Origin of the sequence: Pseudomonas brenneri (assembly GCF_007858285.1) — a bacterium.
Taxonomy (GTDB): domain Bacteria; phylum Pseudomonadota; class Gammaproteobacteria; order Pseudomonadales; family Pseudomonadaceae; genus Aquipseudomonas; species Aquipseudomonas brenneri.
Genome location: NZ_VFIL01000005.1, coordinates 453,070 through 504,582, shown reverse-complemented (window position 1 = coordinate 504,582; position 51,513 = coordinate 453,070). Strand labels below are relative to the sequence as shown.

General features: G+C 60.9%; 48 protein-coding genes (1 of these 48 only partly in view). 35 read left to right on the top strand and 13 right to left on the bottom strand.

Annotated elements, in window-relative coordinates:
• From FJD34_RS14125 to purT, 3 genes are all read left to right on the top strand, one after another.
• The coding region (locus FJD34_RS14125; protein ID WP_146552213.1) for an IS3 family transposase at positions 1-195 on the top strand (195 nt) is incomplete at its 5' end.
• A gap of 123 nt (positions 196-318) precedes the next feature.
• Positions 319-786, top strand: coding sequence for a VUT family protein (locus tag FJD34_RS14120; RefSeq protein ID WP_032858252.1), 468 nt, complete (start codon positions 319-321; stop codon positions 784-786).
• Positions 787-855: 69 nt separating this feature from the next.
• Positions 856-2,037 (top strand): formate-dependent phosphoribosylglycinamide formyltransferase, encoded by a 1,182-nt coding sequence (gene purT / locus FJD34_RS14115; protein WP_032858251.1) that lies wholly within the window; start codon positions 856-858, stop codon positions 2,035-2,037.
• A 78-nt stretch (positions 2,038-2,115) separates the two neighbouring features.
• On the opposite strand, the gene FJD34_RS14110 is transcribed toward purT, so the two are convergent.
• The 3 genes from FJD34_RS14110 to FJD34_RS14100 form a co-directional block, all read right to left on the bottom strand.
• A complete protein-coding gene (locus FJD34_RS14110) occupies positions 2,116-3,426 on the bottom strand; it encodes an MFS transporter (protein WP_032858249.1) in 1,311 nt (436 codons plus the stop codon).
• A gap of 281 nt (positions 3,427-3,707) precedes the next feature.
• Complete coding sequence (locus FJD34_RS14105; RefSeq protein ID WP_090290561.1) at positions 3,708-4,946, bottom strand: transporter associated domain-containing protein; 1,239 nt, start codon at positions 4,944-4,946, stop codon at positions 3,708-3,710.
• 12 nt (positions 4,947-4,958) lie between these two features.
• Positions 4,959-5,771 (bottom strand): cytochrome C assembly family protein, encoded by an 813-nt coding sequence (locus tag FJD34_RS14100; protein WP_029296177.1) that lies wholly within the window; start codon positions 5,769-5,771, stop codon positions 4,959-4,961.
• Between the two features lie 234 nt (positions 5,772-6,005).
• On the opposite strand from FJD34_RS14100, the gene ffh reads away from it, so the two are divergent.
• The 5 genes from ffh to rplS all read left to right on the top strand — a co-directional run bounded on the left by ffh (position 6,006) and on the right by rplS (position 9,577).
• Positions 6,006-7,382, top strand: coding sequence for a signal recognition particle protein (gene ffh / locus FJD34_RS14095; RefSeq protein ID WP_090290562.1), 1,377 nt, complete (start codon positions 6,006-6,008; stop codon positions 7,380-7,382).
• 250 nt (positions 7,383-7,632) lie between these two features.
• Entirely contained in the window at positions 7,633-7,884 is a 252-nt protein-coding gene (gene rpsP / locus FJD34_RS14090; RefSeq protein WP_003175899.1) for a 30S ribosomal protein S16, read from the top strand.
• Between the two features lie 5 nt (positions 7,885-7,889).
• Positions 7,890-8,426 carry a ribosome maturation factor RimM gene (gene rimM, locus FJD34_RS14085; protein ID WP_010565276.1) on the top strand — a complete coding sequence of 179 codons (537 nt, stop codon included), beginning with the start codon at positions 7,890-7,892 and terminating at the stop codon, positions 8,424-8,426.
• The gene (gene trmD, locus FJD34_RS14080; RefSeq protein WP_174553279.1) at positions 8,408-9,181 is read left to right on the top strand and encodes a tRNA (guanosine(37)-N1)-methyltransferase TrmD; all 774 of its coding nucleotides are present in this window, start codon (positions 8,408-8,410) and stop codon (positions 9,179-9,181) included. Before rimM ends, trmD begins: the two co-directional genes overlap by 19 nt.
• Before the next feature lie 45 nt (positions 9,182-9,226).
• A complete protein-coding gene (rplS, locus tag FJD34_RS14075; RefSeq protein ID WP_003175895.1) occupies positions 9,227-9,577 on the top strand; it encodes a 50S ribosomal protein L19 in 351 nt (116 codons plus the stop codon).
• Between the two features lie 156 nt (positions 9,578-9,733).
• On the opposite strand, the gene FJD34_RS14070 is transcribed toward rplS, so the two are convergent.
• Positions 9,734-11,527 carry a cation:proton antiporter gene (locus FJD34_RS14070; protein WP_032858244.1) on the bottom strand — a complete coding sequence of 598 codons (1,794 nt, stop codon included), beginning with the start codon at positions 11,525-11,527 and terminating at the stop codon, positions 9,734-9,736.
• A gap of 107 nt (positions 11,528-11,634) precedes the next feature.
• Between FJD34_RS14070 and xerD the strand changes: the two genes are divergently transcribed.
• The 6 genes from xerD to FJD34_RS14040 all read left to right on the top strand — a co-directional run bounded on the left by xerD (position 11,635) and on the right by FJD34_RS14040 (position 21,384).
• Positions 11,635-12,531 carry a site-specific tyrosine recombinase XerD gene (xerD, locus tag FJD34_RS14065; RefSeq protein ID WP_090290563.1) on the top strand — a complete coding sequence of 299 codons (897 nt, stop codon included), beginning with the start codon at positions 11,635-11,637 and terminating at the stop codon, positions 12,529-12,531.
• A 141-nt stretch (positions 12,532-12,672) separates the two neighbouring features.
• Positions 12,673-13,404 carry a bifunctional protein-disulfide isomerase/oxidoreductase DsbC gene (gene dsbC, locus FJD34_RS14060; protein WP_032858241.1) on the top strand — a complete coding sequence of 244 codons (732 nt, stop codon included), beginning with the start codon at positions 12,673-12,675 and terminating at the stop codon, positions 13,402-13,404.
• 125 nt (positions 13,405-13,529) lie between these two features.
• The gene (locus FJD34_RS14055) at positions 13,530-14,834 is read left to right on the top strand and encodes a homoserine dehydrogenase (RefSeq protein WP_032858239.1); all 1,305 of its coding nucleotides are present in this window, start codon (positions 13,530-13,532) and stop codon (positions 14,832-14,834) included.
• Positions 14,835-14,937: 103 nt separating this feature from the next.
• Complete coding sequence (gene thrC / locus FJD34_RS14050; protein WP_032858238.1) at positions 14,938-16,347, top strand: threonine synthase; 1,410 nt, start codon at positions 14,938-14,940, stop codon at positions 16,345-16,347.
• A 182-nt stretch (positions 16,348-16,529) separates the two neighbouring features.
• Positions 16,530-20,075, top strand: a complete 3,546-nt coding sequence (locus tag FJD34_RS14045) for an ATP-binding protein (protein ID WP_083204847.1) — start codon at positions 16,530-16,532, stop codon at positions 20,073-20,075.
• A gap of 73 nt (positions 20,076-20,148) precedes the next feature.
• Positions 20,149-21,384 (top strand): EAL domain-containing response regulator, encoded by a 1,236-nt coding sequence (locus FJD34_RS14040; protein WP_032858236.1) that lies wholly within the window; start codon positions 20,149-20,151, stop codon positions 21,382-21,384.
• 2 nt (positions 21,385-21,386) lie between these two features.
• Here FJD34_RS14040 and FJD34_RS14035 read toward each other — a convergent pair whose 3' ends face one another.
• Positions 21,387-22,049, bottom strand: coding sequence for a response regulator (locus tag FJD34_RS14035; protein ID WP_032858234.1), 663 nt, complete (start codon positions 22,047-22,049; stop codon positions 21,387-21,389).
• A 271-nt stretch (positions 22,050-22,320) separates the two neighbouring features.
• On the opposite strand from FJD34_RS14035, the gene FJD34_RS14030 reads away from it, so the two are divergent.
• On the top strand, positions 22,321-22,605 hold the full coding sequence (locus FJD34_RS14030) for a DUF3509 domain-containing protein (protein ID WP_032858347.1): 285 nt from the start codon (positions 22,321-22,323) through the stop codon (positions 22,603-22,605).
• Between the two features lie 170 nt (positions 22,606-22,775).
• Here the strand turns inward: FJD34_RS14030 and FJD34_RS14025 are convergent, their stop codons facing one another.
• Both FJD34_RS14025 and FJD34_RS14020 read right to left on the bottom strand, forming a co-directional pair.
• On the bottom strand, positions 22,776-23,660 hold the full coding sequence (locus FJD34_RS14025; protein WP_090290564.1) for a TIGR02285 family protein: 885 nt from the start codon (positions 23,658-23,660) through the stop codon (positions 22,776-22,778).
• Positions 23,661-23,685: 25 nt separating this feature from the next.
• Positions 23,686-24,885 (bottom strand): CaiB/BaiF CoA transferase family protein, encoded by a 1,200-nt coding sequence (locus FJD34_RS14020; protein WP_032858232.1) that lies wholly within the window; start codon positions 24,883-24,885, stop codon positions 23,686-23,688.
• A 148-nt stretch (positions 24,886-25,033) separates the two neighbouring features.
• On the opposite strand from FJD34_RS14020, the gene FJD34_RS14015 reads away from it, so the two are divergent.
• The 3 genes from FJD34_RS14015 to FJD34_RS14005 all read left to right on the top strand — a co-directional run bounded on the left by FJD34_RS14015 (position 25,034) and on the right by FJD34_RS14005 (position 28,723).
• Entirely contained in the window at positions 25,034-25,576 is a 543-nt protein-coding gene (locus FJD34_RS14015; protein WP_032858231.1) for a YaeQ family protein, read from the top strand.
• A 161-nt stretch (positions 25,577-25,737) separates the two neighbouring features.
• The gene (recJ, locus tag FJD34_RS14010) at positions 25,738-27,447 is read left to right on the top strand and encodes a single-stranded-DNA-specific exonuclease RecJ (RefSeq protein WP_065943330.1); all 1,710 of its coding nucleotides are present in this window, start codon (positions 25,738-25,740) and stop codon (positions 27,445-27,447) included.
• Positions 27,448-27,616: 169 nt separating this feature from the next.
• Positions 27,617-28,723 (top strand): NADH:flavin oxidoreductase/NADH oxidase, encoded by a 1,107-nt coding sequence (locus FJD34_RS14005; RefSeq protein WP_032858228.1) that lies wholly within the window; start codon positions 27,617-27,619, stop codon positions 28,721-28,723.
• Positions 28,724-28,802: 79 nt separating this feature from the next.
• Here the strand turns inward: FJD34_RS14005 and FJD34_RS14000 are convergent, their stop codons facing one another.
• Together FJD34_RS14000 and FJD34_RS13995 are read right to left on the bottom strand one after the other, a co-directional pair.
• Positions 28,803-29,975, bottom strand: coding sequence for a DUF418 domain-containing protein (locus FJD34_RS14000; RefSeq protein WP_090290565.1), 1,173 nt, complete (start codon positions 29,973-29,975; stop codon positions 28,803-28,805).
• Between the two features lie 2 nt (positions 29,976-29,977).
• Entirely contained in the window at positions 29,978-30,574 is a 597-nt protein-coding gene (locus FJD34_RS13995) for a TetR/AcrR family transcriptional regulator (protein ID WP_032858224.1), read from the bottom strand.
• A gap of 252 nt (positions 30,575-30,826) precedes the next feature.
• Between FJD34_RS13995 and FJD34_RS13990 the strand changes: the two genes are divergently transcribed.
• Positions 30,827-31,012, top strand: coding sequence for a hypothetical protein (locus FJD34_RS13990; RefSeq protein ID WP_032858222.1), 186 nt, complete (start codon positions 30,827-30,829; stop codon positions 31,010-31,012).
• A gap of 47 nt (positions 31,013-31,059) precedes the next feature.
• Here FJD34_RS13990 and FJD34_RS13985 read toward each other — a convergent pair whose 3' ends face one another.
• A complete protein-coding gene (locus tag FJD34_RS13985) occupies positions 31,060-32,685 on the bottom strand; it encodes a glucan biosynthesis protein D (protein WP_090290566.1) in 1,626 nt (541 codons plus the stop codon).
• Between the two features lie 333 nt (positions 32,686-33,018).
• Between FJD34_RS13985 and FJD34_RS13980 the strand changes: the two genes are divergently transcribed.
• From FJD34_RS13980 to FJD34_RS13905, 16 genes are all read left to right on the top strand, one after another.
• The gene (locus FJD34_RS13980; RefSeq protein ID WP_032858220.1) at positions 33,019-33,729 is read left to right on the top strand and encodes a tellurite resistance TerB family protein; all 711 of its coding nucleotides are present in this window, start codon (positions 33,019-33,021) and stop codon (positions 33,727-33,729) included.
• A 148-nt stretch (positions 33,730-33,877) separates the two neighbouring features.
• Positions 33,878-35,500, top strand: coding sequence for a methyl-accepting chemotaxis protein (locus tag FJD34_RS13975; RefSeq protein WP_065943331.1), 1,623 nt, complete (start codon positions 33,878-33,880; stop codon positions 35,498-35,500).
• On the top strand, positions 35,500-36,024 hold the full coding sequence (locus FJD34_RS13970) for a chemotaxis protein CheW (protein WP_032858218.1): 525 nt from the start codon (positions 35,500-35,502) through the stop codon (positions 36,022-36,024). The genes FJD34_RS13975 and FJD34_RS13970 overlap by 1 nt, the downstream gene beginning before the upstream one ends.
• Positions 36,021-37,286, top strand: a complete 1,266-nt coding sequence (locus FJD34_RS13965) for a CheR family methyltransferase (protein ID WP_032858217.1) — start codon at positions 36,021-36,023, stop codon at positions 37,284-37,286. Before FJD34_RS13970 ends, FJD34_RS13965 begins: the two co-directional genes overlap by 4 nt.
• Positions 37,283-37,981 carry a chemotaxis protein CheW gene (locus FJD34_RS13960; protein ID WP_032858216.1) on the top strand — a complete coding sequence of 233 codons (699 nt, stop codon included), beginning with the start codon at positions 37,283-37,285 and terminating at the stop codon, positions 37,979-37,981. Before FJD34_RS13965 ends, FJD34_RS13960 begins: the two co-directional genes overlap by 4 nt.
• On the top strand, positions 37,978-40,266 hold the full coding sequence (locus tag FJD34_RS13955) for a hybrid sensor histidine kinase/response regulator (RefSeq protein WP_032858214.1): 2,289 nt from the start codon (positions 37,978-37,980) through the stop codon (positions 40,264-40,266). The genes FJD34_RS13960 and FJD34_RS13955 overlap by 4 nt, the downstream gene beginning before the upstream one ends.
• Positions 40,263-41,273 carry a chemotaxis response regulator protein-glutamate methylesterase gene (cheB, locus tag FJD34_RS13950; protein ID WP_032858213.1) on the top strand — a complete coding sequence of 337 codons (1,011 nt, stop codon included), beginning with the start codon at positions 40,263-40,265 and terminating at the stop codon, positions 41,271-41,273. Before FJD34_RS13955 ends, cheB begins: the two co-directional genes overlap by 4 nt.
• Before the next feature lie 51 nt (positions 41,274-41,324).
• Positions 41,325-42,326, top strand: coding sequence for a diguanylate cyclase domain-containing protein (locus tag FJD34_RS13945; RefSeq protein ID WP_032858211.1), 1,002 nt, complete (start codon positions 41,325-41,327; stop codon positions 42,324-42,326).
• 236 nt (positions 42,327-42,562) lie between these two features.
• Positions 42,563-43,658, top strand: a protein-coding gene (gene prfB / locus FJD34_RS13940; protein ID WP_139115691.1) for a peptide chain release factor 2 whose coding sequence is annotated in 2 segments (ribosomal slippage) — positions 42,563-42,634 and positions 42,636-43,658 — 1,095 coding nt in all. Because the reading frame shifts where the segments join, the coding sequence is not laid out codon by codon here.
• A 110-nt stretch (positions 43,659-43,768) separates the two neighbouring features.
• The gene (gene lysS / locus FJD34_RS13935) at positions 43,769-45,271 is read left to right on the top strand and encodes a lysine--tRNA ligase (protein WP_032858210.1); all 1,503 of its coding nucleotides are present in this window, start codon (positions 43,769-43,771) and stop codon (positions 45,269-45,271) included.
• Positions 45,272-45,379: 108 nt separating this feature from the next.
• Complete coding sequence (locus FJD34_RS13930; RefSeq protein WP_029300174.1) at positions 45,380-46,096, top strand: TetR/AcrR family transcriptional regulator; 717 nt, start codon at positions 45,380-45,382, stop codon at positions 46,094-46,096.
• 155 nt (positions 46,097-46,251) lie between these two features.
• Entirely contained in the window at positions 46,252-46,800 is a 549-nt protein-coding gene (locus FJD34_RS13925) for a hypothetical protein (RefSeq protein WP_065943332.1), read from the top strand.
• Positions 46,801-46,821: 21 nt separating this feature from the next.
• The gene (locus FJD34_RS13920; protein ID WP_029300170.1) at positions 46,822-48,099 is read left to right on the top strand and encodes a flavohemoglobin expression-modulating QEGLA motif protein; all 1,278 of its coding nucleotides are present in this window, start codon (positions 46,822-46,824) and stop codon (positions 48,097-48,099) included.
• A 107-nt stretch (positions 48,100-48,206) separates the two neighbouring features.
• On the top strand, positions 48,207-49,121 hold the full coding sequence (locus FJD34_RS13915) for an alpha/beta hydrolase (protein WP_032858204.1): 915 nt from the start codon (positions 48,207-48,209) through the stop codon (positions 49,119-49,121).
• The gene (locus tag FJD34_RS13910; protein ID WP_090290567.1) at positions 49,118-49,444 is read left to right on the top strand and encodes a hypothetical protein; all 327 of its coding nucleotides are present in this window, start codon (positions 49,118-49,120) and stop codon (positions 49,442-49,444) included. Before FJD34_RS13915 ends, FJD34_RS13910 begins: the two co-directional genes overlap by 4 nt.
• 98 nt (positions 49,445-49,542) lie before the next feature.
• Positions 49,543-49,857 (top strand): hypothetical protein, encoded by a 315-nt coding sequence (locus tag FJD34_RS13905; RefSeq protein WP_050593310.1) that lies wholly within the window; start codon positions 49,543-49,545, stop codon positions 49,855-49,857.
• A 90-nt stretch (positions 49,858-49,947) separates the two neighbouring features.
• Here the strand turns inward: FJD34_RS13905 and FJD34_RS13900 are convergent, their stop codons facing one another.
• The 3 genes from FJD34_RS13900 to FJD34_RS13890 form a co-directional block, all read right to left on the bottom strand.
• Complete coding sequence (locus FJD34_RS13900; RefSeq protein WP_090290568.1) at positions 49,948-50,730, bottom strand: OmpA family protein; 783 nt, start codon at positions 50,728-50,730, stop codon at positions 49,948-49,950.
• A gap of 54 nt (positions 50,731-50,784) precedes the next feature.
• On the bottom strand, positions 50,785-51,210 hold the full coding sequence (locus tag FJD34_RS13895) for a DUF4398 domain-containing protein (RefSeq protein WP_090293058.1): 426 nt from the start codon (positions 51,208-51,210) through the stop codon (positions 50,785-50,787).
• Between the two features lie 290 nt (positions 51,211-51,500).
• On the bottom strand, positions 51,501-51,513 hold the 3' portion of the coding sequence (locus tag FJD34_RS13890; protein WP_032858198.1) for a hypothetical protein. 332 nt of this gene lie beyond the right edge of the window; the window shows 13 of its 345 coding nt (coding positions 333-345); its start codon lies off the right edge, out of view; the stop codon is at positions 51,501-51,503.

Genomic DNA, 51,513 nt, shown 5'->3' with positions numbered 1-51,513 from the left:
AATGCGGCAATGGAGAGCTTTTTTGGTACGCTTAAGTCCGAGTTTTTCTACCTGAAGCGTTTCGAGAGCGCTGAGGAACTGAAAGCCGGTCTGGACGAGTACATCCACTACTACAACCATGACCGCAGCAAGCTAAAGCTCAATGGCATGAGCCCTGTGAAATACAGGACTCATGCTGCTGAGGCTGCTAGCTGAAACTGTCCAACTTTTCGGGGGCAGTCCAAAATGTGGGAGCGGGCTTGCTCGCGAAGGGGCCCTTCCAGACGACATCCCTTTAATTGTGTACCCTGTGCGCATTACCCACAGGTCCCTCGCCCCATGCTCTTCCTGATCGCCTACATCAGCAGCGTCGTGCTGATCAACTTCGCCTTTTCCACCGCCCCGCACCTGGACGTCATCTGGTCCGCCTGGGGTGGCCTGGTGTTTATCCTGCGGGACATGGTGCAAACGCGCTTCGGCCACGGGGCGATCATCGCCATGCTCGCGGCATTGGTGCTGTCCTACCTCACCTCCGATCCGTCCATCGCCCTGGCCAGCGCCACGGCGTTCGCAGTGTCCGAGTGCATTGACTGGCTGGTCTTCAGCATCACCAAGCGACCGTTGCATGACCGCCTGTGGATCAGCTCGGCACTGAGCATTCCCCTCGATACCTTTATCTTTTTCGGCCTGATTGGCGCCCTGACGCCAGCGGTGGTCGGCACTGCACTGGCCTCGAAATTTGCCGGGGTCACCGTGGTGTGGCTGGCGATGGCCTGGCGTTTGCGTCGCCAGCGGCTCGCCAACTGAGGCCAATTGCTGCCGTTCATGTAAAATGCCGGCCTTTCTCCCCCTGATCCGCTCCCCTGAGGACCTGAGATGACCCGAATCGGAACTCCATTGTCGCCAACCGCGACCCGCGTATTGATGTGTGGCTGCGGTGAACTGGGCAAGGAAGTGGTAATCGAACTGCAGCGCCTGGGCGTTGAAGTGATTGCCGTGGATCGCTACGCCAACGCGCCGGCCATGCAAGTGGCGCATCGCAGCCATGTGATCAACATGCTCGACGGCGCGGCCCTGCGGGCGGTGATCGAGGCTGAAAAACCGCACTTCATCGTGCCGGAAATCGAAGCCATCGCCACCGGTACCCTGGTGGAGCTGGAAGCCGAAGGTTTCACCGTGATCCCTACCGCCCGTGCGGCGCTGCTGACCATGAACCGTGAAGGCATTCGTCGCCTGGCTGCTGAAGAGCTGGATCTGCCGACCTCGCCGTACCACTTCGCCGACACCGTGGAAGACTACCGCAAGGCCGTCGAAGACCTGGGCTTCCCTTGCGTGGTCAAGCCGGTGATGAGTTCGTCGGGCAAGGGCCAGAGCCTGTTGCGCAGTGCCGACGATGTACAGAAAGCCTGGGACTACGCCCAGGAAGGCGGGCGTGCCGGCAAGGGCCGGGTGATTATCGAAGGGTTTATCGACTTCGACTACGAAATCACTCTGCTGACCGTGCGTCACGTCGGCGGCACCACTTTCTGCGCACCTGTCGGTCACCGTCAGGAGAAGGGCGACTATCAAGAGTCCTGGCAGCCCCAGGCCATGAGCCCGGTGGCCCTGGCCGAATCCGAGCGCGTCGCCAAGGCTGTGACCGAGGCGTTGGGCGGTCGTGGCCTGTTTGGTGTGGAGTTGTTCATCAAGGGCGACCAGGTGTGGTTCAGCGAAGTCTCGCCGCGCCCGCATGACACGGGCCTGGTGACCTTGATTTCCCAGGACTTGTCGCAGTTTGCCCTGCACGCGCGGGCGATCCTCGGCCTGCCGATTCCGTTGATCCGCCAGTTCGGGCCGTCGGCGTCGGCGGTGATTCTGGTGGAAGGGCAATCGACCCAGACTGCGTTCGCCAATCTCGGTGCCGCCTTGAGCGAGCCGGATACCGCGCTGCGTCTGTTCGGCAAGCCAGAAGTGAATGGTCAGCGCCGCATGGGCGTGGCGTTGGCGCGGGATGAGTCGATCGAGGCTGCCCGGGCCAAGGCGACCCGTGCCTCACAGGCGGTGGTTGTAGAGCTCTAAAAGCATCGCGGGCAAGCCCGCTCCCACATTTGGATACATTCCCAATGTGGGAGCGGGCTTGCCCGCGATAGCGGTCTATCAGGCGACCTTGTTCAAATCATTATCCCGCGTCTCTTTCAGGCACAGCACCGCAATCAAGCTGAGCAACGCTGCCGCCGACACATACCCGCCGACATAACTCAGCCCACCCATCGCCACCAGTTTGGTCGCGAAAAACGGTGCGGCCGAAGCCCCTACGATTCCGCCCAGGTTATACGCCGCCGAAGCCCCGGTATAACGCACGCGTGTCGGGAACAATTCCGGCAACAGCGCCCCCATCGGCGCAAATGTCACGCCCATCAGGAACAGTTCCAGGCACAGGAACAACGCCACCGCCCAGGTCGAGCCGTGAGTCAGCAGCGGTTCCATGGTGAAGCCGGAAAGAATCGCCAGCACCGCACCGACGATCAGCACCGGTTTGCGCCCATAACGGTCACTGGCCAGGGCTGCCAGCGGCGTGGCCGCGCCCATGAACAGCACGGCAAAGCACAGCAGGGCGAGGAAGGTTTCGCGGCTGTAGCCCAGGGTACTCACGCCATAACTCAGGGAAAACGCCGTGGTGATGTAGAACAGCGCATAACACACCACCATCGCCGCCGCGCCCAGCAGCACCTGCAGCCAATGCTGGCTGAACAGTTCCACCAGCGGCACTTTCACCGGTTTTTCCTTGGCGACCGCGTTGGCGAACACCGGGGTTTCATGCAGCTTCAGGCGCGCATACAGGCCGACCATTACCAACGCTGCGCTGAGCAGGAACGGAATGCGCCAGCCCCAGCTGCGAAATTGTTCGTCGTCCAGGTTCATGGCCAGGATCAGGAACAGCCCGTTGGCCGCCAGGAAACCAATGGAGGGCCCCAATTGCGGGAACATGCCGAACCAGGCGCGCTTGCCCTTGGGCGCGTTCTCGGTGGCCAGCAAGGCCGCGCCACCCCATTCGCCGCCCAGGCCCAGGCCCTGGCCGAAACGCAATACGCAGAGCAGGATCGGCGCCCAGGCGCCAATGGAGTCGTAGCCGGGCAGCAAGCCGATCAACGTGGTACAGACGCCCATCAACAAAAGAGAGGCGACCAGGGTCGACTTGCGCCCGATGCGGTCACCGAAGTGCCCGAACAGCGCCGAGCCCAGTGGCCGGGCGATAAACGCGATACCGAAGGTCAGGAACGCCGCCAGCATCTGCGCGGTGCCGGAGCTCTGCGGGAAGAACACCGGGCCGATTACCAGCGCAGCGGCCGTGGCATAGATATAGAAGTCGTAGAACTCGATGGCCGTGCCGATGATGCTCGCGGTCGCGACCCGGCTGGTCGAGTTGGTCGGGGCAGCGGGCGCGCCCTCGTCATAGGTGGTGCTCATTGAGGTATCCCTGATGGTCATTGCGCCTTTGGCGCGGATTGTTATTGGTCTTGCACCCAGGGATCAGGGCAGTGCGCGGCATCGACTCGGGATGGGAGCGAGTGCCGGTCAGACTCGATAAAACGATGCCTGGACACGCTCAGTGCGGATAGCACGCGGTCGGGCGGGGCTTGGGTAAGCTGGATCGATTATAGGAAGGGGTTTGCGCTGCAAACAAGGGCTGGAGCTCGGTCTTTGGGGGTGAAGAGATCAAATGTGGGAGCGGGCCCATCCGCGGTGAGTCAGTTGGCTATCGGTGCCGAACCGATATGCCAGATCAACACCTTGCTCACCCGGTTGTCCTCGGTCTCAAGGATTTCCAGGCGGTAGCGACCGATTTTCAGGCACACCGCGCAATCGGGAATGGTCTCCAGGGCTTCGGTCACCAGGCCGTTGAGGGTCTTGGGGCCATCGCTGGGCAGGTGCCAACCGAGGCACTTGTTCAATTCACGGATCGATACCGCGCCGTCAATCACATAACGTCCGTCTGGCTGGGCCTGGATCAGCGGGTTGTCCAGGCTCTGTTCGCTTTCGAATTCGCCGACGATCTCTTCCAGGATGTCTTCCAGGGTGACGATGCCCAGCACTTCGCCGTATTCGTCCACCACCATGCCCAGGCGGCGTTGCTGTTTGTGGAAATTGAGCAGCTGCAGCTGCAGTGGCGTGCTTTCCGGGACGAAGTACGGTTCATGGCAGGCTGCCAGCAGGGCGTCCTTGGTCAGGCTGGCATCGGGCAACAGATGCTGGATCTGCCGGGTGTTGAGCACCGCCTCGACCTGGTTGATATCGCTGTGGAACACCGGTAGCCGTGTACGCTGGGAGGTGCGCAGTTGTTCGATGATGTCTTCGATGGGGTCGTCGAGGTTGATGCCGTCGACTTCACTGCGCGGCACCAGGATGTCATTGACGGTGATGTTGTCCAGGGCATGGATGCCAGGCATGCCCGGGGCACGGTCTTCGCTGTCGTCCGTGGCCTGCTCGTCGGCGTGGTCGGGCTGTGGCTCGTCGCTGTTCTTGACGACCCCGGACTTGCGGGCGAAAGGGCGCAGCAGCAGCAAACTGATGCCATTGAGGAGCCAGGCCAGGGGGTAGAGGATTTTCAGCGGTATGCCCAGCAGTGTATTGCCAAACCCCAGCACTGCATGTGGATAGCGGGTGGCGAGGGTGCGGGGCAGGTAGTCGGCCAGCACCAGCAGCAGCGCACTGGAGATCAGCCAGCCGAGCCAGGGACCGTTTTCGGCCCAGGCATAGATCGCCAACAGGGTGCAGAGGATCACCACCACCGCACGGCACAGGGTATTGCACAGGATCAGGCTGTTGCGGGGGAAGCTGAGGCGGGCGGCGGCCTTGTCGCCCTGGCGCGTGCCGGGGCGCAAGGCCAGCAAGTGGTGCTGGGCCGCTTCGATGGCGGTAAACAGCGCCGACCATAAGACCAGCAGGGCCGCTACCGCGAGCATGGGCTCAAGGGGCAAATTGTCCATAATCGCTGCCCGTCAGATATGCAGGATGAATTCGCGAACCAGCTTGCTGCCGAAATACGCCAGCATCAACAGGCAGAAGCCGGCCAGGGTCCAGCGGATTGCCTTGTGCCCACGCCAGCCGAGGCGGTTACGGCCCCACAGCAGCACGCTGAACACCACCCAGGCCAGACATGCCAGCAGGGTCTTGTGTACCAGATGCTGGGCGAACAGGTTCTCGACGAACAGCCAGCCGGAAATCAGCGACAGCGACAACAGCGTCCAGCCGGCCCAGAGGAAGCCGAACAGCAGGCTTTCCATGGTCTGCAGCGGCGGGAAGTTCTTGATCAGCCCGGACGGGTGCTTGTGCTTGAGCTGGTGATCCTGCAACAGCAGCAGCAAGGCCTGGAACACCGCAATGGTGAACATGCCATAGGCCAGGATCGACAGCAGGATATGCGCGAGGATGCCCGGCTCCTCGTCAATCACCTGCACCGTGCCGGTGGGGGCGAATTGCGCCAGCAGCACCGTCAGCATGCCCAGGGGGAACAGCAGCAACAGCAGGTTTTCTACCGGGATCCGCGCGCAGGCCAGCAGCGTCAAGGCAATCACGGCGGCGGCAATCAGGCTGGCGGCGCTGAAAAAGTCCAGGCCCAGGCCCACCGGGGTCATCAGGTGGGTGAACAGGCTGGCAGCGTGGGCCAGCAGGGCGAGCACGCCAAGCCCGGCCAGCAGGCGTTTGTCCGCCCTGGCGCGTTGGGCCAGGCGGGTGCCCTGATAGAGGGTCGCAGCGGCATACAAGAGTGCGGCGGCGAGACTGGGTAGCAAACTGGGTGACAAAGGGAGCATAAATCCTGTTAGGCAAGCCCGAAAGCCGATGAGTTTGGCACACACCTGCGTTCCACGAAAGACCAGCGGGCCAGACAGCGGGTGTGCATGGCGACAGTCTTCGCTATAATCCGCGACCTGCCCACGCCGCAGGCTCGCCGAGCGCTGTTTTTAATAGCGATTTATCACAGCCTGGGCCGCCATTACCTCGGTCTACCAATGCATTTCGATGAATAGGGCCTGAAAGGATCGCGCATGTTTGAAAATCTGACTGACCGTCTCTCGCAGACGCTGCGCCATGTCACCGGCAAGGCCAAGCTGACCGAGGACAATATTAAAGACACCCTGCGCGAAGTGCGCATGGCGTTGCTGGAAGCCGATGTCGCCTTGCCTGTGGTCAAGGACTTCGTCAACTCGGTCAAGGAACGTGCGGTCGGCACTGAAGTGTCCCGCAGCCTGACGCCGGGCCAGGCCTTTGTGAAGGTCGTGCAGGCCGAACTCGAAAGCCTGATGGGCGCGGCCAACGAAGATTTGAACCTCAGCGCCGTGCCGCCGGCCGTTGTGCTGATGGCCGGTTTGCAGGGTGCGGGTAAAACCACCACCGCTGCCAAGCTGGCGCGCTTCCTTAAAGAGCGCAAGAAAAAATCCGTGATGGTGGTGTCGGCCGACGTATACCGTCCGGCCGCGATCAAGCAGCTGGAAATGCTCGCCGGTGAAGTCGGCGTGACATTCTTCCCGTCCGACCTGAGCCAGAAGCCGGTCGACATCGCCAACGCTGCTATTAAAGAAGCCAAGCTCAAGTTTATCGACGTGGTGATCGTCGATACCGCCGGTCGCCTGCACATCGATGAAGAGATGATGGGCGAGATCAAGGCGCTGCATGCCGCGATCAACCCGGTAGAAACCCTGTTCGTGGTCGACGCCATGACTGGCCAGGACGCGGCCAACACCGCCAAGGCCTTTGGTGACGCACTGCCGCTGACCGGCGTGATCCTGACCAAGGTCGACGGTGATGCCCGTGGCGGTGCCGCACTGTCGGTGCGCGCAATCACCGGCAAGCCGATCAAGTTCATCGGCATGGGCGAGAAGACCGAAGCGCTCGAACCGTTCCACCCTGAGCGGATTGCCTCGCGGATCCTCGGCATGGGCGACGTGCTCAGCCTGATCGAGCAGGCCGAGCAGACCCTCGACAAGGACAAGGCCGACAAACTGGCCAAGAAGCTGAAGAAGGGCAAGGGCTTCGACCTCGAAGACTTCCGCGACCAGTTGCAACAGATGAAGAACATGGGCGGCCTTGGCGGCCTGATGGACAAGCTGCCGAACATGGGCGGTGTGAACCTGGCGCAAATGGGCAATGCCCAGGGTGCGGCAGAGAAGCAGTTCAAGCAGATGGAAGCCATCATCAACTCCATGACCCCGGCCGAGCGCCGCGACCCTGAGCTGATCAGCGGTTCGCGCAAGCGTCGGATCGCCATGGGTTCCGGCACCCAGGTGCAGGACATTGGTCGCTTGATCAAGCAGCACAAGCAGATGCAGAAGATGATGAAGAAATTTTCGGCCAAAGGCGGCATGGCCAAAATGATGCGCGGCATGGGTGGCATGATGCCCGGCCGTGGCATGCCTAAAATGTAAAGAATTCGCGCAAGGGCTTGCTCTTGCGCAGACCCACAGGGATGTGGGATCTCCAGCAAACCCGCCGTTGGCGGGAGCTGACTCGCCGTTTTAACCGACGGCTCTATAGCAGATCTGAATGGCACGCGGTCAGGTGCCGGAAAAAGACATTTGCAAAAGTCCGGATATTCCTTAGAATATGCGGCCTTTCGGGCACCCATGCCCGCTGTGCATTTAGATTTGCAGCACCGACTACAGGAACGATGTTCACATGCTAACAATCCGTCTTGCCCTTGGCGGCTCCAAAAAGCGCCCGTTTTACCACTTGACCGTAACCGACAGCCGCAACCCGCGTGACGGTTCGCACAAGGAACAGGTTGGTTTCTTCAACCCTGTTGCTCGTGGTCAAGAAGTTCGTCTGTCCGTGAACCAAGAGCGCGTAGCCTACTGGCTGAGCGTTGGTGCACAGCCTTCCGAGCGTGTTGCCAAGTTGTTGAAGGACTCGGCTAAGGCCGCAGCCTGAGCAATATGAACGCGACGCCAGCTGTTGCTGATGATTTGATCGTTATCGGCAAGATTTATTCTGTTCATGGCGTTCGCGGCGAAGTGAAGGTGTATTCCTTTACTGATCCGACTGAAAACCTGTTGCAGTACAAGACCTGGACGCTCAAGCGCGAAGGTAGTGTGAAACAGGTCGAGCTGGTCAGTGGACGCGGGAACGACAAGTTCCTGGTCGCAAAGCTCAAGGGTCTCGATGATCGTGAAGAAGCGCGTCTTCTGGCCGGTTATGAGATCTGCGTGCCGCGCAACCTGTTCCCTGAATTGACCGACGGCGAGTACTACTGGTACCAGCTGGAAGGTCTGAAGGTCATTGATCAACTTGGGCAATTGCTCGGGAAAATCGATCATCTTCTGGAAACCGGCGCCAATGATGTAATGGTGGTCAAGCCTTGCGCTGGCAGCCTGGATGATCGCGAACGCCTGTTGCCCTATACCGAGCAATGCGTGTTGGCCGTCGACCTGGCAGCGGGCGAGATGAAGGTGGAATGGGATGCGGACTTCTAAGCGTGGCTAACTTGCGCGTTGAAGTGATCAGTTTGTTTCCCGAGATGTTTTCCGCCATCAGCGAGTACGGCATCACCAGTCGGGCGGTGAAACAGGGGCTCTTGCAGCTTACCTGTTGGAACCCGCGAGACTACACGACGGATCGACATCACACTGTGGACGATCGCCCATTTGGCGGTGGCCCGGGCATGGTGATGAAGATCAAGCCCCTGGAAGACGCCCTGGTTCAGGCCAAGGCAGCAGCCGGGGAGAAGGCGAAGGTAATTTACCTGTCCCCTCAAGGCCGCCAGCTTAATCAGTCGGCGGTACGCGGTCTGGCGAATGAGGAAGCATTGATCCTGATTGCCGGTCGCTATGAAGGCATTGACGAGCGTTTTATTGAAGCTCATGTCGATGAAGAGTGGTCGATTGGGGACTATGTCTTGTCTGGCGGTGAGCTGCCGGCGATGGTCCTGATAGATGCGGTTACACGACTGCTGCCTGGAGCTTTAGGGCATGCGGACTCCGCGGAGGAAGATTCCTTCACGGATGGTTTGCTGGATTGCCCGCACTACACCCGACCGGAGGTGTATGCGGATCAGCGTGTTCCCGACGTATTGCTAAGTGGCAATCACGCACACATCCGGCGTTGGCGTTTACAGCAGTCCCTTGGTCGGACCTATGAACGACGCGCCGATCTTCTGGAAAGCCGCTCGCTTTCTGGAGAAGAGAAGAAGCTGCTTGAGGAATACATCCTCGGGCGGGACGATAGTTAACAACGTATCGATGGTAAATCCGACGATTTACCTTAGGAGCACAGCATGACTAACAAAATCATCCTTGCACTCGAAGCAGAGCAGATGACCAAAGAGATCCCTACCTTTGCCCCGGGCGACACCATTGTCGTTCAGGTGAAAGTGAAGGAAGGCGACCGTTCGCGTCTGCAAGCGTTCGAAGGCGTCGTTATCGCCAAGCGTAACCGTGGTGTGAACAGTGCTTTCACTGTTCGTAAAATCTCCAACGGTGTTGGCGTAGAGCGTACTTTCCAGACCTACAGCCCGCAAATCGACAGCATGGCCGTTAAACGTCGCGGTGACGTACGTAAAGCCAAGCTGTACTACCTGCGTGACCTGTCCGGTAAAGCAGCTCGCATCAAGGAAAAACTGGCTTAAGTCCAGCTTCCCGATGCAGAAAAAAGCAGCCTACGGGCTGCTTTTTTGTGCCTGCGATTTGACAAAAATCTGTGGCAAATTCATTGCTCGAATTGACGACATTCACATGTAGGCGCTGTCGAGCCTCGGCGAGGCTTGGCAGCGCCTACAGCGTGTTCAACTTGGCTGGATTACCGCCAACAACGTCCAGCCCGCCACCGGCTTCAAGCTGCTCTCTGGGGTCACCACATGCACCCAGCCGTTGGTATCGCGGGCAAACAGCAACGTCGCTCGCTCGCCATGCAGCGTCTGATAGTCATCCCAGCCAAAACCCTCGGTCAGGTTAGTGCTGTACAGCTCGGCACCTTGCCCCAACAAGCTCGCCAGTTTGGTGTAACTCAGCGGTTGGCTGCCCAGTAGCTGCCCGCGATGCTCACCGCTGGCCCGGTGTTTGTCGGTGCGTCGGCTTTCCTGGCTGCTCGCCAGGGCAAACAGCCGATGACCGAATTCATGACGAAAACGCATGGCGGCCAAGGTGTTCAGCTCGCCCGAGGGTGACAGCGCCAGCAGGTGGCCAAGGCCCACCAGGTCTAAGTGGGATTCGGCATGTTGCGAGGCCGGGTTGCCGAAGTAAGTGGGTAGGCCTTCCATGCGGCTGGCACGGATGTTTTCCCAACTGGAGTCGGTCAGCAGCACCCGGCTGCCCAACTGCTGGAGTGCCTTGCCCAGGATGCGCGCAGGAGCATTGGCACCGACAATCAGAAAGCCACTCGGCGCCGGCTCAGCCACTTTCAATAGGCGCGCCAATGGCCGTGCAGTGGCGCTTTGCAGCACCACCGTGCCGATAATCACCGCGAAGGTCAGTGGCACCAGCAGCAATGCACCTTCATGGCCGGCTTCATCCAGGCGGATTGCAAAAATTGCCGACACCGCCGCCGCCACAATCCCACGCGGGGCAATCCACGCCAGCAATGCCCGTTCCCGCCAGTTCAGGTTCGAGCCAAAGGTCGACAGTGCCACGTTCAAGGGGCGAGCAATGAACTGAATGATCAGCAGCAGGATCAACACGAATGGCCCCAGGGCAATCAGGGCGTTGAGGTCCAGGCGCGCGGCCAGCAAGATAAACAGCCCGGAAATCAGCAAGACACTGAGGTTTTCCTTGAAGTGCAGGATATGCCGCACGTCGACGCCCTTCATATTGGCCATCCACATGCCCATCAGCGTCACCGCCAGCAGGCCGGATTCGTGCATCACTTGATTGGACGCGATGAAGATCCCCAGCACCGCAGCTAGGGTTGCCAGGTTGTGCAGGTATTCGGGCAGCCATTGCCGGCGCATGATCTGCCCCAGCGCCCAGCCGCCGGCAATGCCGAACGCGCTGCCGCAGGCAATCACCCCGGCAAAGGTCAGCAGGCTATGGCTCAAGCCGTCGCCGGAAGCACGGGCGATGATAAAGCTGTAGACCACCACCGCCAGCAGCGCACCAATCGGGTCGATGACAATGCCTTCCCAGCGCAGGATATTGGCGATCGAGGCTTTCGGCCGGACCACCCGCAGCATCGGTACGATCACCGTCGGCCCGGTCACCAGGGTCAGCGTGCCGAACAGCAAGGCCAGCATCCAGTCAAAACCCAGTAGCCAATGGGTCGCGACGGTGATCACCGCCCAGGTCGACAGCGCGCCGACGGTGACCAGGCGGTGTACCACGCTGCCGATCTCTTTCCATTCCGACAGGTGCAGGGTCAGGCTGCCCTCAAACAAAATCAGCGCGACCGCCAGGGATACCAGCGGCATCAGCAGCGGCCCGAACATTTCCTGCGGGTCGAGCCAGCCCAGCACCGGGCCGGCGAGGATTCCGGTCAGCAGTAGAAACAGGATCGCCGGCAGTTTCAGGCGCCAGGCCAGCCATTGGCAGCCCAATGCCGCCGCGCCAATACCGCCAAAAGCCAACAGAATCTGTTGTTCGTTCATTGAAGCTCCCTGTTCCTTGAAGTTGCAGGCTATGAAAGACTAGTGGTCTACGTAACAGTTCACGAATATTTTGCGCAAAGCCCCGTGCCAGCGCTGCCTGAGTGCCCATGCCTGCTATCGACCATCCTCTGATTGACCGTTTCCTCGATGCCCTCTGGCTGGAAAAAGGCCTGTCGGACAACACCCGCCAGTCGTATCGCAGCGACCTGGCCTTGTTCAATGGCTGGCTGCTGGAGAGAAACCTGGAGCTGAGCCATGCCGGGCGCGACTTGATCCTCGATCATCTGGCCTGGCGCGTAGAGCAAAACTACAAACCACGCTCCACTGCGCGATTCCTCTCAGGAGTGCGTGGCTTTTATCGCTATCTATTGCGTGAAAAGCTGATAGCCATCGACCCCACTCTACAAGTCGATATGCCACAACTGGGTAGGCCTTTGCCTAAATCCCTGTCGGAGGCTGATGTCGAAGCCCTGCTGGCCGCCCCGGACTTGAGCGAAGCCATCGGCCAGCGCGACCGCGCCATGTTGGAGGTGTTGTACGCCTGCGGCCTGCGCGTCACCGAATTGATCAGCCTGACCCTGGAACAGGTCAACCTGCGCCAGGGCGTGCTGCGGGTGATGGGCAAGGGCAGCAAGGAGCGCCTGGTACCCATGGGCGAAGAGGCGATTGTGTGGGTCGAGCGCTACATGCGCGACGCCCGCAGTGAACTGCTCGGCGGGCGCCCCAGTGACGTGCTGTTCCCCAGCCTGCGCGGCGAACAGATGACCCGCCAGACCTTCTGGCACCGCATCAAGCACCAGGCCAGGGTGGCCGGGATCGGCAAGTCGCTGTCCCCCCACACCCTGCGACATGCCTTTGCCACGCATCTGCTCAACCATGGCGCGGACTTGCGGGTGGTGCAGATGTTGCTGGGCCATAGCGACTTGTCCACCACGCAGATTTATACCCACGTGGCACGTGCAAGGTTGCAGGACCTGCATGCCAAACATCACCCGCGGGGCTGACAGGTCCCAATTTGGCCGCTGGCGTCTGCCCTGGCGCCCAATTGTGGTAGGCTTTGCCGGTTTGCAAAGGGGACGGTCCCGAGCCGTGTTTCCAGATCGGCGTCCTGGCCTTCGTCCCTGCATCTGCCTTCAGGAGTTCCCATGCGCTTGACCCAGATTTTTGCCGCCGCAGCTATTGCGTTGGTCTCAACCTTTGCCGTCGCCGACGACGCCGCCGAGAAGACAATCCGTAAGAGTCTGGAAAGCCTCCAACTCGAAACCCCGGTCGAAAGCATCAGCGCCAGCCCGATGGCCGGCCTGTATGAAGTCAAGCTCAAGGGCAGCCGCGTGCTCTACGCCAGTGCCGACGGCCAGTACATCGTCCAGGGCTACCTGTTCCAATTGAAAGACGGCAAACCGGTCAACCTCACCGAGAAGGCCGAACGCCTGGGCGTGTCCAAGTTGATCAACGGTATTCCGGTTGCAGAAACCGTGGTGTACCCGGCCATTGGCGAAACCAAGACCCACATCACCGTATTCACCGACACCACATGCCCGTACTGCCACAAGCTGCACGCCGAAGTGCCTGAGCTGAACAAGATGGGTGTGGAAGTACGCTACGTTGCGTTCCCGCGCCAGGGCCTGGGTTCGCCGGGCGACAAGCAGTTGCAAGCGGTCTGGTGTTCGGCTGACAAGAAAGCCGCCATGGACAAGATGGTCGATGGCAAGGACATCAAGGCTGCCGCCTGTGCCAATCCGGTGTCCAAGCAGTTCGCCCTGGGCCAGTCGATTGGCGTGAACGGTACGCCGGCCATCGTTTTGGCTGACGGCCAGGTCATTCCGGGCTACCAGCCGGCACCACAAATCGCCAAACTGGCGTTGGGTGCCAAATAAGCAGTATCGTCGAGCCTTTGACGGTCAGACCCGCGACAAATCAACGGGTCATCAATAGCGAGCCGCAGTTGTGCGGCTGTTTTCACGGCCGACCTTGAGTCGGCCGTTTCATGGGGAGTGCTTCAGTGAAACCGGTCAAAGTAGGCATCTGTGGGTTAGGGACCGTCGGTGGCGGTACCTTGAACGTACTTCAGCGTAACGCTGAGGAAATTTCCCGCCGTGCAGGGCGTGGGATTGAAGTGGCACAAATTGCCATGCGTACGCCAAAGCCTCAGTACCAAACAACCGGTATTGCGATTACCAACGATGTCTTCGACGTGGCCACAAACCCTGAAATCGACATCGTCATTGAACTGGTCGGCGGCTACACCGTCGCCCGTGAGCTGGTACTCAAGGCCATCGAGAATGGCAAGCACGTGGTCACCGCCAACAAGGCGCTGATTGCCGTGCACGGCAATGAAATCTTCGCCAAGGCCCGTGAGAAGGGCGTGATCGTTGCGTTTGAAGCGGCAGTGGCCGGTGGCATCCCGGTGATCAAGGCGATCCGCGAAGGCCTGTCGGCCAACCGCATCAACTGGGTGGCGGGGATCATCAACGGCACCGGCAACTTCATCCTCACCGAAATGCGTGAGAAGGGCCGTACCTTTGAAGACGTGCTGGCCGAAGCCCAGGCCCTGGGTTACGCCGAAGCCGACCCGACGTTTGACGTCGAGGGCATCGACGCAGCGCACAAGCTGACGATTCTGGCGTCCATCGCCTTTGGCATCCCGCTGCAGTTCGACAAGGCCTACACCGAAGGCATCACCCAGCTGACCACTGCTGACGTGAACTATGCCGAAGCCCTGGGCTACCGCATCAAGCACCTGGGTGTAGCGCGTAGTACTGAGGCGGGCATCGAGCTGCGTGTGCATCCGACCCTGATTCCGGCCGATCGCCTGATTGCCAACGTCAATGGCGTGATGAACGCGGTGATGGTCAACGGTGATGCCGCTGGTTCGACCCTGTTCTACGGCGCCGGCGCCGGCATGGAACCGACCGCTTCGTCGGTGATTGCCGACCTGGTGGACGTGGTCCGCGCCATGACCAGCGACCCGGAAAACCGCGTGCCGCACCTGGCGTTCCAGCCGGACTCGCTGTCGGCCCATCCGATCCTGCCGATCGAAGCCTGCGAAAGCTCCTACTACTTGCGGATCCAGGCCAAGGATCATCCGGGCGTGTTGGCCCAGGTGGCCAGCATCCTCTCGGAGCGCGGCATCAACATCGAGTCGATCATGCAGAAGGAAGTCGAGGAACACGACGGCCTGGTGCCGATGATCCTGCTGACCCACCGCGTGCTGGAACAGCGCATGAACGATGCCATCGCCGCACTGGAAGCCCTGCAAGGCGTGGTCGGGCCGGTGGTACGGATTCGCGTCGAACATCTTAATTAATGCAGCTGCAAGCTATCAGCCACACGCTGCAAGCAAGAGCCGAATCGCTCTAACTTGCAGCTTGAGGCTTGAAGCTTGAAGCCCAAACCGAAGGTTTGCTTTTATGCGCTACATCAGCACCCGCGGCCAGGCACCGGCCCTGAATTTCGAAGACGTCCTGCTCGCAGGCCTCGCCACTGACGGCGGCCTGTACGTGCCGGAAAACCTGCCACGCTTCACCCAGGAAGAAATCGCCTCCTGGGCCGGCCTGCCGTACCACGAGCTGGCGTTCCGGGTCATGCGCCCGTTCGTCACCGGCAGTATCCCCGATGCCGATTTCAAGAAGATTCTCGAAGAAACCTACGGCGTGTTCTCCCACAACGCCATCGCCCCGTTGCGCCAGTTGAATGGCAACGAATGGGTGTTGGAGCTGTTCCACGGCCCGACCCTGGCGTTCAAGGATTTCGCCTTGCAACTGCTCGGTCGCCTGCTGGACTACGTGCTGGAGAAACGCGGCGAGCGCGTGGTGATTATCGGTGCCACCTCCGGTGATACCGGCTCGGCGGCCATCGAAGGCTGCAAGCACTGCGAAAACGTCGATATCTTCATCCTGCACCCGCACAACCGTGTGTCGGACGTGCAGCGCCGGCAGATGACCACCCTCTTTGGCGAGAACATCCACAACATCGCCGTCGAAGGCAACTTCGATGACTGCCAGGAAATGGTCAAGGCCAGCTTCGCCGACCAGAGCTTTCTCAAGGGCACGCGCCTGGTGGCGGTGAACTCGATCAACTGGGCGCGGATCATGGCCCAGATCGTCTACTACTTCCACGCCTCGCTGCAGCTGGGCGGGCCGGCACGTTCGGTGTCGTTCTCGGTGCCAACCGGCAACTTCGGCGATATCTTCGCCGGTTACCTGGCGCGCAACATGGGCCTGCCGATCAACCAGTTGATCGTCGCCACCAACCGCAACGACATCCTGCACCGCTTCATGAGCGGCAACCAGTACGTCAAGGAAACCCTGCACGCGACCCTGTCGCCGTCGATGGACATCATGGTCTCGTCGAACTTCGAGCGTTTGCTGTTCGACATGCATGGTCGCAACGGTGCAGCCCTGGCCGGCCTGATGGACAGCTTCAAGCAAGGTGGCGGTTTCAGCGTCGACCAGGAGCGCTGGACCGAAACCCGCAAGTTGTTCGACTCCCTGGCCGTGGACGATGCCCAGACCTGCGAGACCATTGCCGAAGTCTACGCCCAGACCGGCGAGCTGCTGGACCCGCACACCGCCATTGGCGTCAAGGCCGCGCGTGAATGCCGCCGCAGCCTGGATATCCCGATGGTCATCCTCGGCACCGCCCACCCGGTGAAATTCCCCGAGGCGGTGCAGAAGGCCGGTGTCGGCAAGGCCCTGGAACTGCCGACGCACCTGGCGGACCTGTTCGAGCGTGAAGAGCGTTGCACCGTGCTGCCTAACGACCTGAAAGCCATCCAGGCGTTTGTCAGCCAACATGGCAATCGTGGGAAACCGCTCTGAGAGCTGGCTGATCCAATGCTGTTCGCTTGAAAAAACGGCGTTTACCCAGTAATGGGAAGCGTCGTTTTTATTTGGGGTACATCGCTCACCGCACTCCCCCTGTGGGAGCTTCGCGTCAAATAACCCACAAGGAAACCCCCGCAGTGCGGTTCACGATTCGATGGCACCAGTGCCTATTGAGCATGCTGCTACTCGGCCACCTGCCGGCCAGCCTGGCCGCCGTCAGCCTGCCGTTCAATCTGGTGCCGGCGTTTATCGCCCTGTCACCCATGACCCTGGCCCCGGCCGAACAGCAATGGCTGGCGCGTCACCGCACGTTGAAAGTGGGGATCTCCATCGATGATTACCAACCGATTGATATCACCCGCGATCGCAATCGCTACCAGGGCATCAGCGCTGATTACTTGAGCCTGGTGGGTGCCCGGCTCGGCGTACCGATGCAGGTGATGGGCTTTGCCGAGCGGGCCCAGGCCGTGGAGGCCTTGCGCGCCGGTAGCATCGACATCCTCACCAGCGCCAATGGCTACGAACGTGACGTGCCCGGCCTGGCCTTTACCGCAGACTATATGCCCGACCGCTCGGTGGTGGTGATGCGCGGTGACGACGCCGCGCAGAACGACGCGCTCCAGGACAAGAAGGTGGTGTTGCTCGACGGCTACGCCAACGTCAAGAACGTGCATGCGGCCTACCCGCAAAGCCACATCATGCTGGCCCCCAACCTCTACAGCGGCCTGGAAGCCCTGGAGCAGGGCGATGTGGATGCCTTTATCGGCAATGAAGTGATCGTGCGTGCCTACAAGTCCCTGCGCCCTTACCTGAGCATGCAGATCAAGGAGCAAAGCCGCCTGGCGCCAATTGGCTTTGCCTTTGCCACGCGCCAGGCCGACCCCTTGCTGGGCCAGATGATGGACCGCGCGCTGCAGAGCATCGATGACTCGGTGCGCCGCGAGATCCTGGCCCGCTGGACCACCGGCCTTGGGGTTGACGTTGCCGGCGAACGCATCCCCTTGTCGGCAGCCGAGCAGGCCTGGGTACTGCACCATCCCCATGTCGTGGTGGCGTCCCAGCAATACTCGCCCTATGTGTTCAAGGACAAGGATGGCCGCTGGGTCGGATTGAACGTCGATTTGCTCAACCGTCTCTCGCGCATGACCGGTTTGCAGTTCGTCATGGAGGAAGTGTTTTCCACCGCGCAAAACCTCGCACTCCTGGAAACGGGCGGCGCAGACATGAGTACCACCCTGGTGGAAAACACCGAGCGTCGGCGCTTTCTCGATTTCAGCCATGGGTTTGGCGGTGCCGGCTGGGTGTTTGTCGAACGTCTGGATGCGCCGCCGCTGACCAGCCTTAGCCAACTGACGGGCGAGGTATTGGCGCTGCCGGCGCGGCATGTGCTGCAAGCGTATATCCGTCGCGAATACCCCGGGATCCGGCTGCGGTTGGTGCCCAACTACACCGAGGCCCGCGCCCTGGTGGCCCGGGGTGATGCGGCAGCGACTATCCAGAGTGAAGTGGAGGTGCAGAGTTACCCGGCCGATGAGTTGCGCGCCGGTCGCAGCGTCGATGGCAAGTGGTCCAGCGACAGCCTGTCGGTACGCAAGGACCATCCCGAGCTGCTGAGTATTTTGAACAAGGCCCTTGAAGCAATGCCGGTGGCGGAGTTGAGTGCCCTGCGCTTGCGCTGGATGGGCGCAGTGGCCGTCCCGGTGCCGGCCTGGCAGCGGGTGCCGCCGTGGGCCTATTGGACGGTCGCCACGGCCATCCTGTTTGTCCTGGTGTCGCTGGTCTGGAACAGCCGGCTCAAGCGCCAGATTCGCCAGCGCGTCGAGGCCGAGCAGCGGCTCAATGACCAGTTGGCGTTCAAGCGTGCGCTACTCGATGGCATGCCCAACCCGGTGTTTGTGCGTGACCTCGAAGGCCGTCTGGTCACGTGCAACAAAAGTTATGAGCAGCAGTTGGCCACCCGGCTTGAGCAGATCCAGGGCCTGACCCTGCCGGAGAGTGGAATACTGCCCGCCGCCACGGCCTTGCGCCTGCATGTGGGGCACATGGAGCAGTTGGTCACGCAGCAATCGCTGTTTATCGACCGTCAGTTGGACTTCAACGGCGGCACCGCCCATGTCTATCAGTGGACCGTGCCGTTCTATGATGCCCAGGGGCGGTTGCAGGGGCTGCTCGGTGGTTGGGTCGATATCAACGAGCGCAAGGTCCTGGAGACCCAACTGATGGATGCGCGCCGCGCCGCCGATGACGCGAATTTCGCTAAGAGTGCCTTTGTGTCGAACCTCAGCCATGAGATTCGTACACCGATGACGGCGATCATCGGCCTGCTAGAGCTGGAACAGGAGCGTGCGCTGGCCTCGGGCACTCCCGTCTCCGAGGCGCTGCAGGTTGCCCACCGCTCGGCACACGAGCTGATCGCCTTGATGGGCGACAGCCTGGACCTGGCGAAGATCGAAGCTGGCCACCTGCAACTGGCGCCACAGACTACCGACCTGCAAGGTTTCTTCGAGGGTATCCAGCGGCTGTTTGAAGCCACCGCGCAGAAAAAGGGCTTGCACCTGACCCTGGCTTTCGACCCCCAGGCGCAAGGCTTTTACTGGTTCGACCCACTGCGCCTGCGCCAGGTCATGCATAACCTTTTGGGCAATGCGCTCAAGTTCACACAGCACGGAGAGGTGCGTTTGCGTGTCGCCTGCCAGGTGGATGGGGAGGGGCATGAATACTTGCACCTGTGCGTCGAAGATACCGGCCCCGGCATCAGCGTCGAACAGCAGGCGCGGGTGTTCAAGCCGTTCATCCAGGGCAGCCCACTGACAGCCGCCGAGCATGGCGGCACCGGGTTGGGCTTGAGCATCTGCCAGCAACTGGTGGACCTGATGGGCGGGCACATCACCCTGCACAGTGCCCTGGGCGAAGGCACCACCGTGTGCATCGACCTGCGCCTGGACCGGGTCGGCAGTGATGATCTGCCTGAGCCTGCGGCCGTCGTGCCGTTGCTGCCGGCGGGCAGGGCATTGTCGGTGCTGATTGTCGACGACCTGCCGGCCAACCGCCTGGTACTGGCCCAGCAGTTGCAATTCCTCGGGCATCAGGTGGTGGCCCTCGATAACGCCGAGGCCGCCTTGCAGCGCTGGCGCAGCGAGGCGTTTGACGTGCTGGTGACCGATTGTCATATGCCGGGCATGTCCGGTTATGCCCTGGCCGAAGCCATTCGTCAGATAGAAGCCCAGGAGCAGCGCCCGCGTTGCGCGTTGGTTGGTTGCACCGCCGACGCCCAGGAAGGCGAAGACCGGCGCAGCCAATTGGCGGGGCTGGATGTGCTGCTGGTCAAGCCCGTGACGCTGGAGCAATGGACTCAGGTGCTGGCCCGGGTCACGGCTGTGCGGGCTTTCGATCTGCAGGCCCTGCGCAAGATGACCCAGGCCGACGGGCCGATCCTGCAAAGCATGTTGCAGGAGCTTTCGAACAACCTTGAGCATGAGCACCACCTGCTGGGCAGCGCCATGGCCGAGCACGACCTGACGCAGTTGCGGGCCAGCCTGCATCGCCTCAAGGGTATTTGCTGCCTGGTGGATGCGTTGCCATTGGCCAAGGCCTGCATCGCCCTTGAGGCCAGTGCGCGAGAACACCGGGATGATGAACTGGCGCAGCGCTGGCAAGCCTTGTCGACGGCAATCCAGGTATTGCAGCAGCAGATCCGGCCTTATCTGAAGGTGCAAGAATAGGACGCGTCCTATGGGGAACTCTCCAACTATTGCGTAGTGTGGGCAATCTCGCTCGTGCTCACAGAAGTTTCCCATGCGCTCACTTAAAGTCCTGATCCTCGAAGATCATCCGTTCCAGCTGATGGCCTTGCACCAGATGCTTAACGCCAATGACGTGTTCAACGTGTTGACGGCCGAAAGCGTCGACGCTGCCCGTCAGTCTTTGGCGAGCAAGGGACCGGTGGATATTGCCATCTGCGATCTGTACCTGGAGCAAGGTGACTCCCTGGAACTGATCCGCGAATTGGGCGAGCGCGGACAGGCTCAGGTGTTGATCCTGTTGAGCAACGCCGAGCCTGATGTATTGGAAGGGGTGGCGAACATGGCCCGTCAGGCCGGGCTCAATGTGCTGGGCTGTGCACCCAAGCCGGCTTCGGCGACGTTGATTGGGCAAATGCTCGCTGCGTGCCAGCAACGCCTGCGGCCAAGCCCACAGGCATTGGGCTGGGAGCGCGTGCGGCAGATGCTTGGGATGAATGAGTTCGAGGCACCACCGCTGGCGCCCAAGGTCGGCGAGGCTGCAATCAAGCGCTACGCCAGTGTGTGGTTCCAGCCCATCGTCAGCCAGGCTGGCGATTTGCAAGGCGTGGAGGCGCTGGCACGGTGGCAAGACCCCGAGCGAGGCCAGTTGTTGCCCCACGAATTCCTGCCGGTGCTGGAGTTGGCCGGCCTGGAAGAGGCCTTCACCTGGTACGTGCTGGAAGAGACGCTGCGCCTGTGCGCTCAAATGTCCCAGGACACAGGCAAGGACTTGCCCGTGGCGGTCAATATTCCCGGGCGGCTGCTGGAGCTGGATCACTTCGCACTGACCCTGCAAGGCCTGCTGCAACGCTTCGCTGTACCCGCCCACAACCTGACCCTGGAACTGGTGGAAACCTCGCGCCTGAAGACTGACAGTGCCCACTTCACGGGTTTGCTGCGCCTGCGGATGATCGGCTGCAAGCTGTCCATTGGCGATTTCGGCATCGGCGGCACCAGCCTGCAACGCTTGCTGGAGTTGCCATTCACCGAGTTGAAAATCCCCCCGGCATTTGCCAGCGGGATGGCCGGCGACGAGCGCAAGTGTGCGGTGGTTGCCGGGGCCATGAGCATGGCCGGGCATTTGGGGGTGGGGGTGGTAGTGACCGGCATTGAAACCCTTGCCGACCGTGATGCGGTCTGTGCACTGGGGCCGGCCTGGCTGCAAGGTTGCCTGATCGCCCGGCCAATGAGCGCCCAGGCGCTGCAACCGTGGGTTGCGCAATCGGCGGCGCCTACCGTGATGTTTTGATCTCAGGCCAGCCCGTGTTCCTGCACATAGATGAATAACGCGGCATCGCTGATCAGCCCCAGCTTGCGCATGGCACTGACTTTCTGCGCGCTGACGGTCTGTTTGCTGCGATTGAGATGGGCGGCAATCTCGCCCACCGTCTTGCCACCCGCCAACAGGCGGATCACTTCCAGCTCCCGAGGCGACAATTGCTGCTGTGAGTGCAGGCGATCAGCTCCCACCTGGCCGGCCAGGGCCAGCGCCTGATTGATCGTGCGCGCGACATAAGGCCGCTGTTGGCGCACCTGAGCGATGGCATCGGGCAGCTCATCGGCCAGGCTGGCCTTGCTCAACAGGCCCATGACCCCCAGCTCCAGGATCGAGTGAAACAGGCCGGCGTTATTGAGCATGGTCACGACCACGATAGGCAGGTCCGGGTAATGCCGGCGCAGGTGTTCGATCAGGCGCAGGCCATCGGCCTGGGGTTCGGCGGGCATCATGAAATCGGTGACCAGTACATCGCAGGGGCAGTGTTGCAGCAGGGCGGTAAGGGCCTGGGGCGAGTTGGCCTCGCCGACGATGCGCACCTGCGCGTCGCGTTCGAGCACTGCACGCAAACCAATCAGGAAAATCGGATGATCGTCGGCGATGATAATGCGCAAGGGCTGTTCAGACGCGTCTCTCACGGTGGACTCCGGCAATAATCAGGGGATTCTAGCCTGTCGGCGGCTGTTTTCTCTCTGTCATCTTTGCCATGCATGCTCGATAGGCTCAGCTCAAAGGCGAACTTTGTGCTTCGCACGAAGGTCATTTACCTGTAGGAGCGAGCCTGCTCGCGAAAAACTCAAACACACCGCGTTCATTCAAGATGCCCGCATTATTGTTGAATCTTTCGCGAGCAAGCTCGCTCCTACAGTAGTGGTTATTTATTTCTCCCATGATTGAGTGGTGATCGAGATGGAAAGTATCAGCCTATTGCTCGGTGAAGCGCTGAGCCCTTATCAGGTCACGCTGACTGCCTCGGGTGTACACGGCGAGTGTCTGGTGACGGTGAAGAACCCTACGGGGGCTATCGTGGTCGAGCGCGAAGTGGATCGCGCACAATTGAGCGACAAACGCGCCCTGGTGGACGTGGTGGATTGCCTGCACCGCGACCTGAAAATCGCTGAAGGGCGCCTGGAACCCTCGGTGATTGCGGCCTTGCGCAACGCTGCCCAGACGCGCATCACCGCCCAGGCATGAAGAAATTTTTATCTTTGGAACCTTCCTACAGGAGGGTGAGTCAGACGATGTAACAACAAGATCAAGCATTGTGCTCCGGTGCTTGTAGCTTGTTGTACTGGTCTTTGTAGGCCACGTTTAACCCCGAGTTGTCTCCCCACTGCTCGGGGTTTCTTTTTGCCTGGGATTTATCAAGGCTGCGACGTTTCGTTGAAAAACCTCGGGTTGTCCCTGAGGTATTGCTCGCGCATCAGCGGGTCCAGCCCGTTGGCGTAGGACTGGAGTAACGGTTCCTGTGGAATACTCTGTAATTCGCGGTTGATATGGCTCATGGCCTGACGCCCCAGCGGGGAGTTCGAGCAAGCGATATGGATGCGCTGATAACGCGGCGTGCCGCTGATGGGATAAAACAGCAGGTCCTGGGGATCAAGGCCCTGTTGTGCAGCCTGATAACGGATTTCCGTCCAGTACCCCAGCACGGCCTCCAACCGACCCAGGCGCTGCATCTGCAACAGACTGCCGAGGGCTTCGTTGCCGTAGTGGGGCGTCACCTTGAGCGGTGCGGCGTGGCTCAACTGCTCGTCAATGCCGGAGCCGTAGCTGCGTTCGGCGATCACCCCAAGACGGGACTGCTGCCCATCAAGAAATTTCGCCAGATCGAACGTGCCGTCAGCCACATACGGCGCCATGGCATCCAGTTGGCTACGGCGAATGGCAATGCCATTGCTCAACACGGCGAAGGCCGGGGTGGAAAAGACGATGGTCTTGGCCCGCGCCGGTGTCCACAGCAACGACGGATCACAGGTGAGGGAGGGCGCGTGGAGCATTTGCATGCCACGGGCGCGGTTGACGTGCTGGATCTGGTGGTGATACAGCGGCAGACGTTCGATCAACAACGCCAGCAGTTTGTCCACGCTGCCCTGGCCTTGTTTCGGACCCTCGAAAATGGTCATCGGCGGCAGGTCGCGCACCACCCAGGTCAACGTCTCCTGTGCCAGGCTCGATAGCGGCCAGGCCCCGAGCAGCGGGGCGATGAGCCACAAGCGCCGCAGCGCCCTGATGAAGCGGCCGGCCATTATCTTGAGCGTGCTCCGAACCGCATCAGATCGCGCCATCCTTGCGCAAACGGGCCACGGCGGTACTGTCGTAGCCCAATGATTGAAGGATCACGCCATTGTGCTCGCCCAGTTCCGGCCCGACCCACTCGCAACTGCCGGGTGTATCCGAAAGCTTGGGCACGATGCCGGGCATCTTGAAATCCTTGCCGTCGGGCAATTGGGCCTTGAGGAACATTTCCCGGGCAAGGTATTGCGGGTCGCCGAGCATGTCTTCGGCGCTGTAGATCCGGCTGGCAGGTACTTCGGCCAGGTTCAACTGTTCCACCACTTGCGCCAGTGGCAAGCCGTTGACCCAGCGGTCGATCACGCCATACAACTCGTCACGCCGGCTGTCGCGACCATCGTTGCTGGCCAGTTGCGGGTCATTGGCCAGGTCCTCACGGCCGATGGCCTGCATGAAACGCTTGAAGATCGCATCGCCATTGGCGCCAATCTGTACATGCTTGCCATCGGCGGTGGTATGGATCGATGACGGGGTGATCCCCGGCATGATGTTGCCGGTGCGCTCGCGGATAAACCCGAACACATCGAACTCGGGGATCATGCTTTCCATCATGGCGAAGATGGCTTCATACAGCGCCACATCCACCACTTGGCCGAGGCCGCCGTTGACCTCGCGATGGCGCAAGGCCATGAGTGCGCCAATCACTGCCCACAGCGCGGCGATGGAGTCGCCGATGGAAATCCCGGTGCGCACCGGCGGGCGGTCCTCGAAACCGGTGATGTAGCGCAGGCCGCCCATGGATTCACCGACCGCACCGAACCCCGGTTGATCCTTCATTGGCCCGGTCTGGCCAAAACCGGAGAGCCGTACCATCACCAGTTTGGGGTTCAGGGCGTGCAGGGTGTTCCAGTCCAGGCCGAGCTTTTCCAGCACGCCGGGGCGGAAGTTCTCGATCAGGATGTCGGCATCTGCCAGCAGTTGCTTGAGAATCGCCAGGCCGTCTGGGTGCTTGAGGTTCAGGGTCAGGGACTTTTTATTGCGCGCCTGCACAAACCACCACAGTGACGTGCCTTCATACAACTTGCGCCATTTGCGTAGCGGGTCGCCGCCGTCGGGGGATTCGACCTTGATCACTTCAGCGCCGAACTCGGCGCAAATGCGCGAAGCGAACGGGCCGGCGATCAAAGTGCCCAGTTCGATGACTTTCAGGCCGGCAAGCGGTTTGGCGGTAAACGACATGAGGATCCTTACAAGCGCAGGGCAGGTGTGTATTGCCTTTTAACATAGGCGAGTGGTGCAGGGATAAGGATGATACAGCGCAGGATTCGTTGAATGACCTCGCCATCGGTTAGACTGGCCGCCTTTTCCTGTCTCTAGAAGCCCGTTCATGGCCCAGCCGTCCACGACCTACAAGTTTGAACTCAACCTGACCGACCTCGATCGTTCGGTGTACGAGAGCGTCAAGCAAACCATCGCCCGTCACCCCTCGGAAACCGAAGAACGCATGACCGTGCGTTTGCTGGCCTACGCCCTTTGGTACAACGAGCAGTTGTCGTTTGGTCGCGGACTGTCAGATGTAGACGAACCAGCCCTGTGGGAAAAAAGCCTGGATGATCGGGTCCTGCACTGGATCGAAGTCGGCCAGCCCGATGCTGACCGCCTGACCTGGTGTTCGCGTCGCACCGAGCGTACCAGTCTGCTGGCCTATGGCAGCCTGCGAGTGTGGGAAGGCAAGGTGGTGCCGGTGGCCAATAACCTGAAGAACGTACACATCGCTGCGGTTCCCCAGGAAGTTTTGGAAACCCTGGCCAAGGACATGCCGCGGGTGATCAAGTGGGACGTGATGATCAGCGAAGGCACGATCTTCGTCACCGATGACCGCGGCCAGCACGAAGTGCAGCTGCAGTGGCTGGTCGGCGAACGCGGCTAATACTCAACACCGCCCTCTGTAGGAGCGAGCTTGCTCGCGAAGGGCATCAACGATAACGCGGGTATCCAGAATGAATGCGGTGCCCATGCGTTCTTCGCGAGCAAGCTCGCTCCTACAGGGTGAGCATTTTTATCTATAGCTAGAGAAGCCCCCATCACCCCATGCGTATCGATCCCCGCCCATTGCCCGCCGTCCTGCCGTTCCTCGGTGAATTGCCACCGTTGCTGACCCGTCTTTACGCCGCCCGTGGCGTGACCTCGCAGGATGAGCTGGATAAAAGCCTGGCGCGGCTGATTCCGTATCAGCAGCTCAAGGGGATCGAGGCTGCCGTGGACTTGCTGGTGACGGCCCTGGAGCAGCGCCAGCGCATCCTGATCGTCGGCGACTTCGACGCCGACGGCGCCACCGCCAGCACCGTGGGCACCCTTGGCCTGCGCTTGCTCGGCGCTGCCCATGTCGATTACCTGGTGCCCAACCGCTTCGAATACGGCTACGGCCTGACCCCGGAAATCGTTGCCGTGGCCTTGCAGCGTGAGCCGCAGTTGCTGATCACTGTGGACAACGGCATCTCCAGTGTCGAAGGCGTGGCGGCGGCGAAGGCGGCGGGGCTCAAGGTGCTGGTCACCGACCACCACTTGCCCGGCGATGAACTGCCGGCGGCCGATGCCATCGTCAACCCGAACCAGCCTGGATGCACGTTCCCCAGCAAGGCCCTGGCCGGCGTGGGGGTGATTTTCTACGTGCTGATGGCCTTGCGTGCGCGCTTGCGCAGCCTGGGTTGGTACGACAAGCAGCCACAGCCCAACATCGGCGAGCTGCTCGACCTGGTGGCCCTGGGCAGTGTGGCCGACGTGGTACCGCTGGATGCCAACAACCGCATTCTGGTCTATCAGGGCCTGGAGCGTATCCGCGCCGGGCGTGCACGGCCAGGCATCAAGGCGATCCTCGAAGTGGCCAAGCGTGACCACGCACGTATCACCTCCACCGACCTGGGTTTTATTCTTGGCCCACGACTCAATGCGGCCGGGCGCCTGGATGACATGAGCCTGGGCATCGAGTGCCTGCTCACCAGCGACTTTGCCCAGGCCCGGGAAATGGCCGCGCAACTGGATGGCATGAACCAGGACCGCAAGGCCATCGAGCAGGGCATGCAGCGTGAAGCCCTGGCCCAGCTCAAGGACTTGCCGGTGGAGTCGATGCCATTTGGCCTGTGCCTGTTCGACCCGGAGTGGCACCAGGGCGTGATCGGGATTCTGGCTTCACGTATGAAAGAGCGCTATTTCCGCCCGACCATCGCCTTTGCCGATGCCGGTGACGGTCTGCTCAAGGGCTCCGGGCGTTCGGTGCCGGGGTTCCATATCCGCGATGCCCTGGCGGTGGTGGCCAGCCAGCACCCGAACCTGATCGCCAAATACGGCGGCCACGCCATGGCGGCGGGCTTGACCTTGCCTGAAGCGAACTTCCCGCTGTTCGCCGAAGCCTTCGACGCCGAAGTACGCCGGCAACTGCGTGAAGAAGACCTTACCGGGCGCCTGTTGTCCGATGGCACCCTGGCGGTGGAGGAGTTTCACCTGGAACTGGCTCGCGCCCTGCGCAATGCCGGGCCTTGGGGCCAGCATTTTCCCGAGCCGCTGTTTCACGGGGTGTTTCAACTGGTGGAGCAGCGGGTGGTGGGCGAGCGTCACCTCAAGGTGGTGCTCAAGAGCGAGTGTGGCGCGGTGAAACTCGATGGCATTGCCTTTGGTATCGACCGCGAAGTCTGGCCGAACCCGACCATTCGCTGGGTAGAGCTGGCCTACAAGCTCGATGTGAATGAATTCCGTGGCCAGGAAACCGTGCAATTGATGATTGCCCACATCGAACCACGCTGAACCCTGTGCAATCCCCGGTTGTCGACTAGTCTCTAAGCACTGTGTGATTGGTCTGGTGACCTCGTCTGTTTTTAGCCCGAAGGGGACGGGCCTTTCATCTTCTCGTCACGTGCACCGGTCAGACAGAACCCTGGAGCCAATGCCCACCGGATACGAGAAGAGGTGCCCCATGAGTCTGTTGCTTGAACCCTATACCCTGCGCCAATTGACCCTGCTCAACCGCATTGCCGTGTCGCCGATGTGCCAGTACTCCGCCGTCGATGGCCTGGCCAATGACTGGCACCTGGTACACCTGGGCAGCCGCGCTGTCGGGGGCGCCGGGTTGGTTTTCAGCGAAGCGATCGCCGTGACCGCCGATGGCCGGATCACCGCCCAGGACCTGGGGCTGTGGAACGATGCCCAGATTGAACCCCTGCAGCGCATTACCCGCTTTATCAGCGCCCAAGGGGCGGTGGCAGGCATTCAACTGGCCCACGCCGGGCGTAAGGCCAGCACCCATCGGCCGTGGCTCGGCAAGCATGGCAGCGTCAAGCCCGAAGACGGTGGCTGGGTACCCGTTGGGCCCTCGCCGATAGCCTTCGACCCGCAGCACACGGCGCCGAAACAGCTTGATGAAGGGCAAATCCAACAGGTGATTGCTGACTTCGTGGCCGCCGCCAAGCGTGCCTTGAGCGCCGGGTTCAAAGTGGTGGAAATCCATGCGGCTCATGGCTACCTGCTGCATCAGTTTCTCTCGCCCCTGAGCAATCAGAGGCAGGATCAATACGGCGGCTCCTTTGCAAACCGCATCCGCCTGGTGCTGCAAGTCACCGAGGCTGTGCGCGGGGTGTGGCCGCAAGAGCTGCCGCTGTTTGTGCGTGTCTCGGCCACCGACTGGGTGGAGGATGGCTGGAACCCGGACGAAACCGTGGAGCTGGCGCGCCGCCTGAAAGACTTGGGCGTCGACCTGATCGACGTGTCCTCCGGTGGCACGGCGGCCAACGCAGAAATTCCTATCGGGCCTGGTTATCAAACGCGCTTCGCTGAACGCGTGCGCAAGGAGTCCGGCATGGCCACGGGCACCGTGGGGATGATTACCGAACCGGCCCAGGCCGAACATATTCTGCGCACCTATCAGGCCGATATCATCTTTCTTGCCCGGGAACTGTTGCGTGACCCGTATTGGCCACTGCATGCCGATGACGACCTGGGCGGGCGCAAGGCGATTTGGCCGGCGCAATACCAGCGGGCCACCCACCGCGACCAGCCGATCCATGAGTCTGACTTGCGCGACTGACTGTTTGCGCTTGTCAGCCAAACCCACCGTTGATCGCGGTGGGTTTTTTCTTGCCTATCATCGCCCGCTCCCCTGAGGTTTATTCGCTGCGCCGCCAGCTCGGCCAGGCCAGCAAAGTCACGGCTCGCAACAACCATTCGAACGGTCCGTAGGGATGGCGGCTCAGCCAGCGTGCACTCAGCCACATCTGCCCGATAAAAATCACACCGGCGATTGGCAGCAGCAGCCATGGCTCGATTTGGTTGATCCAGCCTGCACCATAGCCGGTGAATAGCAGCCCCAGCACGGCCGACTGCAGGAGGTAATTGCTCAAGGCCATCTTGCCCAGGGGGGCCAGCAGTGTGCACAGTCGCGCGCCGCCAGGCGTGTTGAACAGTGCGAGCATCAACAAGCAATACGTGGCGGTGAGCAACGGGGCGGTCAGTTGGCCGAGGCCGAAGGCAAAGGTTTCCAGGCCGCCGCCGGGCGCGTAGGCGGCTGCCAGGGCGTAGATCAAGGCGCCGAACAGGCCCACGGGAGCAGTGACTTTCAGCAAGCGTTGCAGCTTCCAGGCCGGCGGCGAGGCGAGCCAGTGTTGCCGTCCGGCGGCATAGCCGAACAGGAACATCGCCAGGGCGCTCGGCCCTTGCAGCAGCCACAACGCCGGCAACGTTTCCCACAGATGCAGGCTATGAAACTGCAAGGTCTGCCAGGCACTGCCGGAAAAGGCTGCCAGTTTGTCTGAGGCGTCACCGTTGGTGGCGCTGCTGGCCTCGCCCGCCAATCCCTGCAAAACCCCCAGGATCATCCAGGTCGAACAGGCGACTACCACCAGCCTGATCGCCCACCGTCGGGCGCGGGCCGGTGACAGGTTGCGCGCGGCCAGCAGCACCAGGCCCAACAGCGCATAAGTGGAGAGAATCTCCCCGTAGTACAGCAGGGCGCCATGGGCCAGGCCCAGCGCCAACAGTGCCAGTTGCCGGCGCAGCATACGCGGGACAAATGCAGCCTCGGCACGCTCGGCGGCAGCCATTTGCAGGGTGAAGCTGTAGCCAAACAGAAAGGAGAACAGCAGGTAGAACTTGGTTTCGAACAGCAAGGCCACCAGCAGGCGCACCCCATGATCGAGTGAACGGGTGTAGGCCGGGTTGCTGGAGATCGAGGCGTAGTAGGGATCGGCAAAGGCCCAGATATTGACGCTGAGAATGCCCAGCAGGGCAAACCCGCGTAACGCGTCGACTTGTATCAAGCGTGCATTGGTTACTGATGGCATGTTCAACGCCCCTGTAGAAGGTGAACCACCAAGCCTTGCAGGACCGTGGTCTGTTGCGCGGGGTGGAAGTTCGGGTCGGCAGCCACGCGAGCGAACATGCCGTCGATCAGGGCGGCGAGCCAATTGGCGGCTTCTGGCGCGCTCAATGAGGTCTGCAATTGCCCGGCCTTATCCGCCGCCAGTACCAGTGCTTGTAGGCCGTCACGCAAGGCGCGGTCATTGGCCTTCACCAGGCGCGCCACGGCTTCGTCGCGATGCCCCAGGGCTGAGATCTCCAGCGCCAGGCCTGCGTAGTGGCGGTCGCAGGCCAGTTGGCAGACCTGATCGAGGAAGGCCAGCAGCTGCGCCATTGGATCCGCCGCCTTGGCCAGCGGTGCCATGGCCTGTTGGATCTCTTCACCTTCGCGGGCCACCAGCGCCAGCAACACCTCGTGCTTGCTGGCGAAATAGTGGAACAGATTGCCGGCGCTCATGCCGGCCAGGGCACAGATGTCAGCGGTACGCGTGGCGACAAAACCCGCCTCGGCAAAACACTGGGACGCGGCGTCCAGGAGGGCCATGCGTTTGCTTTCGCGTTGCTGGGGATCAATGGTGCGCACGCTGGGTCTCATTAATTAATTGAGTGGTCACTCAATTTATGAGGTGTAAGAATTTTCTGCAAGCTTTTTGCTTCAAGGCAATTATTTAAGTGAATGCTCTAAAAAAATCTCACAAGCGTCTGGATAGTTTCTACGCTTGAAGTAAGACGGCTTCTGGCCCAGGAAGTCAGTCAGTTTGCTCGCTGAGGTATTGCACTTCGCGGACAGAGTTGTGGGGCGGGAGTTGTTGTTTATTAAACGGAGAAACATTCCATGGCCAAGTCCATTGGTGTCGCAGGGGTTCTGGCGCTTTTTTTCAGCCGCAAATTGTCATTGCATGGCCGCCGGCTGAGCTCGGATGAGGCGCAACTGCTTGAGCAGTACCGTGCCTTGACCGAAAACGATCAAGTGGCAATGCGCTATTTGATCGGGGCAATGAAGAGCATTTCGCGTTTCTGAATCGGGTGGGGCGTTCCCACGCCGTAACCAGCGTGGGAACGCATGCATCAGGTGTACTTGCGCTTGTCCGCGGCTGGCGGGAAGTACTGGTACAACCAGGTTTCACTCAAGGTCCGGTCATTGCTGCGAATGAACAGGCGCATTTCCACCGGCTCCACGCTGTCGCTGGTCGGGTACCAGTCAAAGAGAATGCGATAGCCCTTGATGTCGTCGAGTACCAGCACGCTGAAGTCTTTCACTTCACCATGGGAACAGGTGACCACCGGCTCGATCCCGGTGCCTGCGGGCAGGCGGTCGAGGCCACCACCCTTGAAATCCACGGCAAAACGGCGGGCCCAGACCGGCGGGTAATGCTCGCCCGGCGCCCAGCCTTCGGTAAAACCGCCCATGCCGGAACGGGTGGCATTGACCTGTGCCAGCGGCGTGCTGACCGGGGGCAGGGCGCTCCAGTAGAGCTTGTAGCCAAAGGTCAGGGAGTCGCCGGCGGCCACCGGTTTCTTTGGGGTCCAGAAGGCGACGATGTTGTCCATGGTCTCGCCGGTGGTAGGGATTTCCAACAGGTCGACAGAGCCTTCACCCCACGCGGTGGTCGGTTCTACCCACAGGCTCGGGCGCTTGCTGTACCAGTCGACGGTGTCCTGGTAACTGGCGAATTCATGGTCGGTCTGCACCAGGCCGAAACCTTTCGGGTCTTTATCGGCGAAGGCATTGAATTGCAGCTTTGCCGGGTTGTTCAGCGGGCGGCAGATCCACTCACCGTTGCCACGCCACATCGCCAGGCGGTCGGAGTCGTGGATCTGTGGGTGGATGGTGTCGCACATGCGCCGTTCATGGGTGCCGCAACTGAACATGCTGGTCATCGGCGCGATGCCCATCTGCTGGATAGCGGTACGCGCATTGATATGGGCGTCGATGGCCATCACCACCTGCGTGGCCTGGCAGTCGATGTCGAAGCGGTAAGCGCCGGTGGCGCTGGGCGAGTCGAGCAGGGCGTAGACCACGAAACGGGTGCTGTCCTTGTCCGGCGTCTCGAACCAGAACTGGGTGAAATCGGGGAACTCTTCGCGTTTGTTGGCGTAGGTGTCGATGGCCAGGCCGCGGGCCGAAAGGCCGTACTGGCCGGTGTTATCCACCGCGCGGAAATAACTGGCGCCAAGGAAAGACACCACATCGTGACGATCCAGCTCCGGGGCCTTGAACAGCTTGAAACCGGAAAAACCCAGGTCGCCCTTGAGCTGCTGGGTATTGACTGTGGTTTTTTCATAGTTGAACAGCGACGGGCGAAAATGCACCTCCCGCGCCTGGCGGGTCTTGGGGTCGACACTGTGCATGCGCACCGGGGTCTTGAAGCCCATGCCGACGTGGAAAAACTGCACGTCCAACTGGCCTTTGAGGTCTTTCCACAGCGAATGATTACCGTCGTAGCCGATGGCATTGAAATTTTGCGGGGTCATGGTCGCCAGGGTGGGCGGCAGTACCTGCTTGGTGTCCTGATACTGTTTGCCGGACAGTTGCTTGGCCTGGCTCTTCAGCCAATCGAAGTCGAACGCCTTGGCGTCGCCATCGGCTGCACGATTACCGGCCCAGGCCTGGGCGGCCAACAGACCACTGGCCGACAGCCCGGTGTAGGCCGCGATGGCCATGGACGCTTTGAGCAAATTCCTGCGGTGCATAAATACAACCTGTGGTGAGCAATCCCGTGCCGTTCCTGGCGCGTGCTGGATCAGAAATAACGGTTCGGACATGCCTTCGGCCAAACGCAGCGGACTTTAAACAGATACCCGATAGCTTAAGGGGTTCGATGGGGAAGGAAAATTGATTGATAGCGGGATGATGGCGTTGCATATGAAACAAGACGTGTCAGCAGGGGGGTAAAGGGGGATATGTACCCAACCCCAACCCCAGTTGAGTTACATCTGGAAGCACTCTATATCCAGGAATATTGGCACTTAGTTTTACGCTGAGAGCCTATTGATCCTATGAACCCAAGTCTCTGGAGGCTATGAATGAATACCCGTGGATTGCTTGATCAGTTGCTCAAGTCCGGCCAGGACATGCTGCAAAACAAGGCTGGCGGTCAACGTAAAGGCGATGATAAAGGTGCACTCGGCGGCCTGCTCGGTGGTGGCGGCCTTGGCAGCCTGTTGGGCGGCGCGGGTGGCGGGGCATTGGCCGCCGGGGCCATGGGCTTGTTGCTGGGCAATAAAAAAGCCCGCAAGTTTGGCGGTAAAGCCCTCACCTATGGTGGTCTTGCTGCGTTAGGCGTGATTGCCTACAAGGCCTATGGCAATTGGCAGGCCCAGCAGGCCGGCGCGCCAAAAGGCGAGCCACAGACCCTCGACCGCCTGCCACCGGCCCAGGTCGAGCTGCATAGCCAGGCCATCCTCAAGGCCCTGGTGGCTGCCGCCAAGGCCGATGGTCATGTGGACGAGCGCGAGCGCGCCTTGATCGAAGGTGAGTTCGTCAAGCTGGACAATGACCAGGAACTGCAGCACTGGCTGCATGCCGAACTTAACAAACCCCTGGACCCCACGGATGTGGCCCGCGCCGCGAGCACGCCGGAAATGGCCGCCGAAATGTACATCGCCAGCGTCATGCTGGTGGACGAAGAGAACTTCATGGAGAAGTCCTACCTCGACGAGCTGGCCCGTCAACTCAAGCTGGAACCCGGCCTCAAGGCCGAGTTGGAAAAACAGGTGCGCCAAGCCACCGTGTGAACGGCAGCATGCTCTACCGACACCCCGTATGCGCCTGCGCTGCGGGGTGTTTTTGTATTCCTTGAGAACTGGCCCACAACCCATTGATAAATGATGGCACTGCCTCAGCTATACTCCTCGGCATTTGATCGGCCCTTGAGGAAATACTGTGAAGAACTGGACCTTGCGCCAACGCATCTTGGCGAGCTTTGCGGTCATTATCGCCATCATGCTGCTGATGGTTGTGGTCTCGTACTCACGGTTGCTGAAGATTGAAGCGAGTGAAAACCAGGTGCGCGACGACGCAGTGCCAGGGGTGTTTTTCAGTTCGATGATCCGCAGCGCCTGGGTCGACAGCTACCTGCAGACTCAGGAACTGATCGGGTTGCGTGAGCACCTGGGGGTTTCTGACGCCGACAAGCAGGAATACAAGTCGTTTGAGCAGCGCCTTGAGCAGCACATGGCCAGTTATGCCAGTACGATCAATCTCGATCAGGATCGCACCGAGTTCGATACCTTCGAAGCCCTGCACCAGAACTACAACAAGGTGCTGGCCCAGGTGCTGGAATTGCACATGGCCAATAAGGAAACCGAGGCCGTCAAGATGTTCGACGAGCAACTGACCCCGGCCTGGACCGCAGGGCGCTTGAAGCTCAACGACATCATCAACGAGAACAAAAAGGTCGCGGATGAAGCCACCGCCGCCATCGATGACGCCGTGGCTGCGGCGAAAATCAGCATGGGCGTTTCGCTGCTCCTGGCAGTCCTCGCCGCCGCCCTGTGCGGGCTGCTGCTGATGCGCGCAATCATGGCGCCGATGAAACGCATCGTCGATATCCTCGAAACCATGCGCACCGGCGACCTGAGCAAGCGTCTGAACCTGGAGCGCAAGGACGAATTCGGCGCGGTCGAGACCGGCTTCAACGACATGATGACCGAGCTGACTGCCCTGGTATCCCAGGCCCAGCGTTCGTCGGTGCAGGTCACCACCTCGGTGACCGAAATTGCCGCCACCTCCAAGCAGCAACAGGCGACCGCCACCGAAACGGCGGCCACCACCACCGAAATCGGCGCCACTTCGCGGGAAATCGCCGCCACGTCCAAGGACCTGGTGCGCACCATGACCGAAGTGTCCACCGCCGCCGACCAGGCCTCGGTTGCCGCCGGTTCCGGCCAGCAAGGCCTGGCCCGCATGGAAGAAACCATGCACTCGGTGATGGGCGCCGCCGATCTGGTCAATGCCAAGCTGGCGATCCTCAATGAGAAGGCCGGCAACATCAACCAAGTGGTGGTGACCATCGTCAAAGTGGCCGACCAGACCAACCTGCTGTCCCTCAACGCCGCCATCGAGGCCGAGAAGGCCGGTGAATATGGACGCGGCTTTGCCGTGGTTGCCACTGAAGTGCGGCGCCTGGCCGACCAGACCGCCGTGGCGACCTATGACATCGAACAGATGGTGCGCGAGATCCAGTCGGCGGTATCGGCCGGCGTGATGGGCATGGACAAATTCTCCGAAGAAGTGCGTCGCGGCATGTTCGAAGTGCAGCAAGTGGGCGAGCAACTGTCGCAGATCATCCACCAGGTGCAGGCCCTGGCGCCGCGCGTGCTGATGGTCAACGAGGGCATGCAGGCCCAGGCTACCGGTGCCGAGCAGATCAACCATGCGCTGGTGCAGTTGGGCGATGCCAGCAGCCAGACCGTGGAGTCCCTGCGCCAGGCCAGCTTTGCCATTGATGAATTGAGCCAGGTTGCGGTCGGTCTGCGCAGCGGCGTGTCGCGTTTCAAAGTCTGATGAGTGATCCAGCGGCGAAACGCGGCGCCGTGACGGCAGCCAAAAAAGCCTTGTTCCTGGTGTTTCATATCGGCAGCGAGCGCTACGCCCTCAAGGCCACGGAAGTGGCCGAGGTGTTGCCGCGCCTGCCGCTCAAGCCCATCGCCCATGCGCCGATGTGGGTCGCCGGGATCTTTGCCCATCGCGGCAACATGGTGCCGGTGATCGACCTCAGCGCCCTGACCTTTGGCACGCTGGCCCAGGCCCGCACCAGTACGCGGCTGGTGCTGGTCAACTATCAGCCTGAAACCTGGCTGGAGTCGCGTTGGCTGGGGCTGATCCTCGAACAGGCCACTGACACCCTGCGCTGCGATCCGGCGGATTTCCAGGCCTATGGCCTGGATAATCGCCAGGCGCCCTACCTGGGGCCGGTGCGCGAAGACGAACGGGGGCTGATGCAGTGGATCGGGGTGGGTGACTTGCTCACCGCCGAGGTCCGCGCCTTGCTGTTTGCCCCCGACCTGAGCGTTGGGGAGGCGAGATGAGCAATGACCAACGTTTTTTCGACTTCCTCAAGGAGCGCATCGGCCTGGACGTCGCCTCGGTGGGCGAAGCGATTATCGAGCGTGCCGTGCGCCAGCGCAGCCAGGCGTTGCAGGGGCTGAGTGCCGATCAGTACTGGCAGCGCCTGCAAACCAGCGGTGAGGAACAGCAGGCGCTGATCGAAGCGGTCATCGTCCCCGAGACCTGGTTTTTCCGTTATCCCGAGTCCTTTGCCACCCTGGCGCGGCTGGCGGTGACGCGGCTGGGCGAGATCAAGCACATGCGCGCCTTGCGCATTCTCAGCCTGCCGTGCTCTACCGGTGAGGAACCCTATTCCATCGCCATGGCCCTGCTCGATGCGGGCCTTTCGCCACACCAGTTCAAGGTGCAAGGCATGGACGTCAGCCCCCTGTCGGTGGAGCGGGCGCGGCGCGGGGTGTATGGCAAGAATTCCTTTCGTGGCCAGGACCTTGAGTTTCGTGAGCGGCACTTTTGCGCTGAGGAGGACGGCTACCACGTCGCCGACCGGGTGCGTGAACAGGTGCGGCTGCAAGTGGGTAACCTGCTGGACCCGCAATTGCTGGCCAATGAGCCGACCTATGATTTCGTGTTTTGCCGCAACCTGTTGATCTACTTCGATCAGCCAACCCAGAAGCAGGTGTTTGAAGTGCTCAAGGGCCTGACTCACGTTGAGGGTGTGCTGTTTATCGGCCCAGCCGAAGGCAGCCTGCTGGGGCGCCTGGGCATGCGCTCGATTGGTGTGCCGCAGTCGTTTGCCTTCAGTCGTCATGCCGAAGTCGCGCCTGAGCCGGTCTTTGCCCCAATACCGCCTCCGGTACCCCAGCGCAGTGCTGCACCGATCCCCACCAAACCCCGACCGTTCAGTGCATTCGCGGCGCCGGTGGTACCGATCAAGCCTGCGCCCGAGCACTCGGATGCCGCCGATCTGCTTGGTCAGATCGCGACCCTGGCCAATGAAGGCAAAAGCCTTGAGGCCCGTGCTGCCTGCGAGCGCTACCTGCAGAACCATCCACCGGCGGCCCAGGTGTTCTACTGGCTGGGCTTGCTCAGTGATGTGGCGGGTAGCGCCCTGGAAGCCCAGGGGTATTATCGAAAAGCCTTGTACCTGGAACCCCAGCATCCGCAGGCCTTGATGCACCTGGCCGCGTTGCTGGAGTCCCAGGGCGATACGGCGGGGGCACGGCGCTTGCAAGCCCGTGCCGCCCGTAGCGAGCGAGCCGCTGACAGTGAGCGTAAACGATGAGTAGCTCCGCATCCCCGGACACCGACCTGGACCTGACGGTAGCCGATACCCAGGCCATCGACGATTGCTGGAACCGCATTGGGATCCATGGCGATAAATCCTGCCCGTTGCTGGCCGAGCATATCCACTGCCGCAACTGTGCGGTGTATTCCGCAGCGGCCACTCGCCTGCTGGATCGTTACGCCTTGCAGCAGGAAGACCGTCACCCCAACGCCAGCACAGAAGCCGACGATGAGATCGCCACCCGTTCATTGCTGATGTTCCGCCTGGGCGAGGAGTGGCTGGGCATCGCCACCCGTTGCCTGGTGGAAGTGGCGCCGTTGCAGCCGATCCATTCCTTGCCCCACCAGCGCTCCCGGGCGCTGCTCGGGGTTGCCAATGTGCGCGGAGCACTGGTGGCTTGCTTGTCCCTGGTGGAGTTGCTCGGGCTCGACAGCACCGCCGGCGGCCCCAGTGGCGGGCGGATCATGCCGCGCATGTTGATCATCGCTGCGCAGGATGGGCCGGTGGTGGTGCCGGTGGATGAAGTGGATGGCATCCATGCCATTGATGAGCGCACCCTCAGCGCGGCGTCTGCCTCCGGTACCCAGGCCAGTGCGCGCTACACCCAGGGCGTGTTGCAGTTCAAGGGCCGCAGCCTGCGCTGGCTGGACGAGGCGCAACTGTTGTCTGCCGTGACCCGGAGCCTCACATGACCCCCGACCAGATGCGCGATGCCTCGCTGCTGGAGCTGTTCAGCCTGGAAGCCGATGCCCAGACCCAGGTGCTCAGCGCCGGCCTGCTGGCCCTGGAACGCAACCCGACCCAGGCCGATCAGCTTGAAGCCTGCATGCGTGCGGCACATTCGCTCAAGGGCGCGGCGCGGATTGTCGGGGTCGACGCTGGCGTCAGCGTGGCCCACGTGATGGAAGACTGCCTGGTCAGCGCCCAGGAGAGCCGGCTCTACCTGCAACCCGAACATATCGACGCATTGTTGCAGGGCACTGACCTGCTGATGCGCATCGCCACGCCGGGCAATACCGTGGGCCCGGCCGATATCGAGGCGTATGTGGCGCTGATGGAGCGCTTGCTCGATCCGTCACAGCCGACCGCCAAGGTTGTGCCTGCGCCCGCACCTATTCCGCAACCGCTGCCGTCCCTTGAGGAATCGCTGTTACTGCCCCTGGAGCCGGAGGCTGCTGCGCCCATCCACAGTGATGCGCCACGCCAGAGCAAACACATGACCGAAGGTGGCGAGCGCGTCTTGCGGGTCACGGCCGAGCGCTTGAACAGTCTGTTGGACCTGTCCAGCAAATCCCTGGTGGAAACCCAGCGGCTCAAGCCGTACCTGTCCAGCCTGCAACGCCTCAAGCGTATCCAAAGCAACGGCGCCCGGGCCCTGGATAACCTCGATGGGCAGCTCAAGACCCTCGACTTGAACCTCGAAGCCCAGGAAGCCCTGGCCGACGCCCGCCGCCTGCTGAGCGAAGCGCAGTTGCTGCTGGCAGAAAAGACCGCCGAGCTCGATGAGTTCGGCTGGCAGGCCGGGCAACGCGCCCAGGTGCTGTATGACACGGCGCTGGCGTGCCGGATGCGGCCGTTTGCCGATGTGCTGGCGGGGCAGGTGCGTATGGTGCGCGACCTGGGCCGCAGCCTGGGCAAGCAAGTGCGTCTGGAAATCGAGGGCGAGAAGACCCAGGTTGACCGCGATGTACTGGAAAAACTTGAAGCGCCGCTGACCCATTTGTTGCGCAATGCCGTCGATCACGGCATCGAGATGCCCGAGCAGCGCCTGCTGGCGGGCAAGCCGGCCGAGGGCCTGATCCGCCTGCGCGCCTCGCACCAGGCGGGTCTGCTGGTGCTGGAGTTGAGCGATGACGGCAACGGTGTCGACCTGGAACGCCTGCGCGCCAGTATTGTCGAACGCAACCTCTCGCCGCTGGAAACAGCCTTGCGCTTGAGCGAAGAGGAACTGTTGACGTTCCTGTTCCTGCCGGGCTTCAGCCTGCGCGACAAGGTTACTGAGGTCTCCGGACGCGGCGTCGGCCTGGATGCGGTGCAGCACATGGTCCGCCAATTGCGCGGTGCAGTGGTGCTGGAGCAGACGGCGGGGCAGGGCAGCCGCTTTCACCTGGAAGTACCACTGACCTTGTCGGTAGTGCGCAGCCTGGTGGTTGAAGTCGGCGAAGAAGCCTACGCCTTTCCCCTGGCCCATATAGAGCGCATGTGTGACCTGGAACCCGACGAAATCGTGCAATTGGAAGGCCGCCAGCATTTTTGGCACGAGGGCCGGCATGTCGGTCTGGTCGCAGCCAGCCAGTTGTTGCAGCGCCCGCCAGGGCAAAATAGTCAGGACACCCTCAAGGTCGTGGTGATCCGCGAGCGGGATGCGGTGTACGGGATTGCCGTGGAGCGGTTTATCGGTGAGCGCACGCTGGTGGTGCTGCCGCTGGACGATCGCCTGGGCAAGGTGCAGGACATTTCTGCCGGTGCGCTGCTCGATGACGGCTCGGTGGTGTTGATCGTCGATGTCGAGGACATGCTGCGTTCGGTGGACAAGTTGCTCAACACCGGTCGCCTGGAGCGCATTGCCCGGCGCGCCCAGCAAACCGTCGAGGCCGCGCGCAAGCGCATTCTGGTGGTAGATGACTCGCTGACCGTGCGCGAATTGCAGCGCAAGCTATTACTTAACCGTGGATATGACGTAGCGGTCGCCGTCGATGGCATGGATGGCTGGAATGCTCTGCGTTCCGAAGACTTCGACCTGCTGATTACTGACATTGATATGCCTCGCATGGACGGTATTGAATTGGTCACACTGTTGCGCCGTGACACTCGCCTGCAATCGCTGCCGGTGATGGTGGTGTCCTACAAGGATCGTGAAGAAGATCGGCGTCGTGGCCTGGATGCCGGTGCCGATTATTACCTGGCCAAGGCCAGCTTCCATGACGATGCCCTGCTGGACGCAGTGGTGGAGTTGATTGGAGGCGCCCGGGCATGAAGATCGCCATCGTCAATGACATGCCTCTGGCGGTCGAGGCTCTGCGTCGGGCCTTGAGCTTCGAGCCGGCCCATGAAGTGGTGTGGGTTGCCACCAATGGCCTGGAAGCCGTGCAACGCTGCGCCGAGTTGACCCCGGATCTGATCCTGATGGACCTGATCATGCCGGTGATGGATGGTGTGGAGGCGACCCGGCAGATCATGGCCGAGACGCCATGCGCTATTGTTATCGTTACCGTGGATCGCCAGCAGAATGTCAGCCGCGTGTTCGAAGCCATGGGGCATGGCGCGCTGGATGTGGTGGACACCCCGGCGCTGGGCGTTGGTGATGCCAAGGAGGCGGCAGCGCCCTTGCTGCGCAAGATCCTCAACATTGGCTGGCTGATTGGCCAGCGCGGCAGCCGGGTGCGGGCCGAACCGGTGCATCCGCGAAGTACGGGCAAGCGCCGCAGCCTGGTGGCCATTGGCTCTTCGGCAGGTGGTCCGGCGGCGCTGGAAATCCTCCTCAAGGGCTTGCCTCGGGACTTTGCGGCAGCCATTGTGCTGGTGCAGCATGTGGATCAGGTGTTCGCCGCCGGCATGGCCGAGTGGCTGAGCAGCGCCTCGGGCCTGCCGGTGCGTCTGGCGCGCGAGGGAGAACCACCACAAAGCGGCGTGGTATTGCTGGCCGGCACCAATCATCATATCCGGCTGCTGAAAAACGGCACGCTGGCCTACACGGCGGAGCCCGTGAACGAGATTTATCGGCCGTCCATCGACGTGTTTTTCGAGAGCGTCGCCAGCCACTGGAACGGCGATGCCGTCGGCGTATTGCTGACCGGCATGGGACGCGACGGAGCCCAGGGACTCAAATTGATGCGTCAGCAGGGCTATCTGACCATCGCTCAGGATCAGCAGAGCTGTGCAGTTTACGGCATGCCCAAAGCGGCGGCGGCGATTGATGCCGCTGTTGAGATTCGCCCATTGGACAGAATTGCGCCACGATTGCTGGAGGTATTCGCAAAATGACCGATATAACTCGCTGTCCTGGCCTGCACGTAGTAATTCAGGTGACCGCAAATGAATGATTTACAGCTCGACGACTTCAAAACCGATGAAAACGCCGCCATGGTGTTGCTGGTCGACGACCAGGCGATGATCGGCGAAGCCGTGCGGCGCGGTCTGGCCCATGAGGAGAATATCGACTTCCACTTTTGTGCCGATCCCCACCAGGCCATCTCCCAGGCGATCCGCATCAAGCCGACGGTGATCCTGCAGGACCTGGTCATGCCCGGGCTGGACGGCCTGACCCTGGTGCGTGAATACCGCAACCACCCGGCGACCCAGAACATCCCGATCATCGTGCTTTCCACCAAGGAAGACCCGCTGATCAAGAGTGCCGCGTTTGCCGCCGGGGCCAATGACTACCTGGTCAAGCTGCCAGACAATATCGAGCTGGTGGCGCGCATCCGCTACCACTCGCGCTCGTACATGACCCTGCTGCAGCGGGACGCGGCCTATCGCGCGCTGCGGGTCAGCCAGCAACAGTTGCTGGACACCAATCTGGTGCTGCAACGCTTGATGAATTCCGACGGTTTGACCGGGTTGTCCAACCGCCGGCACTTCGACGAGTACCTGGAGCTGGAATGGCGGCGCGCCATGCGTGACCAGACCCAGTTGTCGTTGCTGATGATCGACGTGGACTTCTTCAAGACCTACAACGACAGCTTTGGCCACCTGGAAGGTGACGAAGCATTGCGCAAGGTAGCGGCGACCATTCGCGATGCCAGCAGCCGTCCTTCTGACCTGCCGGCGCGCTACGGGGGCGAGGAGTTTGCCCTGGTGCTGCCCAATACTTCGCCTGGCGGTGCGCGACTGGTGGCCGAGAAACTGCGCCAGGCCGTCGCGGCACTGAAGATCCCGCACATAGCCCCGGCCGATGGTGCGAGTCTGACCATCAGCATTGGTTTGGCGACCATGACGCCACTGCTGGGGACCGATTGTCGGCAGTTGATCTCGGCGGCGGACAAGGGGTTGTACCTGGCCAAGCATAATGGGCGCAACCAGGTGGGGATTGAATAACCCACAGAACACCGCCAACCCAATGTAGGAGCTGGCTTGCCTGCGATGGCGTCTCCTCGGTCTACTTGATACACCAAGGCGTCTGCATCGCAGGCAAGCCAGCTCCCACATTTGCTCTTTATCGGGCTGTGGATATCGCACAAACCCCGCCTTTTCGGCCAAGCGGACTGCCGTTTTCGGCCTTTTGCCGTTATACTCGCCGGCTTTCAAAAGTTCGCCAACGAGTGCTGCCCGCCATGGAAATCAACCCGATCCTTAACACCATCAAGGACCTGTCCGAGCGCTCCGAAACTATTCGGGGGTATCTTTGACTACGATCAAAAGCATGAGCGTCTGACCGAAGTCAATCGCGAGCTTGAAGATCCGGCTGTCTGGAACAAACCTGAATACGCCCAGGAACTGGGCCGCGAGCGCGCTGCGCTGGCGCAGATCGTGGATACCCTCGACGAATTGAACACTGGTCTGGGCGATTGCCGCGACCTGCTGGACATGGCCGTCGAAGAAAACGACGAAGGCGCAGTGGGCGATGTCGTCGCCGAGCTGGCCCGTCTTGAGGAAAACCTCGCCAAGCTTGAATTCCGCCGCATGTTCAGCCACGAAATGGACCCGAACAACGCCTACCTGGATATCCAGGCTGGTTCCGGTGGCACCGAAGCCCAGGACTGGGCCAACATCCTGCTGCGCATGTACCTGCGCTGGGCTGACAAGCGCGGTTTCGAAGCAACCATCATGGAGCTGTCGGCCGGTGAAGTCGCCGGTATCAAGGGCGCGACCGTGCATATCAAGGGTGAATACGCCTTTGGCTGGCTGCGCACCGAGATCGGCGTACACCGCCTGGTGCGCAAGAGCCCGTTCGATTCCGGCAACCGTCGCCACACCTCGTTCTGTGCCGTGTTCGTCTCGCCAGAGATCGACGACAAGGTGGAAATCGAGATCAACCCGGCCGACCTGCGCATCGACACCTACCGCTCCTCCGGTGCCGGTGGCCAGCACGTAAACACCACCGACTCGGCCGTACGTATCACCCACGTACCGACCAACACCGTGGTCAGCTGCCAGAACGAACGTTCCCAGCACGCCAACAAGGACACCGCCATGAAAATGCTGCGGGCCAAGTTGTACGAGCAGGAAATGCAGAAACGCAATGCCGCGTCCCAGGCGCTGGAAGACACCAAGTCGGATATCGGCTGGGGTCACCAGATCCGTTCGTATGTGCTTGATGCCTCGCGGATCAAGGATCTGCGCACTAACATCGAACGCAGCGATTGCGACAAGGTGCTCGACGGTGACATCGACGAATACCTGGAAGCCAGCCTGAAATCAGGCCTGTAATACATGCAACGCGGGATTGGCTGACACTCCTCGACCCCTGTGGGAGCGGGCTTGCCCGCGATCCCCGGCCGCAGGCCGGGGACAACGAACCAGATGGAATATTTAAAGACATGAGCGACCAACAACTCGATCCGCAAGCCCTGCAACAGGAAGAAAACTCCCTGATCGCCCTGCGCAAGGAAAAGCTTGCTGCCGAGCGCGCCAAGGGTAACGCCTTCCCCAACGACTTCCGCCGCGAAAACTACTGCGATGCCTTGCAGAAGCAATATGCGGACAAGACCAAGGAAGAGCTGGCAGAAGCTGCGATCCCGGTCAAGGTGGCAGGTCGCATCATGCTCAACCGTGGCTCGTTCATGGTGATCCAGGACATGACCGGGCGCATCCAGGTCTACGTCAACCGCAAGACCCTCTCGGAAGAAACCCTGGCCTCGGTGAAAACCTGGGACATGGGCGACATCATTGCCGCCGAAGGCACCCTGGCCCGTTCCGGCAAGGGCGACCTGTACGTGGAAATGACCAACGTGCGCCTGCTGACCAAGTCGCTGCGCCCGCTGCCGGACAAGCACCACGGCCTGACCGACACCGAGCAGCGCTATCGCCAGCGCTACGTCGACCTGATCGTCAACGAAGAAGTGCGCCAGACTTTCCGCGTGCGTTCGCAAGTGATCGCGCACATCCGCAGCTTCCTGATGGCGCGCGACTTCCTTGAAGTCGAAACCCCGATGTTGCAGACCATTCCGGGTGGCGCTGCAGCCAAGCCATTCGAAACCCACCACAACGCACTGGACTTGGAAATGTTCCTGCGTATCGCGCCGGAGTTGTACCTCAAGCGCCTGGTGGTTGGTGGCTTTGAAAAGGTGTTCGAGATCAACCGCAACTTCCGTAACGAAGGTGTCTCGACCCGCCACAACCCAGAATTCACCATGTTGGAGTTCTACCAGGCGTACGCCGACTACGAAGACAACATGGACCTGACCGAAGAACTGTTCCGCGAGCTGGCGCAGTTGGTCCTGGGCAGCACCGACGTGCCGTACGGCGACAAGGTGTTCCACTTCGGCGAGCCGTTCGTGCGCCTATCGGTGTTCGACTCGATCCTCAAGTACAACCCTGAGCTGACCGCTGACGACCTGAACGACATCGACAAGGCCCGTGCCATCGCCAAGAAGGCTGGCGCCAAGGTCCTGGGCTTCGAAGGCCTGGGTAAGTTGCAGGTGATGATTTTCGAAGAGCTGGTGGAGCACAAGCTGGAACAGCCGCACTTCATTACCCAGTACCCGTTCGAAGTCTCGCCGCTGGCCCGTCGCAACGATGACAACCCGAACGTCACCGACCGTTTCGAGCTGTTTATCGGTGGTCGCGAAATCGCCAACGCCTATTCCGAGTTGAATGACGCGGAAGACCAGGCCGAGCGTTTCATGGCCCAGGTGGCTGACAAGGACGCCGGTGACGACGAAGCCATGCACTATGACGCTGACTTCGTCCGCGCGCTGGAGTACGGCATGCCGCCGACAGCCGGTGAGGGCATTGGTATCGACCGCCTGGTGATGTTGCTGACCAACTCCCCATCGATTCGCGATGTGATCTTGTTCCCGCACATGCGGCCGCAAGCGTAACCTTAGCGAATCCCGAAGCCGCCTTTTATAAGGCGGCTTTTTTGTGTGGCCTGTACTAACGTCAAGCGTACGGCGCCAGACTATTGTTGAGTGAGAGGACGATCTTTCGTGAAGCGCGTAATGGCTCAAGAAGGCGCCGCTGGCATTGCGGCTGCCGTGGCTGAAAGTGTTCAGTACCAGGGACGCAAGGCCAGCCGCCAGGGCAGTGAACAGCGTCGCCAGGATATTCTCGACGCGGCCATGCGCATTGTCGTGCGCGATGGCGTGCGTGCGGTGCGCCATCGGGCAGTGGCGGCGGAGGCCGGTGTGCCGTTGTCGGCCACCACCTACTATTTCAAGGACATCGACGATCTGCTTACCGACACGTTTGCCCAGTATGTGGAACGCAGTGCGGCGTTCATGGGCAAGTTGTGGGTGCGCAACGAGGGCCTGTTGCGCGAGATGGTGGCCTACGGTGACGGCAGTGCCGAGTCGCGCTCGCAACTGGCTGATGACATTGCGCGCCTGACCGCCGATTACGTCCTGCGCCAACTGCTCAACCGCCGCGAGTACCTGATGGCCGAACAGGCGTTTCGCCAGGAGGCTTTGTTGAACCCGCGCCTGGGCGAGTTGGTGCGCTCTCACCAGCAGATTTTGTTGCAGGGCACTTGCCAGTTCTTCCAGGTCCTGGGCTCCCGCGAACCTCAGCAAGATGCCAAAGTGTTGACGGCGATTATCAGTCGGATGGAATATCAGGGCCTGCTGTTCGAGCCTGAGGCGCTGACCGGTGAAGAGATGCTGGAAATTCTCAAGCGCTACATGCACTTGGTGCTGGCTTCGGTCTGAGGTTTTTGCAGCACTATGGACTTGCCCATGTAGGAGCGAGCTTGCTCGCGAAGGGCGTTAACGATGACGCGGGGAACCTGACTCCCCGCGTTGCCTTCAGGCTTTTCGCGAGCAAGCTCGCTCCTACAGAAGATCGCTCATTGCTGGAGTATCCGATGAAAGCTTGGCGTGTACTGGTGATCGCAATGTCGTTCCTGTTGCTCAGTGGCTGCTTGGTGACTTTCAAGGAGCCCTTGCCGGCCAGCGAGGCCGCCCCTGACGCGCTGCTGGGCAAGTGGGCCAGCCGCAATGCCTGGGGCGAGCCGCTCGACCTGCAGATCAGCCGGACGGGCCAGCATCGCTACAAGGCGGTGAGCACCTCGCAGGCCGAGCCGGTCAAGCGCGATGAGTATGAGTTCAGCGTGTCCCGCCACGGTAGCCGCTGGTACCTGTCGGCGCCGCTGCCAGACAAGCTCGGCGGGCATTTTATCCTTGCCGGCTTCGAATTGAATGATGCCCGCGAACTGGTGGTCTATAACCTCGATCCCGAGGCGGTCAACCAGGCCATCGCGCAGAAAATCCTGATTGGCAGCAGCGTGGAAACAGCCGAGGGTGACGGGACATTGATCGACAGCCCCATGAATCAGGTCCTGGCTTACCTGGACGACCCGGCCAACGCCGATGTGTTTGTCGAAGCCGTGCGCTATCAGCGCGTGGGCAAATAACGTTTAAAGAGGAAGCACCGGGTGGACGATTACCAGCAGACGATACGCACCTTGTCCGATCGCATTGTGCTGGCGCAAACACCGATTCGCGTCCTCGACGCCGTGAAGTGGGACGACAACATTCGCAAGGGGTTCCTGCAGGGCAAAGGCAAGCACATGCCGGCGGTGGACCGCGACTATTACCTGAACCGGCCATTGTCGTTCGATTCGAGCAAGGTGAAGCTGGAGTTCCAGAACATCGAGCGCGATATCACCCGCCAGTTGGGCCAGTTCAACCCGGTCGGGCAAATCATGCGGCGCATGTGCAAGGAGTACCGCATGGTGGTGCGCATGCTCGAAGCCCGTGGCACCGAGGACTTCGGCCTGATTTCCCAGGAACTCTACGGCGCCGCGTCCGATGCATTCCATGCCGGCGACCCGACCCTGGCCGACCTGGGCCTGATGCTTTCCGATTACCTGAACAACATCGACGGCCGTGGCGATCTCAAGGACGAAGCCAAGACCCTGACTGCCAAGGACGCCGTGAGCCTGCTGCAAAGCCGCTTGAACAAGGTGTTTGGCGAGGCCGAGGAAACCATCCGCGTATTTGAGTCCGACGGTATCGTCGCGGACGCGGCGGCGGGGGCCGACTACATCAAGATTCGCGCCGATGCGATGTTCAACGAGCGCGATGTGCGGGCCCTGGAAGTCCACGAAGGCCTGGTCCACGTCGGCACCACGCTCAATGGCCAGAACCAGCCGATCTGCACGTTCCTGTCCAAGGGCCCGCCGTCCTCGACCGTGACTCAGGAAGGCCTGGCGATCCTGATGGAGATCATCACCTTTGCCTCCTACCCCAGTCGCCTGCGCAAGCTGACCAATCGCACCCGTGCGATCCATATGGTGGAAGAGGGCGCGGACTTCTTGCAGGTGTTCGAGTTCTTTCGCGAACAGGGCTTTGAAATGGCCGAGAGCTATGGCAACGCCAGCCGGGTGTTCCGTGGCTCGACGCCGACGGGCCTGCCGTTTACCAAGGATTTGTCCTACCTCAAGGGTTTTATCATGGTCTACAACTACATCCAACTGGCCGTGCGCAAAGGCAAGCTGGAGCAGGTGCCGCTGTTGTTCTGCGGCAAGACCACCCTGGAAGACATGCGCACCTTGCGCCAGTTGGTGGACGAAGGCCTGGTGGTCCCGCCCAAATACCTGCCGGACCAGTTCCGCGATATGAACGCGCTGTCGGCGTGGATGTGCTTCTCCAACTTCCTCAACCACCTGAGCCTGGACCGGATCGAGGCGGATTACTCCAATATCCTCTAAGCAATATCCCTGAAGGAGGCCAAGTCAAAATGTGGGCGCGGGCTTGCTCCCACTTTTGATTTTCATCGGCCTGTCGATTTCCAACCCCATTTGCGAGGTTTCAACGGATGAGACTCCTCGGCATTCTATGCCTGCTCCTGACCCTCAACGGCTGCAGCTCGCTGCTGTTCTACCCCGAGCCCGGCCTGCCGTTTACCCCACAGCAGGCGCGCCTGGAATACCGCGACATCACCCTGACCACCGCCGATGGCTTGAAATTGCGGGCCTGGTGGCTGCCGGCCAAGCCTGGCGTGCCGCTCAAGGGCACGGTGCTGCACCTGCACGGCAACGGTGGCAACCTGGCCGGGCACCTGGGTGGCAGTTGGTGGCTGCCAGCCCAGGGCTATCAAGTGCTGATGCTGGACTATCGCGGCTATGGCGTATCAGAAGGCAAACCTTCGTTGCCGGCCATCTACCTGGACCTGGACGCGGCCTTCCAGTGGCTCGACCAGGCCCCCGCAACCCAGGGCCAGCCGCTGATAGTCCTCGGCCAGAGCCTGGGCGGGGCGTTGGCCGTGCATTACCTGGCTGCCCATCCCGAGCGCCAGCCTCGGCTCAAGGCGTTGGTATTGGACGGTGTACCCGCCAGTTATCGTGATGTAGGGCAATTCGCCCTGAGCACTTCCTGGTTAACATGGCCGTTTCAGGTGCCGTTGTCGTGGCTGGTACCGGACGCCGACAGTGCGATCCACGCCATGCCACAGCTGACTGGCGTGCCGAAACTGCTGTTCCACAGTCTGGATGACCCGATCGTGCCGCTTTCCAACGGCATCCGCCTGTATCAAGCTGCGCCGCCACCCAGGGTGCTGCAACTGACCCGGGGTGGGCATGTGCAGACTTTTGCCGACAAGACCTGGCAAACCGTGATGCTGCGTTATCTTGACGACCCGCAGCATTTCAATGGCTTGCGTCGCCTGGGGGAAATTCCCAATTACCCGGCGGCGCCCAATTCCAACATTGAATCATCAGAGAGCCCGCAATGAGCGAAGAACGCAACATGATCCCCCTGATCCTCACTGGCATCGGCACCATCATCGGCACCGTCGGCTGCCTGTGGTACTACGGCTACCTGCACTTCGCCAAGCCCGAGGATGCGTTGCTGCTCAGCGACTTCACCATGCTTAAGACCGTTCCTGGCGAGGACTATAAAGTCTCCCTCATGCCGGCTCCCCAGGTGGCGCAGTGCGTTGACGGTGTGCTGGTGTTGTTCGATACCGAGCAAAAAGGCCTGACGGGCGTGCTGGTGAATAACAAGAAGCAGGCGGTGCGTTGCATGGGCCAGGAAACCCCGCAATTGCAGGAGTAAGCCGGTCGGTAGTTTTTGGAACCATATCCTGTATGACACCACTGATTGGGTTGTCAGCGTTGCTGACAAGTAACCCTTTAATTCAGTGGAGTATCACTATGAGTATTGGTGGCGTAGGTGGTGGTAGCGGGTTTGGCAACTTCGGCGGTGCCGGCATGGGTGATTCCGGCAATATGGTCGGCAAGGGCGCCGAGGGTGGTCAACAGCAGGGCGGTATTGACCCTGAAGCGCTGAAGAAACTCCTGGCGCAACTGTTGGGTGGTGCGGGTGGCGCAGGCGGATCCCAGGGCAGTGGCGGCAGTGGTGGCGGCGAGGAGGGTGATCAAGGCCCTATGAGCAAGCAGATGAGTGGCGAGGGACAGCAAGGCATGCAGATGCCTCAAGAGAACGACAGTAAGATCAACTTCGGCTAATCGCAAGAAATCTGCCGACAGGTGTTTTTTTGCAAAAAAAGCCTTGCCTGGAACACAGGCAAGGCTTTCAGGCCAGTAGACGTCAGTCGGTTATTGCACCGAAGAGCGTGGCTTGACCGGCTGGTTGTCGTTGGAGATGGTCACTTCAACGCGACGGTTCATGGCACGGCCCGAAACGCTGGCGTTATCGGCAACCGGGTATTCCTTGCCGTAGCCGGCAGTCACGATGCGGCTTGGATTAACGCCCATCTTGATCAGCGCAACCTGTACCGAAGTGGCACGGCGCTCAGACAGGGTCTGGTTGTAGGCCGCGCTGCCGGTGCTGTCGGTGTAACCTTCAACAATCACTTTGCGATCCGGGTTTTCCTGGAGGAACTGCGCCAGTTTGTTGATGTTCACCAGACCGCTGGATTTCAGGTCGGCCTTGTTGGTGGCGAACAGCACATCACCGAAAGTCACCAGGGTACCGCGTTCAGTCTGCTTGGCATTCAAGCTGTTTTGCAGTTGCTTGATCTGCGCATCGCGGGCTTCGAGCAGGGCACGGGCACGTTCGTCGCCGGCGTTTTTCAGTTTGGCTTCGGACTCGCGCAGGGCGATGGTGTCCTTGGCTACTTCAACACGCTGGTTGGTCAGGTAGGCCAGTTGGTCGACCTTCTTCTCGTCTTCCTTGTCACGGTAGGCCTTGTCGGCCTTGTCCAGCCATTCGCTGGCGTCCTTGGTTTCCAGGGCGGCGATTTTGGTCGCTTGCGGGTTGGCTTGCAGGGCCGAGAAGTTGGTCCGTGCATTTTCCAGGTTCGCGTTCGGCGGGGTGGAGCAAGCCGCCAGTGCAACGCTCATCGCCAGCAGGGCAGGGATCATCAATTGTTTACGCATAGTGGTGTCGTCCTTTCAATTCGATTTCGGGTGCGATGCAAACAAGGGCGGTGCTTACTTCTGCTGGATCACAGCAGGGCGCATGCCTTCGTTACGCAGCTCCTGGACAGCCTTCTGGGAATCCTTCACCGACAGCTCGGCCTTGGCCGCCTGGGCCTTGCGCTCTGCAACGCGCGCATCCCATTCAGCCTGTTCGGCCAGACGACGGGCTTCGTCGTACTTCTTGTCATGCATGGCCAGCTCGGCTTGCTTGAGCTTGTCCTGGGCAGCCTTCATTTCCACGGCCGCGTATTCGGTACCGCCAGCGCTCACGGCGCTGTTCACGGCCGATTGGGTCACGGCGTACTGCTCGGTCGGCGGGTTGCCGGCACAGCCCGCGAGGACGAAGCTGGTGCCGATTGCCAACGCGGCCAATTTGAGCCCGCGCAGATGGTTAAACGAGGATTTGGCAGTGCTGGTCTTCATCGTCTTCAACTCCATTGGATACTCCAGAAAAACATCAAATCCATCTTCGGTGGTCAGCGTTTGCGGTTTGGCGATGAACCTGTGCATGCCTTTTCAAACGCCTGTTACAGGTGATGGCTTACTGGCTGTGACCCGAGGCTTTTTTGAATAGTTCAGCAAAGATGGCGATTTGCCCGAAAAAACATCTGAACAAATCTGACTAAGGGGTCAGCGTTTAAAAAACGGAACTTTTGCCACGTGCAGCGGTATGCCGGGCCTATAAAAGGCCCGGAGTTCAAGGGGTTGGTGGTTTTAACAGATGTTTATCAGTGCTTCTGA

What these genes read in the sequence shown, in the direction of transcription:
- FJD34_RS14120 (WP_032858252.1), top strand. Translation starts at nt 319, where the DNA reads ATGCTCTTCCTGATCGCCTACATCAGCAGCGTCGTGCTGATCAACTTC.
- purT (WP_032858251.1), top strand. Translation starts at nt 856, where the DNA reads ATGACCCGAATCGGAACTCCATTGTCGCCAACCGCGACCCGCGTATTG.
- FJD34_RS14110 (WP_032858249.1), bottom strand. Translation starts at nt 3,426, where the DNA reads ATGAGCACCACCTATGACGAGGGCGCGCCCGCTGCCCCGACCAACTCG.
- FJD34_RS14105 (WP_090290561.1), bottom strand. Translation starts at nt 4,946, where the DNA reads ATGGACAATTTGCCCCTTGAGCCCATGCTCGCGGTAGCGGCCCTGCTG.
- FJD34_RS14100 (WP_029296177.1), bottom strand. Translation starts at nt 5,771, where the DNA reads ATGCTCCCTTTGTCACCCAGTTTGCTACCCAGTCTCGCCGCCGCACTC.
- ffh (WP_090290562.1), top strand. Translation starts at nt 6,006, where the DNA reads ATGTTTGAAAATCTGACTGACCGTCTCTCGCAGACGCTGCGCCATGTC.
- rpsP (WP_003175899.1), top strand. Translation starts at nt 7,633, where the DNA reads ATGCTAACAATCCGTCTTGCCCTTGGCGGCTCCAAAAAGCGCCCGTTT.
- rimM (WP_010565276.1), top strand. Translation starts at nt 7,890, where the DNA reads ATGAACGCGACGCCAGCTGTTGCTGATGATTTGATCGTTATCGGCAAG.
- trmD (WP_174553279.1), top strand. Translation starts at nt 8,408, where the DNA reads ATGGGATGCGGACTTCTAAGCGTGGCTAACTTGCGCGTTGAAGTGATC.
- rplS (WP_003175895.1), top strand. Translation starts at nt 9,227, where the DNA reads ATGACTAACAAAATCATCCTTGCACTCGAAGCAGAGCAGATGACCAAA.
- FJD34_RS14070 (WP_032858244.1), bottom strand. Translation starts at nt 11,527, where the DNA reads ATGAACGAACAACAGATTCTGTTGGCTTTTGGCGGTATTGGCGCGGCG.
- xerD (WP_090290563.1), top strand. Translation starts at nt 11,635, where the DNA reads ATGCCTGCTATCGACCATCCTCTGATTGACCGTTTCCTCGATGCCCTC.
- dsbC (WP_032858241.1), top strand. Translation starts at nt 12,673, where the DNA reads ATGCGCTTGACCCAGATTTTTGCCGCCGCAGCTATTGCGTTGGTCTCA.
- thrC (WP_032858238.1), top strand. Translation starts at nt 14,938, where the DNA reads ATGCGCTACATCAGCACCCGCGGCCAGGCACCGGCCCTGAATTTCGAA.
- FJD34_RS14045 (WP_083204847.1), top strand. Translation starts at nt 16,530, where the DNA reads ATGCTGCTACTCGGCCACCTGCCGGCCAGCCTGGCCGCCGTCAGCCTG.
- FJD34_RS14040 (WP_032858236.1), top strand. Translation starts at nt 20,149, where the DNA reads ATGCGCTCACTTAAAGTCCTGATCCTCGAAGATCATCCGTTCCAGCTG.
- FJD34_RS14030 (WP_032858347.1), top strand. Translation starts at nt 22,321, where the DNA reads ATGGAAAGTATCAGCCTATTGCTCGGTGAAGCGCTGAGCCCTTATCAG.
- FJD34_RS14025 (WP_090290564.1), bottom strand. Translation starts at nt 23,660, where the DNA reads ATGGCCGGCCGCTTCATCAGGGCGCTGCGGCGCTTGTGGCTCATCGCC.
- FJD34_RS14020 (WP_032858232.1), bottom strand. Translation starts at nt 24,885, where the DNA reads ATGTCGTTTACCGCCAAACCGCTTGCCGGCCTGAAAGTCATCGAACTG.
- FJD34_RS14015 (WP_032858231.1), top strand. Translation starts at nt 25,034, where the DNA reads ATGGCCCAGCCGTCCACGACCTACAAGTTTGAACTCAACCTGACCGAC.
- recJ (WP_065943330.1), top strand. Translation starts at nt 25,738, where the DNA reads ATGCGTATCGATCCCCGCCCATTGCCCGCCGTCCTGCCGTTCCTCGGT.
- FJD34_RS14005 (WP_032858228.1), top strand. Translation starts at nt 27,617, where the DNA reads ATGAGTCTGTTGCTTGAACCCTATACCCTGCGCCAATTGACCCTGCTC.
- FJD34_RS14000 (WP_090290565.1), bottom strand. Translation starts at nt 29,975, where the DNA reads ATGCCATCAGTAACCAATGCACGCTTGATACAAGTCGACGCGTTACGC.
- FJD34_RS13990 (WP_032858222.1), top strand. Translation starts at nt 30,827, where the DNA reads ATGGCCAAGTCCATTGGTGTCGCAGGGGTTCTGGCGCTTTTTTTCAGC.
- FJD34_RS13985 (WP_090290566.1), bottom strand. Translation starts at nt 32,685, where the DNA reads ATGCACCGCAGGAATTTGCTCAAAGCGTCCATGGCCATCGCGGCCTAC.
- FJD34_RS13980 (WP_032858220.1), top strand. Translation starts at nt 33,019, where the DNA reads ATGAATACCCGTGGATTGCTTGATCAGTTGCTCAAGTCCGGCCAGGAC.
- FJD34_RS13970 (WP_032858218.1), top strand. Translation starts at nt 35,500, where the DNA reads ATGAGTGATCCAGCGGCGAAACGCGGCGCCGTGACGGCAGCCAAAAAA.
- FJD34_RS13965 (WP_032858217.1), top strand. Translation starts at nt 36,021, where the DNA reads ATGAGCAATGACCAACGTTTTTTCGACTTCCTCAAGGAGCGCATCGGC.
- FJD34_RS13960 (WP_032858216.1), top strand. Translation starts at nt 37,283, where the DNA reads ATGAGTAGCTCCGCATCCCCGGACACCGACCTGGACCTGACGGTAGCC.
- FJD34_RS13955 (WP_032858214.1), top strand. Translation starts at nt 37,978, where the DNA reads ATGACCCCCGACCAGATGCGCGATGCCTCGCTGCTGGAGCTGTTCAGC.
- cheB (WP_032858213.1), top strand. Translation starts at nt 40,263, where the DNA reads ATGAAGATCGCCATCGTCAATGACATGCCTCTGGCGGTCGAGGCTCTG.
- FJD34_RS13945 (WP_032858211.1), top strand. Translation starts at nt 41,325, where the DNA reads ATGAATGATTTACAGCTCGACGACTTCAAAACCGATGAAAACGCCGCC.
- lysS (WP_032858210.1), top strand. Translation starts at nt 43,769, where the DNA reads ATGAGCGACCAACAACTCGATCCGCAAGCCCTGCAACAGGAAGAAAAC.
- FJD34_RS13925 (WP_065943332.1), top strand. Translation starts at nt 46,252, where the DNA reads ATGAAAGCTTGGCGTGTACTGGTGATCGCAATGTCGTTCCTGTTGCTC.
- FJD34_RS13915 (WP_032858204.1), top strand. Translation starts at nt 48,207, where the DNA reads ATGAGACTCCTCGGCATTCTATGCCTGCTCCTGACCCTCAACGGCTGC.
- FJD34_RS13910 (WP_090290567.1), top strand. Translation starts at nt 49,118, where the DNA reads ATGAGCGAAGAACGCAACATGATCCCCCTGATCCTCACTGGCATCGGC.
- FJD34_RS13905 (WP_050593310.1), top strand. Translation starts at nt 49,543, where the DNA reads ATGAGTATTGGTGGCGTAGGTGGTGGTAGCGGGTTTGGCAACTTCGGC.
- FJD34_RS13900 (WP_090290568.1), bottom strand. Translation starts at nt 50,730, where the DNA reads ATGCGTAAACAATTGATGATCCCTGCCCTGCTGGCGATGAGCGTTGCA.
- FJD34_RS13895 (WP_090293058.1), bottom strand. Translation starts at nt 51,210, where the DNA reads ATGGAGTTGAAGACGATGAAGACCAGCACTGCCAAATCCTCGTTTAAC.